The sequence below is a fragment of the Kribbella turkmenica genome (genome assembly GCF_004348725.1).
Classification (GTDB): Bacteria; Actinomycetota; Actinomycetes; order Propionibacteriales; family Kribbellaceae; genus Kribbella; species Kribbella turkmenica.
This window is the reverse complement of sequence record NZ_SMKR01000049.1, coordinates 1-42,368: the sequence shown is the minus strand read 5'-3', so window position 1 is coordinate 42,368 and position 42,368 is coordinate 1. Positions and strand designations below refer to the sequence as shown.

41 protein-coding genes and 1 pseudogene are annotated in these 42,368 nt (G+C 70.8%); 29 read left to right on the top strand and 13 right to left on the bottom strand.

The genetic code is table 11. From position 1 onward, the window contains the following. From E1218_RS13785 to E1218_RS13755, 7 genes are all read left to right on the top strand, one after another. Nucleotides 1-172: helix-turn-helix domain-containing protein (locus tag E1218_RS13785; RefSeq protein ID WP_407657609.1), on the top strand; the 172-nt coding region annotated here is incomplete at its 5' end. Between the two features lie 92 nt (nt 173-264). Next, entirely contained in the window at nt 265-639 is a 375-nt protein-coding gene (locus E1218_RS13780) for a hypothetical protein (RefSeq protein WP_132319982.1), read from the top strand. Between the two features lie 249 nt (nt 640-888). Further along, nucleotides 889-1,896, top strand: a complete 1,008-nt coding sequence (gap, locus tag E1218_RS13775; protein ID WP_132319980.1) for a type I glyceraldehyde-3-phosphate dehydrogenase — start codon at nt 889-891, stop codon at nt 1,894-1,896. An 89-nt stretch (nt 1,897-1,985) separates the two neighbouring features. Then, nucleotides 1,986-3,188 carry a phosphoglycerate kinase gene (locus tag E1218_RS13770; RefSeq protein WP_132319978.1) on the top strand — a complete coding sequence of 401 codons (1,203 nt, stop codon included), beginning with the start codon at nt 1,986-1,988 and terminating at the stop codon, nt 3,186-3,188. A 6-nt stretch (nt 3,189-3,194) separates the two neighbouring features. Then, nucleotides 3,195-4,007 carry a triose-phosphate isomerase gene (gene tpiA / locus E1218_RS13765; RefSeq protein WP_132319976.1) on the top strand — a complete coding sequence of 271 codons (813 nt, stop codon included), beginning with the start codon at nt 3,195-3,197 and terminating at the stop codon, nt 4,005-4,007. After that, the gene (secG, locus tag E1218_RS13760) at nt 4,004-4,237 is read left to right on the top strand and encodes a preprotein translocase subunit SecG (RefSeq protein WP_132145086.1); all 234 of its coding nucleotides are present in this window, start codon (nt 4,004-4,006) and stop codon (nt 4,235-4,237) included. Before tpiA ends, secG begins: the two co-directional genes overlap by 4 nt. Before the next feature lie 15 nt (nt 4,238-4,252). Beyond that, nucleotides 4,253-4,612, top strand: a complete 360-nt coding sequence (locus E1218_RS13755; protein ID WP_131515924.1) for an RNA polymerase-binding protein RbpA — start codon at nt 4,253-4,255, stop codon at nt 4,610-4,612. Between the two features lie 48 nt (nt 4,613-4,660). Here the strand turns inward: E1218_RS13755 and E1218_RS13750 are convergent, their stop codons facing one another. The 7 genes from E1218_RS13750 to tkt form a co-directional block, all read right to left on the bottom strand. Then, a complete protein-coding gene (locus E1218_RS13750) occupies nt 4,661-5,464 on the bottom strand; it encodes an isocitrate lyase/PEP mutase family protein (protein ID WP_233712206.1) in 804 nt (267 codons plus the stop codon). 183 nt (nt 5,465-5,647) lie between these two features. Beyond that, nucleotides 5,648-6,418 carry a 6-phosphogluconolactonase gene (gene pgl / locus E1218_RS13745; protein ID WP_132319972.1) on the bottom strand — a complete coding sequence of 257 codons (771 nt, stop codon included), beginning with the start codon at nt 6,416-6,418 and terminating at the stop codon, nt 5,648-5,650. After that, complete coding sequence (locus E1218_RS13740) at nt 6,415-7,608, bottom strand: glucose-6-phosphate dehydrogenase assembly protein OpcA (RefSeq protein WP_132319970.1); 1,194 nt, start codon at nt 7,606-7,608, stop codon at nt 6,415-6,417. Before E1218_RS13740 ends, pgl begins: the two co-directional genes overlap by 4 nt. Next, nucleotides 7,605-9,155: a glucose-6-phosphate dehydrogenase gene (gene zwf / locus E1218_RS13735; RefSeq protein ID WP_132319968.1), complete on the bottom strand. Its 1,551-nt coding sequence runs from the start codon at nt 9,153-9,155 to the stop codon at nt 7,605-7,607. Before zwf ends, E1218_RS13740 begins: the two co-directional genes overlap by 4 nt. A 25-nt stretch (nt 9,156-9,180) precedes the next feature. Then, nucleotides 9,181-10,782 carry a glucose-6-phosphate isomerase gene (locus E1218_RS13730; protein WP_132319966.1) on the bottom strand — a complete coding sequence of 534 codons (1,602 nt, stop codon included), beginning with the start codon at nt 10,780-10,782 and terminating at the stop codon, nt 9,181-9,183. After that, entirely contained in the window at nt 10,779-11,900 is a 1,122-nt protein-coding gene (tal, locus tag E1218_RS13725) for a transaldolase (protein ID WP_132319964.1), read from the bottom strand. The genes E1218_RS13730 and tal overlap by 4 nt, the downstream gene beginning before the upstream one ends. 35 nt (nt 11,901-11,935) lie before the next feature. Continuing rightward, nucleotides 11,936-14,149 (bottom strand): transketolase, encoded by a 2,214-nt coding sequence (tkt, locus tag E1218_RS13720; protein WP_132319962.1) that lies wholly within the window; start codon nt 14,147-14,149, stop codon nt 11,936-11,938. Nucleotides 14,150-14,504: 355 nt separating this feature from the next. On the opposite strand from tkt, the gene E1218_RS13715 reads away from it, so the two are divergent. Both E1218_RS13715 and E1218_RS13710 read left to right on the top strand, forming a co-directional pair. Further along, nucleotides 14,505-15,419 (top strand): heme o synthase, encoded by a 915-nt coding sequence (locus E1218_RS13715; protein ID WP_132319992.1) that lies wholly within the window; start codon nt 14,505-14,507, stop codon nt 15,417-15,419. A gap of 119 nt (nt 15,420-15,538) precedes the next feature. After that, complete coding sequence (locus tag E1218_RS13710; RefSeq protein ID WP_132319960.1) at nt 15,539-16,648, top strand: ScyD/ScyE family protein; 1,110 nt, start codon at nt 15,539-15,541, stop codon at nt 16,646-16,648. A gap of 58 nt (nt 16,649-16,706) precedes the next feature. On the opposite strand, the gene E1218_RS13705 is transcribed toward E1218_RS13710, so the two are convergent. From E1218_RS13705 to E1218_RS13695, 3 genes are read right to left on the bottom strand one after another with little or no spacing between them, the layout of a single operon-like run. Then, complete coding sequence (locus E1218_RS13705; protein ID WP_132319958.1) at nt 16,707-17,633, bottom strand: COX15/CtaA family protein; 927 nt, start codon at nt 17,631-17,633, stop codon at nt 16,707-16,709. A 28-nt stretch (nt 17,634-17,661) separates the two neighbouring features. Beyond that, nucleotides 17,662-18,444: an ABC transporter permease gene (locus E1218_RS13700; RefSeq protein WP_132319956.1), complete on the bottom strand. Its 783-nt coding sequence runs from the start codon at nt 18,442-18,444 to the stop codon at nt 17,662-17,664. After that, a complete protein-coding gene (locus E1218_RS13695) occupies nt 18,441-19,166 on the bottom strand; it encodes an ABC transporter ATP-binding protein (protein ID WP_233712205.1) in 726 nt (241 codons plus the stop codon). Before E1218_RS13695 ends, E1218_RS13700 begins: the two co-directional genes overlap by 4 nt. A 127-nt stretch (nt 19,167-19,293) precedes the next feature. On the opposite strand from E1218_RS13695, the gene E1218_RS13690 reads away from it, so the two are divergent. Genes E1218_RS13690 through E1218_RS13650 form a run of 9 tightly spaced genes read left to right on the top strand, consistent with a single transcriptional unit; the run spans nt 19,294 to nt 26,501 of the window. Beyond that, on the top strand, nt 19,294-20,019 hold the full coding sequence (locus E1218_RS13690) for a helix-turn-helix transcriptional regulator (protein ID WP_407657608.1): 726 nt from the start codon (nt 19,294-19,296) through the stop codon (nt 20,017-20,019). Continuing rightward, a complete protein-coding gene (sufB, locus tag E1218_RS13685) occupies nt 20,016-21,428 on the top strand; it encodes a Fe-S cluster assembly protein SufB (RefSeq protein ID WP_132319954.1) in 1,413 nt (470 codons plus the stop codon). The genes E1218_RS13690 and sufB overlap by 4 nt, the downstream gene beginning before the upstream one ends. Next, complete coding sequence (gene sufD / locus E1218_RS13680) at nt 21,428-22,630, top strand: Fe-S cluster assembly protein SufD (RefSeq protein WP_132319952.1); 1,203 nt, start codon at nt 21,428-21,430, stop codon at nt 22,628-22,630. The genes sufB and sufD overlap by 1 nt, the downstream gene beginning before the upstream one ends. Next, complete coding sequence (locus E1218_RS13675; protein WP_132319950.1) at nt 22,627-22,965, top strand: non-heme iron oxygenase ferredoxin subunit; 339 nt, start codon at nt 22,627-22,629, stop codon at nt 22,963-22,965. Before sufD ends, E1218_RS13675 begins: the two co-directional genes overlap by 4 nt. A gap of 25 nt (nt 22,966-22,990) precedes the next feature. Beyond that, on the top strand, nt 22,991-23,752 hold the full coding sequence (gene sufC / locus E1218_RS13670) for a Fe-S cluster assembly ATPase SufC (RefSeq protein ID WP_132319948.1): 762 nt from the start codon (nt 22,991-22,993) through the stop codon (nt 23,750-23,752). Beyond that, nucleotides 23,749-25,005, top strand: a complete 1,257-nt coding sequence (locus tag E1218_RS13665; RefSeq protein ID WP_132319946.1) for a cysteine desulfurase — start codon at nt 23,749-23,751, stop codon at nt 25,003-25,005. The genes sufC and E1218_RS13665 overlap by 4 nt, the downstream gene beginning before the upstream one ends. A gap of 25 nt (nt 25,006-25,030) precedes the next feature. Next, complete coding sequence (gene sufU / locus E1218_RS13660; protein ID WP_132319944.1) at nt 25,031-25,489, top strand: Fe-S cluster assembly sulfur transfer protein SufU; 459 nt, start codon at nt 25,031-25,033, stop codon at nt 25,487-25,489. Further along, on the top strand, nt 25,482-25,865 hold the full coding sequence (locus E1218_RS13655) for a metal-sulfur cluster assembly factor (protein WP_132319942.1): 384 nt from the start codon (nt 25,482-25,484) through the stop codon (nt 25,863-25,865). Before sufU ends, E1218_RS13655 begins: the two co-directional genes overlap by 8 nt. 6 nt (nt 25,866-25,871) lie before the next feature. Further along, on the top strand, nt 25,872-26,501 hold the full coding sequence (locus tag E1218_RS13650; RefSeq protein ID WP_165949259.1) for an acVLRF1 family peptidyl-tRNA hydrolase: 630 nt from the start codon (nt 25,872-25,874) through the stop codon (nt 26,499-26,501). Here the strand turns inward: E1218_RS13650 and E1218_RS13645 are convergent. From E1218_RS13645 to E1218_RS13635, 3 genes are read right to left on the bottom strand one after another with little or no spacing between them, the layout of a single operon-like run. Further along, nucleotides 26,483-27,043, bottom strand: a complete 561-nt coding sequence (locus E1218_RS13645; protein ID WP_132319941.1) for a hypothetical protein — start codon at nt 27,041-27,043, stop codon at nt 26,483-26,485. The two genes, E1218_RS13650 and E1218_RS13645, sit on opposite strands and share 19 nt — an antisense overlap. 3 nt (nt 27,044-27,046) lie before the next feature. Then, nucleotides 27,047-27,607, bottom strand: coding sequence for a hypothetical protein (locus tag E1218_RS13640; protein ID WP_233712204.1), 561 nt, complete (start codon nt 27,605-27,607; stop codon nt 27,047-27,049). Then, on the bottom strand, nt 27,604-34,647 hold the full coding sequence (locus tag E1218_RS13635; RefSeq protein ID WP_132319939.1) for a hypothetical protein: 7,044 nt from the start codon (nt 34,645-34,647) through the stop codon (nt 27,604-27,606). Before E1218_RS13635 ends, E1218_RS13640 begins: the two co-directional genes overlap by 4 nt. A gap of 142 nt (nt 34,648-34,789) precedes the next feature. Between E1218_RS13635 and E1218_RS13630 the strand changes: the two genes are divergently transcribed. From E1218_RS13630 to E1218_RS13580, 11 genes and pseudogenes are all read left to right on the top strand, one after another. Then, nucleotides 34,790-35,251 carry a hypothetical protein gene (locus E1218_RS13630; protein WP_132319937.1) on the top strand — a complete coding sequence of 154 codons (462 nt, stop codon included), beginning with the start codon at nt 34,790-34,792 and terminating at the stop codon, nt 35,249-35,251. Nucleotides 35,252-35,301: 50 nt separating this feature from the next. Further along, nucleotides 35,302-36,036, top strand: coding sequence for a hypothetical protein (locus E1218_RS13625; protein WP_132319935.1), 735 nt, complete (start codon nt 35,302-35,304; stop codon nt 36,034-36,036). After that, nucleotides 36,036-36,839, top strand: a complete 804-nt coding sequence (locus E1218_RS13620; protein WP_132319933.1) for a hypothetical protein — start codon at nt 36,036-36,038, stop codon at nt 36,837-36,839. The genes E1218_RS13625 and E1218_RS13620 overlap by 1 nt, the downstream gene beginning before the upstream one ends. Nucleotides 36,840-36,915: 76 nt before the next feature. After that, a complete protein-coding gene (locus E1218_RS13615) occupies nt 36,916-38,226 on the top strand; it encodes a CpaF family protein (protein WP_132319931.1) in 1,311 nt (436 codons plus the stop codon). 12 nt (nt 38,227-38,238) lie between these two features. After that, nucleotides 38,239-39,141 carry a type II secretion system F family protein gene (locus E1218_RS13610; RefSeq protein WP_132319929.1) on the top strand — a complete coding sequence of 301 codons (903 nt, stop codon included), beginning with the start codon at nt 38,239-38,241 and terminating at the stop codon, nt 39,139-39,141. After that, nucleotides 39,138-40,058, top strand: a complete 921-nt coding sequence (locus E1218_RS13605) for a type II secretion system F family protein (protein ID WP_132319927.1) — start codon at nt 39,138-39,140, stop codon at nt 40,056-40,058. The genes E1218_RS13610 and E1218_RS13605 overlap by 4 nt, the downstream gene beginning before the upstream one ends. A gap of 92 nt (nt 40,059-40,150) precedes the next feature. Next, complete coding sequence (locus E1218_RS13600; protein ID WP_132210455.1) at nt 40,151-40,369, top strand: hypothetical protein; 219 nt, start codon at nt 40,151-40,153, stop codon at nt 40,367-40,369. Between the two features lie 6 nt (nt 40,370-40,375). Further along, nucleotides 40,376-40,789: a TadE family protein gene (locus E1218_RS13595; protein ID WP_132319925.1), complete on the top strand. Its 414-nt coding sequence runs from the start codon at nt 40,376-40,378 to the stop codon at nt 40,787-40,789. A gap of 8 nt (nt 40,790-40,797) precedes the next feature. Further along, complete coding sequence (locus tag E1218_RS13590) at nt 40,798-41,298, top strand: TadE/TadG family type IV pilus assembly protein (RefSeq protein ID WP_132319923.1); 501 nt, start codon at nt 40,798-40,800, stop codon at nt 41,296-41,298. Beyond that, nucleotides 41,288-42,025 (top strand): Tad domain-containing protein, encoded by a 738-nt coding sequence (locus E1218_RS13585; RefSeq protein ID WP_202865987.1) that lies wholly within the window; start codon nt 41,288-41,290, stop codon nt 42,023-42,025. Before E1218_RS13590 ends, E1218_RS13585 begins: the two co-directional genes overlap by 11 nt. A gap of 19 nt (nt 42,026-42,044) precedes the next feature. Beyond that, nucleotides 42,045-42,368: pseudogene (locus tag E1218_RS13580) on the top strand (hypothetical protein); the annotation flags it as partial.

Genomic DNA, 42,368 nt, shown 5'->3' with positions numbered 1-42,368 from the left:
CAAGCAGGCCAGCCTCGAGGAGCTCGGTCAGCTGCACGAGCCGGCGCTGACCAAGGACGCCGTCGCCGGCCGGATCCGCCGCCTGCTGGCGATGGCCGACAAGCGCGCCGTCGACCTCGGCATCCCCAACACCGAGGCCAACCTCACCCCGGAGATGCTCGACCCGGCCTGACCGGATCGTTACCGACGGCCGCCCGCGCCGCACTCGTCGGGTTGGTTGGATTGCTCCCAGGGGGGTTTCCATCCGACGACAGGTGAGGACAGATGGGTACCCAGGAAGAAGAAGCCGCGGCACGCGCGGAGCTGGAGCGCGTCCGGACCGAGAACGCGATCAAGGCCATGCAGCGCGAAGAAGAGCTGCGGAAGCTGCGGGAGCAGGAAGGTCAGAGCTCCATGGTCGGGGACGCGCCCGCGGCCTGGCCGGACGGTGAGATGCAGGGTGCGCCGAGCACGCGGGACAAGGTTGCCGGCGCCCTGCGGGTCGGCAGGGCCGGGGACGCGGCGTTCGCGCGTGATCTGCTGAACTCCGGGCAGGTGCCGTTGAGCGGCGCCGAGGCACCGGTGGCCGGGGGCGACGGAGCGAGAGAGCAGAGCGGCGCCGGGCGGCACGTCGGGAAGCCTGCTCTCGGGCTCGGCTAGCACAGGCTGTCTCACAGTGCGGCGGCCTCCGGCGAGTCCTCGGGCGACTTCTCGGAGGCCGCCGTCCGGCGCATCGGCGGGGTCCGGTAGGCGGAAAGGGCGTGTACCAGCCGGTGGTCTGGTCTGGAACAGTCAGTGAGACGGCGGTGGTCTGCTGTGGACGGTACCAGTTGGCCGAGTGGGCTCTTGGGCTAGTGTTCGGGCTGTAGCGGCAGTGCTCGAAAGCTAGATCTGAGGAGACGCAGTCCCGTGACCGTTCGCGTAGGTATCAACGGCTTCGGCCGGATCGGCCGTAACTTCTTCCGCGCCGTGCAGGCGTCCGGTGCCGACATCGAGGTCGTCGCCGTCAACGACTTGACCGACAACGAGACCCTCGCTCACCTGCTGAAGTACGACTCGATCCTGGGCCGCTTCCCCGGTGAGGTCTCCGCGACCGAGGACGACATCACCGTCGCCGGTCACAGCATCAAGGCGTACGCCGAGCGCGACCCCGCGAACCTCAAGTGGGCCGACGTCGGCGCCGACGTGGTGATCGAGTCGACCGGCTTCTTCACCGACGCCACCAAGGCGAAGACGCACGCCGACAACGGCGCCAAGAAGGTCATCATCTCCGCCCCGGCGAAGAACGAGGACCTGACCGTGGTGATGGGCGTGAATCACGACCTGTACGACGCCGAGAAGCACACCGTGATCTCGAACGCGTCCTGCACCACCAACTGCATCGCCCCGCTGGCCAAGGTCCTGAACGACGCGTTCACGATCGAGCGCGGCCTGATGACCACGATCCACGCGTACACCCAGGACCAGAACCTGCAGGACGGCCCGCACAAGGACCTGCGTCGCGCCCGCGCCGCGGCCCTGAACATCGTGCCGACCTCGACCGGCGCCGCGAAGGCGATCGGCCTGGTGCTGCCGGAGCTCAAGGGCAAGCTGGACGGGTACGCGCTGCGCGTCCCGACCCCGACCGGGTCGGCCACCGACCTGACCGTCACCGTCGGCCGCGAGGTCACCGTCGACGAGGTCAAGGAGGCCTACAAGGCGGCCGCCGCCGAGGGCGCGCTGAAGGGCTACCTGACCTACACCGAGGACGAGATCGTCTCCACCGACATCGTCACCGACCCGGCGTCCTGCATCTTCGACGCGGGCCTGACCAAGGTGATCGGCAACCAGGTCAAGGTCGTCGGCTGGTACGACAACGAGTGGGGCTACTCCAACCGCCTCGTCGACCTGGTCAACCACGTCGGCGCCTCGCTCTGACACCTTCACTCGCGACAGCCTGCGTCCGGATCGGCCCGTTGCCGGCCCCGGGCGCAGGCCCATGCCTGAGCCGCAAGGATTGCTGAACTGTGAAGACCATCGAAGACCTCGGGGACGTGGCCGGCCTGCGCGTGCTGGTGCGCTCCGACCTGAACGTGCCGATCAAGGACGAGACGATCGGTGACGACGGCCGGATCCGGGCCAGCGTCCCGACGCTGGTGAAGCTGGCCAAGGCCGGCGCGAAGGTGATCGTCACCGCGCACCTCGGCCGGCCCAAGGGTCAGCCGAACCCGGAGTTCACCCTGGCCCCGGTGGCCAAGCGGCTCGGCGAGCTGCTGCAGCCGGAGGGCGTCCAGGTGCGCTTCGCCTCCGACGTGACCGGTGACAGCGCGCAGTCCGCGGTCCAGGACCTCGACGAGGGCGAGGTGCTGCTGCTCGAGAACGTCCGGTACGACGCGCGCGAGGAGAGCAAGGACGAGGACCAGCGCGACCAGCTGGCCGACGAGCTCGCGGCGCTGGCCGACGTGTTCGTCAGCGACGGCTTCGGCGTCGTGCACCGCAAGCAGGCCAGCGTGTACGACGTGGCCCGCAAGCTCCCGCACGCCGCCGGCGGCCTGGTGCTCGCCGAGGTCGACGTACTGAGAAAGCTGACCGAGAGCCCGGAGCGCCCGTACGTCGTCGTGCTCGGCGGCGCCAAGGTGTCCGACAAGCTCGCGGTGATCGACAACCTGCTGGCCAAGGCGGACAAGCTGCTGATCGGCGGCGGCATGGTCTTCACCTTCCTGAAGGCGCAGGGCCACGAGGTCGGCAAGAGCCTGCTCGAGGACGACCAGGTGGACACGGTCAAGGGCTACCTGGAGACCGCGAGGTCCAAGGGGGTCGAGATCGTGCTGCCGACCGACATCGTGGTCGCGCCCGAGTTCAAGGCCGACGCCCCGGCCACGGTGGTGGCCGCGGACGCGATCCCGGCCGACCAGCTCGGCCTGGACATCGGCCCGGAGTCCGGCAAGGCGTTCGCCGCCGAGATCGCCGGCGCGAAGACGGTGTTCTGGAACGGCCCGATGGGCGTGTTCGAGATGGCCGCGTTCGCCGGCGGAACGAAGGCGGTCGCGCAGGCGTTGACCGAGGTGGACGGCCTCAGCGTGGTCGGCGGCGGTGACTCGGCCGCGGCGGTTCGACAGCTAGGCTTCGCCGACGACGCGTTCGGGCACATCTCCACCGGTGGTGGCGCGTCGCTCGAATACCTGGAGGGCAAAGAGCTCCCGGGTCTCGCCGTACTGGAAGAGGACTGACACCCGATGGCTGACAGCACAGGTGCCCGGACGCCGTTGATGGCGGGCAACTGGAAGATGAACATCAACCACGTCGAGGCCGTGCACCTGGTGCAGAAGCTGTCGTGGACGCTGCAGGACAAGAAGCACGACTTCGAGCGGGTCGAGGTCGCGGTGCTGCCGCCGTTCACCGACCTCCGCAGCGTGCAGACCCTGGTCGACGGCGACCGGATGAAGATCAGGTACGGCGCCCAGGACGTGTCGAAGTACGACGCGGGCGCGTACACCGGCGAGATCTCGGCGGCGATGCTGGCCAAGCTCGGCTGCACCTACGTGCTGACCGGGCATTCCGAACGGCGCCAGTACCACCACGAGGACGACGCGCTGGTCAACGCCAAGACGGTGAAGGCGCTGGAGGCCGGGCTGACCCCGATCGTCTGTGTCGGCGAGGGCCTGGAGATCCGGAAGGCCGACGGTCACGTCGACCACTGCCTGGGGCAGCTGGACGCGGCGCTGGCCGGGCTGAAGCCGGACGACGTCCGCAAGCTCGTGATCGCCTACGAGCCGGTGTGGGCGATCGGCACCGGCGAGGTGGCCACCCCGGAGGACGCCCAGGAAGTGATCGCCGCGATCCGGAGCCGGATCGAGGAGACGATCTCACCGTCGGTGGCCGACTCGGTACGGATTCTTTACGGGGGGTCGGTGAAGATGGCCAGCGCAGGTGGCATCATGGCCCAACCGGATGTCGACGGCTGCCTGGTCGGAGGTGCGAGCCTTCAGGTGGACGAGTTCGCCGGTATCTGCCGTTACCTGGACCTTCAGTTAGGCTACTCCTCGTGATTCTCGCTTTCTCGATCGTCGTGATCGTCTGCAGCCTCATCCTCACGCTGCTCGTGCTCCTGCACAAAGGCCGCGGTGGCGGTCTGTCGGACCTGTTCGGTGGCGGTGTGTCGTCCAGCCTGGGCGGCTCCTCGGTCGCCGAGCGGAACCTGGACCGGATCACGATCGGTGTCGGCCTGATCTGGTTCGCCGCCATCGTCGCGCTCGGCCTGCTCTACAAGCTCGGCTGAGGGGGATAGGTTCCCGTGGCTGGTGGTGGCAGTGCGATTCGCGGCAGCCGGGTCGGTGCGGGCCCGATGGGCGAGGCGGAGCGCGGCGACACCGCGCCCCGGCAGCGCATCGTGTTCTTCTGCGCCAACGGGCACGAGACTGCGACGGTGTTCGCGGTCGAGGCCGCCATCCCGGAGGCGTGGGACTGTCCGCGGTGCGGTCTGCCGACCAGCACCGACGTGAACAACCCGCCCCCGCCGCCGAAGATCGAGCCCTACAAGACGCACCTGGCGTACGTGAAGGAGCGGCGCAGCGAGCAGGAGGCGGCCGAGATCCTCGAGGAGGCGCTGGAGAAGCTCCGCGCCCGGCGCGCCCGCGGCGAGGTCATCTTCTGAGCATGGAACGCAACGGCCCGGACCAGCTAGGTCCGGGCTGTTCGTATTTCAGGCCCGCCGGGCGAACAGCCGGTTGAGCTCGGCCTGCGGGATCTGGCCGGCGGCGAAGTCGATCGTGCCGGTGGTCAGCAGCTCCTGCGCCGCCCGCCGGACCAGGCCGAGGGCGGCGCGCGCGATGCTGCCGCCGAGGCTGACCCGGGTGACGCCGGCGGACCGCAGGTCTCCGACGGTGAGCGTCGAGGTGCCCAGCCCGAGTACGACGTTGAGCGGCCCGGAGATCTCGCGGACGAGCAGACGGATCGCGTCGACGTCGTCGACCCCGGGCACGTACAGACAGTCGGCCCCGGCCTCGCGGAAGCGGTTGGCCCGGTCGATGGAGTCCGCGAGGGGCGCCGGCGTCCTGAGGAGCCGGCCATCCGTGCGGGCGGTGAGCACGAAGTCGGGCCCGGCGGCCTCCCGGGCGGCGACGATCCGCTCGACCGCGAGCTCGACGTCGTACAGCTCCCGCCCGTCGTAGTCCTCGACGTTCCCACCGGCGAGCCCCGCTTCCCGGGCGAGCGCGATGGTCTCGGCCACCGCCGACGGTTCCGCGCCGTACCCGTCCTCGAGGTCGCCGTTCACCGGTACGCCGCTCGCCGCGGTGATCTCCTGGACCCGCGCGAACATGTCGTCCCGCGACACGGACGGCGCACCGTCGGGAAGGGTGTGGTCACCCTTGCCGAGGGAGAACGCGATGCCCGCGCTGGTGGTCGCGATCGCCGGGAATCCGGCATCGGCCAAAACGACGGCGCTCCCAGCGTCCCAGGCGTTCGGCATGACGAAGAATCCGGTGTGCAGCTCGCGAAACGTCATACCGGTCATCCTCGCAGCCGGACCGTTCGGCGCCGGCCGAAGGATCAGCGGCCGCCGACCACCCGGTTCACCGCGGCCTCGCCTTCCGGTGCCGTTGGTGTCCAGCGCCGCTCGTGCCGCCTTCAGATCCGCGTCCGGTGACGCCGGTGAGGCTGAGAAGGCTTCAGTCGGCGGCGTTCCTGCTCAGGTGCGTGGTGCCCGGATGCTGCTGGGAATCTCTCCCGCAGAAGCCTCGTCGAGCAGCCACAGGGTGCGGTTGAGACCCGTCACCCCGGCAGCGGGGATCTGCAGCCGGCCGGTGCCGGCCAGGGCCAGCCGGACCGCCTTCGCCTTGTCCGCGCCGGACACGACGAACCAGACCTCGTGCGCCCGGTTCAGCGCCGGGAACGTGAGCGAGGTCCGGGTCGGCGGCGGCTTGGGGGCGCCGTGCACCGCGATCGACGAGACGTCCTCGGCGTGCAGCCCGGCGTGCTCGGGAAAGAGCGACGCAACGTGCCCGTCCGGCCCGACCCCGAGCAGCAGTACGTCGAACGTCGGCACGCCGTCGCGATCACCGGCACCGACCGCCTTGGCCAGCGCGTCCGCGTACGCCGCCGCGGCCGCCTCGGCACCCTGACCGGTGTCGGCCGGCATCGGGTGGACCCGGGCAGGGTCGACGTCCACATGGTCGAGCAGCGCTTCCCGTGCCTGCGTCTCGTTGCGCTCCGGGTCGCCCGCCGGCAGGAACCGCTCGTCACCCCACCAGAACTCGACCCGCCGCCAGTCGATCGCGCTGCGGGCCGGCGACTCGGCGACCGCCCGGTAGACGACCGCGGCGACCCGGCCGCCGGTCAGTACGACCTGCGCGACCCGGCCGCTGCTCTGAACGTCGACCAGCCGGGTGATCAGCCGGGCCGCGACGGCGTGGGCCAGGCCCTCGGCGTCGCGGTTGACCAGGATCGACGGAGAGCTCATGAGCGCCCCGCCACCCTCTTACCCGTGCTCTTCTTGGCCGCGCTCTTCTGACCCGCCGCCTTCTTCGCCGCGGACTTCTTGGCGGCCGTCCGCTTCGCGGTGGCCTTCGTGGTGGTCGTCTTCGCCACCGCCTTCTTCACCGCGGCCCTCTTCGCGGCGCTGGTCTTCGGCTCGGCCTTGCCGTTGGTGCTGTCGGCGGTCGCCGTCCGGTTCGCCGCCGCGGTCGCCGCGGTCTGCGCCGACCGGCGATCGGCCGCGCTGACCTTCTTCTCGTCGGCCGGCATGCCCTCCCGCTCGACCATGCACGCCAGCGTGTGCGCGTACACGTCGTCGGGGTCGAGCCGCCGCAGTTCCTCGCTGAGCAGTTCGGACGTCGTCCGCCGCTTCAGCGCCACCGGGCGATCCGGCTGACCGGGAACGCTGAACGTCGCGACCGCGCCGTCCGGACGGGTCAACGAGATCGGCCCGGTCGGCGTGAACAACCTCGCCGCGGTGATCCCCGGGCCACGCGACGTCTTCTGCTCGACCGCGACACCGAGCCGCTGCTGCAGCCAGGCCGCCAGCAGGTCGGCACTCGGGTTGCCCTTGGCCGACACGACCTCGGCACCGGTGACCTTCGTCGGGTACTGGTCGAGGGCCGCGGCCATCAGCGCACGCCACGGGGTCAGCCTGGTCCAGGCGAAGTCCGTGTCGCCGGGCTGGTAACCCTCCGCCCGCGCACTGAAGTCGACCGACGCACGACGGGTCGCGGCCGCGTCGGTGACCCGGCGGCGACCGAGCCGGCCGAGCGCGTCCTCGGCCGGGACCTTCGGACCGCCGCCCGGCCACCAGACGATGACCGGGGAGTCGGGCAGCAACAGGGGAGTGACCACGGACTCCGGCACCTTCGCCAGCTCGCCGTGCAGCCGCAGCAGCACGGCCTCACCCGGGATGCCTTCGCCCACCCGCACCTCGGCGTCCAGGCCGGACGACGAGGCCCGGCCGGGACGCAGGATCGCGACCAGGACGCGGGACGGGTGCTCGCGACCGGCCTCGTTCGCGGCCTTCATCGCGTCGTGGTGGGACGCCTCGTCGACCACCACCACGATGGTGCCGACCATGCCCATCGCCGGCGAGCCCGCGTTCCGGCGGGCGCGCAGCAGCGCCGAGGCGATCTCGCTCGAGGTCGTGTCGGTCAGATCGATGATCATGGCCGCCTCCAGGCGCGTCCGTCGCGGGCGAGCATCTCGTGGGCGGAGTCCGGGCCCCAACCGCCGGACGCGTACTGCTCCGGCGTGCCGTGCGCGGCCCAGTAGCCGATCACCGGGTCGAGGATCTTCCAGCCCAGCTCGACCTCGGTGTGCTGCGGGAACAGCGGCGGGTCGCCGAGCAGGACGTCGAGGATCAGCCGCTCGTACGCCTCCGGTGAGCTCTCGGTGAAGGAGCCGCCGTACGCGAAGTCCATGTTCACGTCGCGGATCTCCATCGCGGTGCCGGGCACCTTGGCGCCGAACCGCATGGTGATGCCCTCGTCCGGCTGGATCCGCAGCACCAGCGCGTTCTGGCCGAGTTCCTCGGTCGCGGTCTTGCTGAACGGCAGGTGCGGCGCGCGCTTGAACATGACCGCGACCTCGGTGACCCGGCGGCCGAGCCGCTTGCCGGTGCGCAGGTAGAACGGGACGCCGGCCCAGCGGCGCGTGTCCACGTCCACCCGGAGCGCCGCGAACGTCTCCGTCGCGGAGTCCGGCGGGATCGCGTCCTCCTGCAGGTAACCCTTCACCTTGACACCGCCGGCCCAGCCGGGCGCGTACTGGCCGCGGGCGGTGTGCAGGTCGAGGCGTGCGGGCAGCTTCACGGCCGCGAGCACCTTCTTCTTCTCCTGCCGTAGCGACCAGGCGTCGAAGCTGACCGGCTCCTCCATCGCCACCAGCGCGAGCAGCTGGAGCAGGTGGTTCTGGATCACGTCGCGGGCCGCGCCGATGCCGTCGTAGTACCCGGCCCGGCCGCCGATCCCGATGTCCTCGGCCATGGTGATCTGGACGTGGTCGACGTAGTGGCTGTTCCACACCGGCTCGAACATCGAGTTGGCGAACCGCAGCGCCAACATGTTCTGCACGGTCTCCTTGCCCAGATAGTGGTCGATCCGGAACACCGCCTCCGGCGGGAAGACCGACTCGACCACCTGGTTCAGCTCACGGGCGCTCTTCAGGTCGTGACCGAACGGCTTCTCGATCACCACCCGCCGCCACGAACCGGGGACCTCGTCGGTCAGCCCGTGCTCGGACAGCTGCCGGACGACCTCGGGGAACAGGCCGGGCGGGATGGACAGGTAGAACGCGTGGTTGCCGCCGGTGCCGCGGTTCACGTCCAGCTCGTCCACGGTCTCCCGCAGCCGCTTGAACGCCTCGTCGTCGGTCAGGTCGCCCGGCACGAACCGGAAGCCCTCGGCCAGCTGCTGCCAGACCTCCTCGCGGAACGGGGTCCGGGCGTGCTCCTTCACCGAGTCGTGCACGATCTGGGCGAAGTCCTGGTTCGTGTAGTCGCGCCGGGCGAAGCCGACCAGGGCGAAGCCCGGCGGCAGCAGCCCCCGGTTCGCCAGGTCGTACACCGCCGGCATCAGCTTCTTGCGGGCCAGGTCCCCGGTGACCCCGAAGATCACCAGGCTGCACGGCCCGGCGATCCGCGGTAGCCGCCGGTCCTGCGGATCCCGCAGCGGGTTGACCGGGCCGGTCGGCTCTGCGTCGAGCTCAGCGGTCATCAGCCGCGTCCCTCCGAGACTTGTCTTAGTTGCCGAACAGGGACAGGAGTTGCTGTACGCCGTTCGCGGGGTCGGTCAGGTTGAGCCGCAGGACCGGGCGGCCGCGCTCGGCCAGCACGTTCGCGTCACCGGCCGCCTGGGCCGAGATCAGCGTGCCGAACGTGAACGGCCGGTCGGGGATCTCCACGTCCTCGGGGTGTGCCGCGGTGATCTGCAGGAACACGCCCTCCGGGTGGCCGCCCTTGTGGTACTGGCCGGTGGAGTGCAGGAACCGCGGACCCCAGCCGAAGGTCACCGGGCGGCCCGTCCGGGTCGCCAGCGCCGGCCGGAGCCCGGCCAGCGAGGCGTCCCGCTCGGAGTCCAGGTACGCCATCACGGCCAGGTAGCTCTTCTCGTCGAGCTTGCCGAGCAGAACGTCGACCGCGCCCTGGAGCGAGTCGACGCCGTCCAGCAGTCCCTCGGAACCACGGACCTCGACCGCGCCGTCGGTGAACGCCGCCGGCTCGGGCTCGGGCTGTGCGTCGAGCAGGCCACGCGCGGCCTGCTTCGCGCTCTCCACGTCCGGCTGGTCGAACGGGTTGATTCCCAGCAGGTAGCCGGCCACCGCGGTCGCCGTCTCCCACAGCAGGAACTGGCCACCGAGCGAACCGGTGGTGACGACCGTCGGCGTGCCGGAGGCGACGCTCGCCGAGCTGGTGTCGGCCGCGAGCAGCGCGTGCACAAGGTCACCCGCACCGCTGTGCAGCTCGGGCGCCTCCAGGCTCTCCACGGCGACCGGCAGTACGCCGGTGCCGTTCTTGCCGGTGCTCTCCGCGATCAACTGCTCGGCCCAGTCGGGGAAGCCGACGATCGACGAGCCGCCGGAGGCGATGACCACCTTGTCGCGGCCCGGGCTGGCCGCCAGGACGGCGCCGAGGACGAGCGCCGGGTTCGACGCGTCGTCGGCCTGCAGCGCGGGAGCCGCCTCGGCGGCCTGGTCGAGCAGCTCGGCCACGTCCGCACCGGCCAGCGCCGACGGGACCAGACCGAACGCCGTCAGCGCGCTGTAGCGGCCGCCGACGTGCGGGTCGGCCAGGAACGTCTTGCGGTAGCCCTCGTCGGCGGCCAGCTTCTCGAACGGCGACCCCGGGTCGGTCACCACGACGATCCGCCCGGCCGGGTCGATCCCGGCGTCGGTGAACGCCTTGACGAACGCCCGCCGGTGGCTGTCGGTCTCGACCGTGCCACCGGACTTGCTGGACACCACCACGACCGTCCTCCGCAGGTCTCCGGCCAGCGCCCGGCCGACCACGCTCGGGTCGGTGGAGTCCAGTACGACCAGGTCCACCCCGGCGGTCCGGGTGATCACCTCGGGCGCCAGCGACGAGCCCCCCATGCCGGACAGCACGATCCGGTCCAGGCCCTCGGACCGCAGGTCGGCCTGCAGGGCCTCGATCTCGGCCAGCAGCGGGCGCGACGACTCGTGCAGGTCGACCCAGTTCAGCCGGATGGCCGACTCGGACTCGGCCTCCGGACCCCACGTGGTGGCGTCCTTGGCCGCGATCCGGGAGGCGACCTTCTCGTCGACCAGCTGGTCGACGACCTCGCGCCAGCCTTCGCCGTACGCGTTGACAGTCAGCTCGGTCACTTGGCGGCACCCTTCAGGGCCGCGGTGACGGTGTCCTGCAGCTCCGACCAGGACGCGGCGAACTTGGCCACGCCCTCGTCCTCGAGCACCTGCACGACCTCGTCGTAGGAGATGCCCAGCTTCTCCAGGTCGGCGATCACCTTGCGGTCGGCCTCGTAGTCGCCGCGGACGGTGTCACCGGTGACCTCGCTCTGCTCGGCGGCCGCCCTGATCGTTGCCTCGGGCATCGTGTTGACCACGCCCCGGGTGACCAGGTTGTCGACGTACAGGGTCGGCGGGTACGCCGGGTCCTTCACGCCGGTCGACGCCCACAGCGGCCGCTGCGGCTTGGCGCCGGCGGACTCGAGCTCACGCCAGCGGTCGGAGGAGAAGATCTCCTCGTACGCCTGGAACGCCAGCCGGGCGTTGGCGATCGCGGCCTTGCCTTTCAGCGCCTTCGCTGCGTCCTCGGAGGCGGTGCCGGCGAGAGCGTCCAATCGCTTGTCCACCTCGGTGTCGACCCGGCTGACGAAGAACGACGCGACGCTGGCCAGCTTGGTCACGTCGTGCCCGTTCTCGATCGCCTTCTCCACGCCGGACAGGAACGCGTCCGCGACCGCCTTGTAACGGTCGAGGGAGAAGATCAGCGTCACGTTCACGCTGATGCCCGCTGCCAGCGTCTCGGTGATCGCCGGCAGGCCCTCCTTGGTGGCCGGGATCTTCACGAACACGTTGTCGCGGCCGACGGTCTCCCACAGCTCCTTGGCCTGGGAGATCGTCTTCTCGGTGTCCCGCGCCAGGCCGGGCTCGACCTCGATCGAGACCCGGCCGTCGACGGTGTCGGTGGCGTCGTACACCGGCTTGAACAGGTCCGCCGCGTCCCGGACGTCGTCGGTGGTGATGGCCCGGATGGCCTCGTCGGTCGAGGCCCCCTCGGCCGCCAGCCGGGACACCTGCTCGGCGTACGCGTCGGCGTCGGAGATCGCCTTGGCGAAGATCGTCGGGTTGGTGGTCACCCCGCTGACGTGCGAGTCGTGGATCAGCGTCTCCAGGCCGCCGCTGGTCAGCCGCTGCCGGGAGAGGTCGTCGAGCCAGATGGAGACACCCGCGTCGGCGAGTGCTTTCAAGCGATCGTTCATGTCCGAAGCCCTCCGAATGTTCTGTTGTGGTGTTGTCAGTTGCGCTCGTTGGTGGCGTCGGCGTCCGGGTCGGCGCTCACCGCCGGGTCGTCGCCGGGGCCGATCCCGCCCGCCGGACGGCGGCCGGCCGGGACCCCGGAGCCGCCGAGTTCCGCGGCGGCGGCGATGCTGTCCTTGGCGGCCTGGACGACGGCGTCGGCGGTGATGCCGAACTCGTCGTACAGGACCTTGTAGTCGGCGGAGGCGCCGAAGTGCTCCAGGCTCACGCTGCGGCCGGCGTCGCCGACGACCTCGCGCCAGCCCAGCGCGACCCCGGCCTCGACCGAGACCCGCGCCCGGACCTGCGGCGGGATGACCGAGTCGCGGTACGCGTCGTCCTGCTCGTCGAACCACTCCCGCGAGACCATCGACACGACCCGGGCCTTGATGCCCACGCCGGCCAGCTTGTTCCGGGCCTCGACCGCCAGCTGCACCTCGGAGCCGGTGCCGATCAGCACCACGTCCGGCGTGCCGTCGGTGTCGAGCAGCGTGTAGCCGCCCTTCCTGACGTTCTCCGTGGTGGCGAAACCGTCCGTGCCGCGCGGGAAGACCGGCACGTTCTGCCGGGTCAGCGCCAGGCCGGCCGGGCGGTCGGTGTGCTCCAGGATCGCGGCCCACGCGGCCGCGGTCTCGTTCGCGTCGCCGGGCCGGACGACGTCCAGGCCGGGGATCGCCCGCAGCGCCGCGAGGTGCTCGATCGGCTGGTGGGTCGGCCCGTCCTCGCCGAGGCCGATCGAGTCGTGCGTCCACACGTAGGTGACCGGCAGCTTCATCAGCGCGGCCAGCCGGACGGCCGGCCGCATGTAGTCGCTGAAGACCAGGAACGTGCCGCCGTACGGGCGGGTGCCGCCGTGCAGTGCGATGCCGTTGAGGATCGAGCCCATGCCGTGCTCGCGGATGCCGAAGTGCAGGACCCGGCCGTACTCGTCGCCCTGGAACTCCTTGGTGGAGAACTCGGCGGGGATGAACGACGGCTGGCCCTTCGGGGTGGTGTTGTTCGAGCCGGCCAGGTCGGCGGAGCCGCCCCAGAGCTCGGGCAGGCCCGGCGTCAGCTTGGTCAGCACCTCGCCGGAGGCCGCCCGGGTCGCGACGCCCTTCGCGTCGGCGTCCCAGCTCGGCAGCGCGTCCTTCCAGCCGGCCGGGAGCTCCCGGTTCTCCAGCCGCGCGAACAGCTCGGCCCGCTCCGCGTTCGCGGCCTTCCAGTCCTCGAACCGGATCTGCCACTCGTCCTGGGCGGCCTTGCCGCGCTCCAGCGCCTTGCGGGTGTGCGCGATCACCTCGTCGGCGACCTGGAAGGTCTGCTCCGGGTCCCAGCCGAGCACCTTCTTGGTCGCGGCCACCTCCTCGGCGCCGAGGGCCGAGCCGTGGATCTTGCCGGTGTTCTGCTTGTTCGGGGCCGGCCAGCCGATGATCGTGTGCAGCCGGATGAAACTCGGCTTGTCGGTGACCGCGCGGGCCGCCTCCAGGGCGTCGTACAGGGCCTGGACGTCCTCCTCGTAGCCGGTGCCGCCCGCGGTCCAGTCGACGGTCTGGACGTGCCAGCCGTACGCCTCGTAGCGAGCCGCCACATCCTCGGAGAACGCGATGTCGGTGTCGTCCTCGATGGAGATCTTGTTGGCGTCGTAGATCACCGTCAGGTTGCCGAGCTTCTGGTGGCCGGCCAGCGAGGACGCCTCGGACGAGACGCCTTCCTCGAGGTCGCCGTCGGAGGCGACCACGTAGATCTGGTGGTCGAACAGGCTCTCGCCCTTCGGCGTCTCCGGGTCGAACAGACCGCGCTCACGCCGGGCCGCCATCGCCATGCCGACCGCGTTGCCGACACCCTGGCCGAGCGGACCGGTGGTGGTCTCGACACCCTTGGTGTGGCCGTGCTCCGGGTGGCCCGGGGTCAGGCTGCCCCAGGTCCGCAGCGCCTTCAGGTCGTCCAGCTCGAGGCCGAAACCGGCCAGGTACAGCTGGATGTACAGGGTGAGGCTGGAGTGGCCCGCCGAGAGGACGAACCGGTCGCGGCCGGCCCACGTCGGGTCGGCCGGGTTGTGCCGCATCACCTTCTGGAACAGCAGGTACGCCGCCGGCGCCAGGCTCATCGCCGTACCGGGGTGGCCGTTCCCGACCTTCTCGACCGCGTCCATCGCGAGCACCCGCACGGTGTCGACCGCGCGCTGGTCGAGCTCGGTCCATTCAAGCTTGGGGCTGGTCTTCTCCGTCACGCCGGCGGCGCTCCTCTCGATGGCTGCGAAACTCCGTCTGGTCAGCGTCGAAGGGATCGCTCCGCAGCTACCGGCCGGTCGCGATCGCGCCCCCGCGCATCACCGTGAGCGAGCCTACTCGCCCGGGCGTCCGGCGCCTTCCACAGTCTCCGAACCCGGACCGCGGCGTGGTTGTTCCCGGCGTCTCCCACGTCACACCGGTGACTCACCGAGGGGGGTGGCAAACCCCTCCTACGGGGCGTCGTAGACTGTCGAACCGTCAGCGCCGGACGTCCGGCGTCAATCCACTGAGTTCGAGGTGTTCGTGACGGCCGTCGACCCGCGTCCAGCCGCGACGACGTCGTACCCGACGCAGATGCCGGACGGCACCGCAGTTCCGCGTCCGTCGGTGCGCGACGTGGTGAAGGCGTACGTCGGTCTGACCAAGCCGCGCATCATCGAGCTGCTGCTGATCACCACCGTGCCGGTGATGTTCCTGGCCGCCGGGGGAGTGCCGGAGCTCGGCGTCGTCGCCGCCACCCTGGTCGGCGGCATCCTGGCGGCCGGCAGCGCGAACACGATCAACTGCGTGCTCGACCGCGACATCGACGAGCAGATGCGCCGGACCAGGCGCCGCCCGCTGCCCCGGCACGCGGTCAGCCCGCGCTCGGCGACCGTCTTCGGCATCGTCCTCGGCATCCTGGCGACCCTGGAGCTCGGCCTCTTCGTCAACTGGCTGTCGTCGGTCCTCGCACTCGCCGCCAATGCCTTCTACGTGTTCGGCTACACGATGGTGCTCAAGCGCCGGACCGTGCAGAACATCGTCTGGGGCGGGATCGCCGGCTGCTTCCCGACCCTGATCGGCTGGACCGCGGTCACCAACGAGCTGGCCTGGACGCCGTTCGTGCTGTTCGGGGTGGTGTTCTTCTGGACGCCGCCGCACACCTGGGCGCTGGCCATGCGCTACCGCGAGGACTACGCGTCGGTCGACGTACCGATGCTTCCGGTGGTCGCCACCCCCGTCGCCACCGCCCGTCAGATCATGGCGTACTCGGTCGTCATGGTGGCCACGTCGATCGCTCTCTGGCCGATCGCCGACACCGGTTTCGTCTACCCGCTGGCCGCGATCGCGCTCGGCGTGCTGTTCCTCCGCGAGGCCCGCGGGCTGTTGCTCAGGGCGCACACCGGCGCCGAGGGCGCGGCCCTGCGGCCGATGCGGTTGTTCCACTTCTCGAACATCTACCTGGCCCTGCTCTTCATCGCCGCGGCCGTCGATCCGCTGCTGCACTGAGCGTCGCCCTGCCTGCGCGGGGAGTCTTCCCGTTGACCTGGTCGTGATCTGGTGTTGCGATGTCAGGGTCTGTGGAGGGGGATCCACGTCTGGGGAGACGCAAATGATGGGGGTTCGCAGTGGGGGTACGAACACGTCTGGCCGCGGTCGCAGCGCTGGCACTCGCCGGATCCGTGCTGGTGGCCGCACCGGCCGAAGCAGGCAGTACGAAGTACCGCACCACGGTCAAGCCGGTCGTCTCCGGCCTGGACAGTCCACGCGGTGTCGCCACCTTCGGCGGGAAGATCGTCTACAGCGTCGGCGACGGCTCGGTCTACGAGGCCTGGGCGCACAACGGCCACGTGATCCGCAAGCTCGGCCAGGTGCCGGGTGGATTCGCACCGGCGATCGACACCAGCAAGTGGGGCGTGACCTACGCCCTGACCGGCGCCGGCGGGGAGCCGGGCGCCCCGCTGCCTCCGGGCGGCGCGACACTGTACAAACTGCGGCCCGGCAAGGCGCCGCTGAAGATCGCCGACATCGGCAAGTACCAACTGAAGGATCCGGACCCGTACAACACCGAGGGTCCGGCGACCGAGTCCAACCCGTTCGGGGTGGCCGCACTGAAGGACGGCACCGTCCTGGTGGCGGACGCGGCCGGCAACGACCTGCTCCGGGTCTGGCCGAACGGCTACGTCAAGACCGTCGCCCGGCTGAAGCCGCGCACGGTCACGGTTCCCGCCGGCCTCGGCGCGGAGGCGCCACCGGCCGGGACGAGGATGCCGGCCGAGGCCGTCGCCACCTCGGTGACGGTCGGCTCGGACGGCTACTGGTACGTCGGTGAGCTCAGGGGCTTCCCGGCCACGCCGAAGACGTCCCAGATCTGGCGGATCAAGCCCGGTTCGTACGGCGCGGTCTGCGACCCTGCCAACCCGTACAAGGGCCGGTGCACCCGGTACGCCGACGGCTACACGTCGATCGTCGACCTGGCCGGCGGACCGGCCGGAACCCTCGCGGTCGTTGAGCTGGCGAAGGTGAGCTGGCTGAAGTGGGAGATGGGTGGCTCGCCGATCGGCTCGCTCTACCTCCAGTTCCGCGGCAGGCACCACAAGGCCGGGTACAAGCTGGAGCTTGCGCCGGGGAAGCTGACACTGCCCGGCGGGACGGCGATCAGCAGTAGAGGCAAGGTCTACGTCTCGTCACCATTGTTCGGCCCAGGGGCCGTCCAGCAGGTCGTGGCGAAGCGTTGAGAGCAACCCGGGGCGTCAGGTCTACTCACCGGACCAGGCGTCCCGGGTCTCGGCCGGGCTAGGTGGCCGGCGTGCCGCGTTCGCCGTACACGGCGGTGACCAGGGCGATCAGCACCGCGGCGAAGAACATGTGGATCAGCACCAGGACCCAGGGGAGTCCGGTGAAGTACTGCGTGAAGCCGACGACCCCCTGGAGCAGTTCCATCGCGAGCAGCCAGGCGGCCAGTTTCCGCAGCGTCCGCGAGGTCGCCGTCACCCGGGTCGCGATCACCAGCGCGATCGTGATCCCCAGCAAGCCGAACACCACGTCCGCGTGCAACTGGCTGATCAGCTCCTCGTCGAACCCGTTCCGGCCGGTCTCCGGATCGCCTGAGTGCGGGCCGGCCCCGGTCACCAAGGTGCCGAGGGCAACGGCCAGCCAGACCGCGACGACACTGGCGGTGGCGAGCGCCCGGACGACCGGGGGAGTGTGCGGGTACGGGCTCGTCCGCGACCGGCGCATCATCGACACGGTCAGCGTGATGATGATCGGTGAGACCAGGAAGTGTGCCGACACGATCCACGGGTTCAGCCCGGTCAGCACGCTGATGCCGCCGATGATCGCCTGCAGCGGGACACCGAGCGCGGCCGCGGTCGCCAGCCGGCGCAGGTCCTTGCGCACCGGGCGGTACCGCATCACCACCAGCCAGGTCCCGATCGCGACGATCGCGACCACGAACCCGAGCATCCGGTTGCCGAACTCGATCGCACCGTGCATGCCGAGCTCGCCGTGCGGCACGTACGACTCGTCGGTGCACTGCGGCCAGGTCGGGCAGCCGAGGCCGGAGCCGGTCAGCCGGACCAGTCCGCCGGTCAGCACGATGCCGATGTTCGCGACCACGGACGCCCAGCCCCAGCGCCGTACGACGTCCAGGCTCGGCTCCGGCACCAGACGCCAGAAGCCGCTGACCGGTGCAGTCTCTTGGGGTGGGGTTTCCGTGGTCATCACCGGCACACTCTAAAGAAGCGCTCGCTCAGTCCCACCGGAAGGTCCGGGAGACCAGGTATCCGAGGACCACCGCCCACAGCGCCAGCGAGAGTGCCGCGGCCCATGGGATGACACCTTCGACGGTCGCGTTCGCCAGCCCGTTGGCCAGCGCGGCACTCGGCAGCAGCCGGACGACGCCCTGCAGGCCGGCCGGATACTCGTCGACCGGCGTGAGGATCGCACCACCGACCAGCAGCAGGAGGTACAGCAGGTTCGCCGCGGCCAGCGTCGCCTCCGCCCGCAGCACGCCGGCCATCAGCAGGCCGAGCGACCCGAACGCGGCCGTGCCGCACAGGACCATCAGCACGACCCCGAGAACGGCGTCGACGCCGCCGGCCGGGTCCCAGCCGAGTGCGAATCCCGTGCCGGCCAGGACCGCGAGCTGGATCAGCTGGACCGCGAGCACCGCACCGATCTTCCCGGCCAGCAGACCGGTCCGGGACAGGGGGGACGCGCCGAGCCGCTTGATCACCCCGTACCGCCGTTCGAAGCCGGTCGCGATCGCCAGCGAGGTGAACGACGACGACAGGACGGCCAGCCCGAGCACCCGCGGGACGGCGTCGTCGATCGGTGCGCCGTCCCCCAATGGGAGGCGGTTGCCGAGTCCCGTCCCGCCCAGCAGGAGCAGGAGACCGAGCGGGATCACCAGCGCCAGCAGGAGCTGCTCGCCGTTGCGGATCAGCAGCCGGAACTCCATCCGCGCATGCGCCAGCACCTTGCGTGGCCAGGGTGCGCTCCCCGGCCGCGGGGAGTAGGTGGCAGTCGTCATCGGGTTTCCCGCTTCGGTGGCGCGGTGAGGGCGAGATAGACGTCCTCGAGTGACTTGGTGTGGTGCTCGGTGAGCTCGTCGGGGGAACCGGAGGCGATCACCTTGCCGGCGGACACCACGTGCACCTGGTCGGACAGTTGCTCGGCCTCGTCCATCGCGTGGGTTGTCAGGACGACGGTCACGCCGTCGTCGCGCAGGTCGCGGATCAACTGCCAGATCTCCCGGCGGCCGTGCGGGTCGAGCCCGGTCGTCGGCTCGTCCAGGAAGGCGACCTCCGGCCGGCCGACGATCGCCAGCGCGAACGAGAGCCGCTGCTTCTGGCCGCCCGACAACCGCCGGTACGGCGTCCGTCCACAGGTCCCGAGGTCGAGGCGCTCGACCAGGGCCGGGATGTCGAGCGGGTGGGTGTGCAGGGTGGCGACGTACCGGAGCATCTCGAGGGCGCGGACGCCGGACCAGGCGCCGCCCTCCTGGAGCATCACGCCGATCCGCGGCATCAGCGCGTCGTGGTCGGCGACCGGGTCCAGTCCGAGCACCCGGACCCGGCCGGAGTACGGCCGGCGGAAGCCCTCGCAGCTCTCCACGGTGGTGGTCTTGCCGGCTCCGTTGGGGCCGAGCACGGACGCCACCGTGCCGCCGGTTACGGTGAGACTGAGACCGTTCACCGCGGCCTTCTCGCCGTACCGCACGACGAGGTTGTCGATCTCCACCGCGACTGGCACAACCGCAGTCTAGGGAACGCCCCGGAGTGACCTCGCTCACGGTCGGGTCCCCGGTCCCGCGTGGTGGCGGGAACCGGTTAGGCAACCCTTATTTGAAGGGCCCCGGGAATTACGCGACACTGATGTTGTGAAAAATCCTGCGACGAACGGACCTGTGCCCGCGGGCACGTCCGTGGCGCGGGACGAGTCCACCCGGGACCGGGTCGCCCGCTCGATCCTCACCAACGGTCCGTCCAGCGCCGCGGTCCTCGCGGAGCGCCTGGAGCTGACCCCGGCGGCGGTCCGCCGCCACCTCGACCACCTGCTCGAGGAGGGTCTGGTCGAGTCCCGCGAGGAGCGTGTCTACGGCCCCCGCGGCCGCGGCCGTCCCGCGAAGGTCTTCGTGCTGACCGACACCGGCCGGCACGCGTTCCACCAGGCGTACGACGACCTGGCGGCCACCGCGCTGCGGTTCATCGCCGAAGCCGGCGGTGACCAGGCGGTCGCGGAGTTCGCCCGGCGGCGGGTCGCCGAGGTGGAGCAGCGGTACCGGGAGCTGGTGGACGCGGCCCCGGAGGACAAGAAGGCGGAGGTGCTCGCCCAGGTTCTCACCGCGGACGGCTACGCGGCGTCCACGGCGAAGGCCGCGCACGGAGAGCAGCTCTGCCAGCACCACTGCCCGGTCGCACACGTGGCCGAGCAGTTCCCCCAGCTGTGCGAGGCGGAGACCGAGGTGTTCGCGCGACTCCTCGGCAAGCACGTCCAGCGGCTGGCCACCATCGCCCACGGCGACGGTGTCTGCACGACGCACATCCCCGGTGAAGTACCGGTTGCCCCTGTATCCCACGGCGAATCTGCGAGGACTGCACGATGACGCAAACCGCTCACCCCGAACTGGAAGGTCTCGGCAACTACCAGTACGGCTGGGCCGACTCCGACGCCGCCGGCGCGGTCGCCCAGCGCGGCCTCAGCGCCGACGTGGTGCGGGGCATCTCCACCCTCAAGAACGAGCCGGAGTGGATGCTCGACCTGCGCCTGAAGGGTCTCAAGCTCTTCGACCGCAAGCCGATGCCGTCGTGGGGTGCCGACCTGTCCGGGATCGACTTCGACAACATCAAGTACTTCGTCCGCTCCACCGAGAAGCAGGCGACCAGCTGGGACGACCTGCCGGCGGACATCAAGAACACCTACGACAAGCTCGGCATCCCCGAGGCGGAGAAGCAGCGCCTGGTCGCCGGCGTCGCGGCGCAGTACGAGTCCGAGGTCGTCTACCACCAGATCCGCGAGGACCTGGAGGCCCAGGGCGTCATCTTCCTGGACACCGACACCGGCCTGCGCGAGCACCCGGAGCTGTTCAAGGAGTACTTCGGCTCCGTCATCCCGGTCGGCGACAACAAGTTCGCCTCGCTGAACACCGCGGTCTGGTCCGGCGGCTCGTTCATCTACGTCCCGAAGGGCGTCAAGGTGGACATCCCGCTGCAGGCCTACTTCCGGATCAACACCGAGAACATGGGCCAGTTCGAGCGGACCCTGATCATCGTCGACGAGGACGCCTACGTGCACTACGTCGAGGGTTGCACGGCGCCGATCTACAAGTCGGACTCGCTGCACTCCGCGGTGGTCGAGATCATCGTGAAGAAGGGCGCCCGCTGCCGCTACACGACGATCCAGAACTGGTCGAACAACGTCTACAACCTGGTCACCAAGCGCGCCACCTGCGAGGAGGGCGCGACGATGGAATGGATCGACGGCAACATCGGTTCCAAGGTGACGATGAAGTACCCGGCCGTGTACCTGATGGGCGAGCACGCCAAGGGCGAGACGCTGTCGGTCGCGTTCGCCGGCGAGGGCCAGCACCAGGACGCCGGCTCGAAGATGGTGCACAACGCGCCCTACACCTCCAGCTCGATCGTGTCGAAGTCGGTGGCCCGCGGCGGCGGCCGGACGTCGTACCGAGGGCTGGTCGAGGTGGCGCCGGGCTCGCACCACAGCAAGTCCACGGTGCGCTGTGACGCGCTGCTGGTCGACACCATCAGCCGTTCGGACACCTACCCGTACGTCGACGTCCGCGAGGACGACGTGGCGATGGGGCACGAGGCGACCGTGTCCAAGGTCAGCGACGACCAGCTCTTCTACCTGATGAGCCGGGGCATGGCCGAGGACGAGGCGATGGCGATGATCGTCCGCGGCTTCATCGAGCCGATCGCCCGCGAGCTCCCGATGGAGTACGCGCTGGAACTGAACCGACTGATCGAGCTGCAGATGGAAGGGGCCGTCGGCTGATGACCGCGAGCGAAACCCTGGTTGCCACCGGCAATCGGGCGCACTCCCACGGGCCGGGGTCCCCGGTCCCGCTCCAGGCCCGGAGCGAGCGGCCGACGTCGTACGACGTCGCCGACTTCCCGGTGCCGAACGGGCGCGAGGAGGAGTGGCGCTTCACCCCGGTCAAGGCGCTGAAGGCACTGTTCGCCGACGAGCCCGGCACCGAGATCCCGAAGGTCGACGCGTCCGGCCCGGACGGTGTCGTGATCGAGACCGTCGCGGCCGACTCGCTCAAGGTCGGCAGGCCGCAGGACCGGACGGCCGCCGTCGCGTGGACCCACGCGGCCGAGGCGGTGGCCGTCCGGATCCCGGTCGAGGCCGAGCTGACCGAGCCGGTGCACGTCAACGTCGCCGGCCTCGGCGCCCGCGGCTTCAGCCACCTGATCGTGGATGCCGGCCGGCACAGCCGCGCCATCGTGATCATCGATCACACCGGAGCCGGCGAGCTGGGCAGCAACGTCGAGATCGTCGTCGGCGACGGCGCCGACCTGCGGGTCGTCTCGATCCAGCAGGGCGACCACGAGTCGATCCACCTGGCCCAGCATGACGCGCTCGTCGGCCGGGACGCGAAGCTGCACCATGTGGTGGTCACTCTCGGCGGCAAGGTCGTCCGGGTGAACACCAACGTCCGGTACGCCGGCCCGGGCGGCGACGCCGACCTGGTCGGGGTGTACTTCGCCGAGTCCGGCCAGCACCACGAGCACCGGCTGTTCGTCGACCACGAGGCCACCCACTGCAAGAGCAACGTGCTCTACAAGGGTGCGCTGGCCGGCGACAACGCCCGCTCGGTATGGATCGGCGACGTGCTGATCCGGGCCGCGGCCGAGGGCACCGACACCTTTGAGCTCAACCGGAACCTGGTCCTCACCGACGGCGCCCGGGCCGACTCGGTGCCGAACCTGGAGATCGAGACCGGCGAGATCGAGGGCGCCGGGCACGCGTCCGCGACCGGCCGGTTCGACGACGAGCAGCTGTTCTACCTGCAGGCCCGCGGCATCCCCGAGGACGCGGCCCGGCGGCTGGTGGTGTCCGGCTTCTTCAACGACATCATCGGCAAGATCGGCGTCCCCGAGGTGGCCGAGCACCTGCACGAGGTGATCGAGGAGAAGCTCGCCCGCACCGCGGAGCTGAGCACTTCGGCCAAGGCGGTCATCGGGCAGTGAGCGACACGTTCGAGCGCGCCTGCGCCGTCACCGACGTACCGGACGAGGGAGTCGTCCCGGTCGAGGTCGGCGGCGTCGAGGTCGCGGTCGTGAAGAGCGACGGACAATTCTTCGCGGTGCGGGACGAGTGCTCGCACGCGCAGATCCAGCTGTCCGAGGGTGACGTCGGCGGCTGCGAGATCGAGTGCTGGCTGCACGGGTCCCGTTTCGACCTGCGCACCGGGGAGCCGACCAGCCTGCCCGCGTACGACCCGGTGCCGGTCTACCCGGTGCGCCTCGACGGCGACGACGTACTCGTCGACGTGAAGAACCCCCTGAACCAGCAAGCCCTGTAATCCAGACGGAGATAGAAGAGACCTCATGGCGACACTCGAGATCCGCGACCTGCACGTGTCGGTCGACACCGAGAACGGCCCGAAGGAGATCCTGCGCGGCGTCGACCTGACCATCGCCGGTGGTCAGACGCACGCGATCATGGGCCCGAACGGTTCCGGCAAGTCCACGCTGGCGTACTCGATCGCCGGCCACCCGAAGTACAACATCACCAGCGGCACGGTGACGCTGGACGGCGAGGACGTGCTCGACATGGCCGTCGACGAGCGCGCCCGGGCCGGCCTGTTCCTGGCGATGCAGTACCCGGTCGAGGTGCCGGGGGTGTCGGTGGCGAACTTCCTCCGGACCGCCAAGACCGCGATCGACGGCGAGGCGCCGAAGCTGCGTACCTGGGTCAAGGACGTGAACACCGCCCTGGCCGACCTGGAGATGGACCCCGAGTTCGCCCAGCGCAACGTCAACGAGGGCTTCTCCGGCGGTGAGAAGAAGCGGCACGAGATCGTCCAGCTGGAGCTGCTGAACCCGAAGATCGCGATCCTCGACGAGACCGATTCCGGCCTCGACATCGACGCGCTGAAGGTCGTCTCCACCGGCGTCAACCGGTTCGCCGAGCAGGGCGACAAGGGCGTCCTGCTGATCACGCACTACACCCGGATCCTGCGCTACATCAAGCCGGACTTCGTGCACGTGTTCGTCGACGGCCGGGTGGCCGAGGAGGGCGGGCCGGAGCTGGCCGACGAGCTCGAGGCCAACGGGTACGAGCGCTTCCTGAAGGCGGCCGCGAAGTGACCGACGCCCGGACCTTGAGCAGTCCGCTGGACCTGCAGTCGGTCCGGGCGGACTTCCCGATCCTGTCCCGCGAGCTCGCCAACGGCTTCCCGCTGACCTACCTGGACTCGGCCAACTCGTCGCAGAAGCCGCGCCAGGTGGTCCAGGCGCTCGAGGACCACTACCTGAGGCACAACGCGAACGTCGCCCGGGCCATGCACCAGCTCGGTGCCGAGGCGACCGCGGCGTACGAGGGCGGCCGGGACAAGGTGGCCGCGTTCATCGGCGCGCCGTCGCGCGACGAGATCGTGTTCACCAAGAACGCCTCCGAGGCGCTCAACCTGGCCGCGCACACCCTTGGTGCGTCGCTGAAGCCGGGTGACGAGGTGGTGATCTCCGAGATGGAGCACCACAGCAACATCGTCCCCTGGCAGCTGGCCTGTGAGCGGACCGGTGCGACGCTGAAGTGGTTCGGCGTCACCGAGGACGGCCGGCTCGACCTGAGCACGATCGACGAGCTGCTCACCGAGCGGACCAAGGTGGTCGCACTGACCTGGGTCTCGAACGCGCTGGGCACGATCAACCCGATCGCCGACATCGCGACCAAGGCGCACGCGGTCGGCGCGACCGTCGTCGTGGACGCCTCCCAGGCGGTGCCACAGTTCCCGGTGGACGTCTCGACGCTCGGCGCGGACCTGCTGGCCTTCACCGGCCACAAGGTGGTCGGGCCGACTGGGATCGGCGTGCTCTGGGGCCGCTACGGCCTGCTCGCCTCGCTGCCGCCGTTCCTCGGCGGGGGCGAGATGATCGAGGTCGTGCGGATGACCGGTTCGACGTACGCCGCGCCGCCGGCCCGGTTCGAGGCGGGGACGCCGCCGATCGCGCAGGCGGTCGGGCTCGGTGCGGCCGTCGACTACCTGACCGGGATCGGCATGGACAAGATCGCCGCGCACGAGCAGTCGATCGTCGAGTACGCGCTCGAGGGCCTGAAGACCGTTCCGGGGCTGACGATCCTCGGCCCGAAGGACGCCACCGACCACGGCGGCGCGATCAGCTTCGAGCTGGACGGCGTGCATCCACACGACGTGGCGACCGTGCTGGACACCCGCGGCATCGCGGTCCGCGCCGGGCACCACTGCGCGCGGCCGGTGCACGAGCGGTTCGGCGTGCAGTCCTCGACGCGGGCGTCCTTCTACCTCTACACGACCCCGGAGGAGGTCGAGGCGCTGGTCGACGGCCTCGGCTTCGTCCGTTCCTTCTTCAAGCTTGCTTGACGATCAGACCGAGTAAGGTGGCTTGATGCAGCTGGACTCGCTGTACCAGGAGATCATCCTGGACCACTACCGCAGCCCGCACCACGCGGGCCTGGCGGAGCCGTACGACGTCGAGGTGCACCACGTGAACCCGTCCTGCGGGGACGAGGTGACGCTGCGGGTCGAGCTGGACGGCGACACCGTCACCGGCGTGACGCATCACAGCGTCGGCTGCTCGATCAGTCAGGCCGCGACGTCGGTGATGACCGACCTGGTGATCGGCAAGCCGGTCGCCGAGGGAATGGCGACGTACGAGGAGTTCCTCGAGCTGATGCAGGGCCGGGGGAATGTCGAGCCGGACGAAGAGGTTCTGGAGGACGGCGTCGCGTTCGCGGGCGTCGCGCAGTTCCCGGCCCGGGTGAAGTGTGCGCTGCTGGGCTGGTCGGCCTGGCGGGACGCCACCGCCCAGGCGCTGGCCGCGAGAGAAGGAGTGAGCAATGGCTGACCGCACCGACGAGAAGATCGAGCTGCCCGAGGTCGACCTGGACGCGGCGGCGCAGCCCGGTACCGCGCCGGCGAAGGTCGAGGACGTGACCGAGGCGCTCAAGGACGTCGTCGACCCCGAGCTCGGCATCAACGTGGTCGACCTGGGCCTGATCTACGCGGTGACCGTCGACGACACCAGCACCGCGATCATCGACATGACGCTGACGTCGGCGGCCTGCCCGCTGACCGACGTGATCGAGGACCAGACCCGGATGGCACTCGACGGCCTGGTGAACGACTTCCGGATCAACTGGGTCTGGATGCCGCCGTGGGGTCCGGAGAAGATCACCGACGACGGCCGCGAGCAGCTCCGCGCCCTCGGCTTCAACGTGTGACCCGGGTTGTCCCGTAGCGTCGGCGTCGCGCCGGAACGCCTGGACAAGTGGCTGACCGGGTTCGCCGGCCGCCACGGCACGACGCAGTACGACGTGACGCCGGCGACGGTGACGGTGTCCGCCGAGGACGGGTCGGTCGCCGTCGTCGACGTACCTTTCCCGCCGCTCGAGGCCCTCACTCGTGAGGGCCTCGTCGCACATGTCCTGGCCGATCACCGGCTCGGCGTGCTGCTGGTACGGCGGGGTGGCTACGGTGCCGGCGTGTTCGTGGGCGGCAAACTCGTCGACTCGAAGGTCGGCTCACGTCACGTGCAGGGGACGACGAAGGCCGGTGGCTGGTCACAGCAGCGGTACGCGCGGCGTCGCGACAACCAGGCCCGGGAGGCGTTCGCGGCGGCCACTGAGGTCGCCGTACGGATCCTGGCTCCGGCACGGCTGGACGCGCTCGTGTGCGGGGGAGACCGGCGTGCCGTCGACACCGTGCTCGAGGACCCGCGCCTGAAGGACCTCGCCGGGATCGTCCGGCCGCCGTTCCTCGGGGTGCCGGATCCCAAGCAGAAGGTGCTCGAGCAGGCCGGTGTCGACGCCCGCGCGATCCGGATCGAGCTGACGGACCCTCAGGACGTCTCGCCGTAGAGCGCGCGGAAGTCGGCGAGCGTGCCCCGGTAGTACTCCAGGTCGTCGGTGAGTTTCGCGCGGGTCACCAGTTCCGGGTTCCGCGCGCGGGACCGGCGGCCGAACTCGGACCAGACGCCCCCGTCCGGCACGGCCTCGGCGCCGTCCGGCAGGAACTTGAGCGCCTCGCCGACCGCGTCGGCCGCGAACTCCCAGTTCTGCTCGACGGCGTCGCGGTCCTGGTCCGGGCCGCCGGTGTACGCCATGTCCGCCTCGAGCGCCCGGCGTGCGTACGTCGCCGCCACCACGGCCCACTGGGCGGCGTCGACGAGTTGCGAGACGCCCAGGCCGAACCGTGCGCCCACCGTGCGGGCGGCGTCCTCCGATGCGTACGGGATCGCGATGTCACCGGCCGGGGAGGCGAGCGTCCACGCGTCCGCACCCTCGGTCAGGTTCGCACCGGGCTCGATCGGTGCCGGCTGGACGGCGGGTGCGGCCTGGTCGGCAGCCGTCGCCAGGCTCACGTAGACCTGCGCCTCGGCCAGCGTCCTCGCGGTCAGCATCGGTTATCTCGCTCCTGTCTCTCGGCCCAGCTCGCGATAGGTGTCGCGGACCACCAGCAGCCGGTCCAGCCGGAACCGGCCCGGATCGGCGTCCAGGACCGCCCGGCCTGCCGGCGTCCAGAACTCGTCCTCGGGTACGGCGTCCTGCCCGGCGGGCACGAACTTGATCACCTCGTCGACCGCGGCGACGGCGACGGCCAGCACCTTACCGGCCTCGCGCGGGTCGGCGGGGACGTCGGCCGCGGCCCGGTCGGCCACGTCCATCCACTGCCCCGGGTCCAGCAGCTCCGACGGCTCAGGGCCGCCGAACGTCGGCCAGCCCACCGCCCTGGTCTCCCGGGCCGGCAGACCGAACAGGTACTGGCGTTCGACGTCGCAGCCGGGACAGATCCCGGCGTAGCTGATCGCGAGCTCGCCTTCCACGTCGGCCAGGCCGTGTTCCCAAATGGTGTCGGTCGAACCGCAGTTGGGGCAGGGATGCAGCTCCAGGTAGAGGTGAGCCTCGTCCCGGGTGCGTGCCACCGCGAACGCCATACCGTCCCTCTCGTCGTCGGTCGTCGTCACGGCCCGGTCAGGGACGGGCCGCCCGCGGTCGGCGTGATCGTCCGGCTCGCCGCCGCCGCACCGCGGGGCGGCTTGGCGGCGTGCGTGGGAGGCGGTGTGGTCTGCCGTTGCGTGGTGGAGTGCGTGAGCCCCTTCAGCATGGCCGTGGGTACGCCGCCCCTCTCGAGCGCGGCCGCGACGTTCGTGCTGAAGTCCGTGCCCGGCTCCGAGGTGTTGTACAGCTCGCGCAGGTCGACCCGGCCCTCGGCCATCAGCACCAGGTTCCGGTCGAGGGTGGCGAACGCGGTCGCGAAGCCGCCGTCGTTCTCCCCGCGGAGCGTGCCGTTCGGGAACGCCGTGTAGAGCCGTTCGTTGCCGCCGTCCTTGTCCTTGACGGACAGGACGACCGGCTTCTCCTCGGCCTTGGCCTTGTCGATCGCGACCAGCAGCGGCCGGTACGGCTGGTGCGACCCGTCGGGTCCGGCCTCGGACATCCTCAGGTTGGGCCGGCCGAGCTTGTCCGGCACCGCCCGCAGGCGGCCGCTCTCCAGCGAGACGTCACCGGCGGCCTCCAGCTGCCGCAGTCTCTCGAGATACTCGTGGTACTGCATCTTGACGTAGAACTCGGCAGTCGCCGCGTCCTTGAGGACGGTCGTGTCCTTGGTTCCGGGAGTGCCACGGCCATTGTCCGTGACCTCGTCGACGGTGACGTCGTAGACCACCGGGACCCGCACGGTGACGATGTCGCCGTTGCGGAAGGCACTGGTCTCCAGCCGGGTGCCCCACCCGTCGTTCGACTGGGTTCTGACCTGCTCGCCTACCGACCCGGTCACCGAGACGATGCCGCCACTGGCTCCGACGGTCGCGGTGGCCGGCAGCAGGTGGTTGCCGGCCGTCGAGGTCTTGGTCTGGTGCTGGTCACGCTGGACCAGCCCGGTCTGACCTGGTATCGGCTCGGGGGTGACGAGGATCCAGCCGAGCCGCCGCGCGTTCACCCGGACGTCGAACCTGGTCCGCCCGTTGCCGCGGCCCATCATCGGCTCGAGCTTGACGCCGCCGGGGCTGGTCAGCTCACTGAACCTGGCCTGCAGCGCGGTCGGCTGCAGCTGGACCCCGAGTGCGGCCTCGTACTGCGCCAGGCCGCCGGACCCGAGGACGCCGGCCAGGTGCCCGGTGACCGAGTTGTACAGCTCGTCGGCGACCTGTGCGCCCTTGCGGTACGGGAGCATGGACTCGGCCGGGGAACTGACCGGCATCTCGGCGGAGCGATGGTCCGGGTGGAACTCCTGGGCCGCCTGCTCGGCCGCGACCGGCGGATCGCTGACCAGACCGCGAGGGACGAGGGCGGTCAGTTCGGCGCGCAGCTCCCGCGGTCGGGCGGTTGTCGACCGCGGGGCCGGAGCGGTCCGGTTCAGCCGCCACTTCACGCTCGACATCGCCGCCGTGCCCGCGTTGTGGATCCGCCGGACCTCGGTGGTGAACACAACCGTCCGGTTCACCGGGGTCAGATCGAAGTCGCCGGTCCGGTCGAGGCGGGTGTTCTGCTCGCCGCTGCCGGCCGAGACCGACCGGATCCGATCGGTGCCGAGTCCGCCCGACAGGGACCCGCCGTCGCCGTTCCCGCTGACCTCCGCGCTGCCGGAGTACGTCGTGGTGTGCGTGGTCGACCGGTCCCGGCCGGTGTAACTGTACTTCTGGACCAGCCCGATGGCGGCCGCCTTGGTCAGCGGTCCGCCGTCCACGGTGACGTCGCCCTCGAACCGGGCCTTGACCGTGACGAGCAGCAGGTCGGACTGCGCCTGGCCCTCGACCGGGACCTCGATCGGGGTGGTGTATCCGCGCGGGCCGAGCATGTTCTCGAGCTGACCCTGGTAACTGTCCTTGGAGAGGTCGACCTCGAGGATCTGGCCGAGCAACGGATCACTGTCCAGCAGGCCGGGCGACACCTCCTCGACCTGTTCCCGGAGCTGGGGGATCAGGTCGACGTCCTGGTCCTCGTGCCCTTCGACCTGGATCGCGTACAGCTGGCTCGAGGCGAGGCTGGCGTCGTACTGCTCCGGCAGGCCGACGACGCGACGGGTCTCGGCGAGCTGCTGGGTGCGCACCAGGGTGTCCGCGAGGCGGTCCTCCGGCGTCGGTGCGGTGGAGGCCGGGAGGCCGGCCCTGTCCAGCAACCTCGCGTTCAGGCGCTCGTCGGTGTGCTCGGCCGCGAGACCGGTCGTCACCCCGGCCTTCTCCTGCTTGTAACGTCGGACGAAGCCGGCCGCTGTCCGTGGGCTGAGGTCGACCTTCCCGGTCAGGTACCGCTCGGCCACGTCGGCCGCGAACGGCAGCGGCAGGTCGAGCCGGTCGCGTCCGTACAGCTCCAGTGCGGTGTACTCCGGGATCGCCTTCTGCACCTTGCCGTCCGGCAGCGGCACGGTCTGGACGACCTCGTCCCCACGGACGATCTCGGCCACCAGCCGGTGCCGCTCGATCAGCTCGTAGTGCACGCCGTCGTTGACGCGCAGCCGCTCCTCGCCGGTCGTCTGGTACGTACTGGTCGACTGCGACGTACCGCCGGTCCGGCCGCCCGAGAGCTTGCCGCTCACCGCGGACTGGCCGGCGTCGACCGGCCCTCCGCCGGCCTCGCCCCCGACCCCGCCCGAGGCCGAGGTGCCGGACGAGTGGCCGGCGTCGTTCATGGTGAAGTTGATGTTGGCCGTGTTCTGGTCGTTGACCGCGACCACGGTCTGACTGACGACCTCGCTGCGGAGCACGACCTTCAGCTCCCGGGAGAGCAGTGTCCGGTCCTCCAGCGCCTGCGCCGGGTTCGCCGGCGGCGGCGTGATCACCAGGGGCAGCTCGTACCGGCCCTCCAGCCACTCGGTGTTGGACACCAGGCTCTCGGGCGACAACGCGGTGTCGAGTTGCAGGTAGGCGACGGTGTCCGCGCGGATGGCGTCCACCTGCCTGAACAGCTCGTCGGCCGGGTCACCGGCGTCCACCGCGACCGGGATCGACCGGCTGACGGCGTCGCGGTGCGGCTTCTTCGGGTCGGCCGCGTACACCGGCTCCTCGGCCCGCGCCAGCGAGCTGTCGTACGGCAGTACGACGCTGCCGCGAACGTCGGCCAGCAGCTCGGGGTTGTCCTCGCCGGTCATCTCGCCGAACGTGATCCGGATGCCCTGGCGCAGGTTGTCGACCTCGCCGGTGTTCTCGTTCAGCGTGACCCGGTTGATTCGGCGGCCGATGCTCCAGTTGAAGGCACGCCCGAGGGCGTTCCGGCTCCCTTTGATCCCGAGCTTTCCGGCCAGGCCCTGCAGTCCCTCGCCGGGACCGTTGCTCAGGCCGGCACCAGCGGACCACGGCACGGACTTCGAGCGGCCGCCCGTCTGCTGGCTGCCGTGGGAGCTGATGCCGAGCCGGGCGATGACCCTGGACCACGTGGTGCCGGCAGGCTGGACGTCGTCGAAGTCCTGCGTGGTGGACAGGCGGAACAGCCGGGTCCGCGGCGCATGGCCGGTGCGGTGGTCGACGAGCGGAACCACCAGGCCGGACTGGCAGGCCGAGTTCATCCCGGCCGCGATCCGGTAGTCGGTGATGTCCTGCATCACCCGGTCGAAGTTCGCCAGCTGCCCGGCGCGGCGCCGGGGATCCGACGGCAGTTCGTCCCAGCGGGGGCGGTAGTCGGCGTCGAGCGGCGGGACCAGGCCCATCCTGCTCAGGCTGGTCAGCGCCTGCTGCCGGGCCTCGTCGACACCTTCGAGCTGCTCGGGCAGTGACTTGCCCGGACCGCGCAACTGGTTCTCACCGGTGCCGTGGAAGGGCGGCAGGGTCCGCGGTCCCGTGGGCGGCTCGGGGTCGCCGAGCAGCAGCGCCCGCCCGTGCTGGTCGAGCCGGATGGCGTTGTCGTCGTCACGCAGTACGGCGTCCTTGCCGGCCGCAGCCCCCGTCCGCAGCAGGCGGTTCGCCGTCAGCCGCAACTTCGCCTCGCACGTGTCCGTGACGACGATCGGCTCCGCCTTCGGGTCGCGGAGCTTGCGCAGCGTCGCGGTCACCCTGAGGTCGACGAGAACCCCCTGCGTCGGAGCCATGTCGCGGTCGACGACCGGTGTGATCGCCGTCGTACTGAGGTTCTGGCCGCCGTGCCGGGAGACGTTCCGTCCTGCGGAGACGTTGGGCGACAGGTCGGCGGTGGATTCACCGAGGTCGTTCAAGGCGGTCGGGCTGGGCAGGTATCCCGGCACCGGCTGCGCCGGGTCCAGCAACTTGCCGGGGTAGGCCACGGTCGCCGACGCGGACAGCGACGTGCCGGAACTCCTGCTGGCGTTGAACCCGGCGAAGTCGACCTGGACCTTCTCCTGGCCCATCTCCGAGGTGCACGCACCGACCAGCCTGGCCTGGCTCCAGACGGGCTGGACCTCCAGCGTGAGCTGGTACTCCGACTCGCCGCCGACCGGGATGGTCCGGCTGAGGCCGCCCGGCTTGGCCGCCTCACCCAGCAGGCGGTACGGATCCTCGGTGAGGAGCTCGCTGATGTGGTCGAAGCCGACGCGGTCGAGCTTGCCGAACCGCTGCCGGGTCTGCGCGACGACGCGGTCGTTGATCGCGTGCAGACCGCTGATCCGGGTGACCGTGTGCCGGGGGAACTCCGTCGTCCGCTCCTCACCGTGACCGACCTGCTCCAGCGTGACCGTCTCGGCCGGCGCCTGCACCGTGTACGGGCTCGGCACCCAGGTCAGCTGCTCACCGGCGTCGGCGGTCCGGACCGGTGACCACGGCTCGGTGGGCGAGTTCCGGACCTCGATCTCGAACGTGCCGTTCCAGCTGTACGGCACCGACTCGCCCTTGAACACGTCCACCCAGCCGATCTGGGTGTGCGCGGTCGCGCCCGACGTCGCGCTGAGCGTCTGGCCCGTGGTCACGTCGACGCGCGGCGAGACCACCTGGGACGCCGCGCGGACGGCGCTGCCCTCCGGCGCGAGCACCATGAACGGCTGCAGGTCGACGCCGTAGCCGACGCTCGACGAGTGCGTGGCGGTGATGGAATTGCTCTGGCCGCCCTCGCCGAGGGATCCGGACATCTGCTCGGCGACGGAGTAGTCCAGCCCGGTGACCTCGGTCAGGTCCCGGGCCTTCATCCGGACCCGGACCTGGGCCACCTGGCTGACCTCGTCGTCCGGGTCGCCGCCGACGGTGAACACCATGCCGTCGGAGAACAGCCGCCGGTACTGCGCACCCGGCACCGGGACCGGGCCACGGTCGGCGATCCGCCGGCTGCTGCCGTTCTCGGCCAACTGCCGGTTGATCGCCTCGACCGGCAGGGCGAGCCGCTGGTCGGTCGGCACCCCGCTCTCCAGGTGGTCGATCGGCAGGGCGTTCCGGAGACTCGTCTGATAGGCGCCGGTCATCTCGGCCGCCTCGCGAGCCTGCTCGGCGATCTGCTGCGGCTGGGCATCTGGGTCGTCCAGTCGGCTCAGTAGCACCCGATAGCCGGCCAGCGCCTTGCCGGCATCCTTCGCCGCCTGCTCGTAGGCGTCCGCGATCGCGACGTGCCGCCGGGCTTTGGCGAGAGCGGCGGTCGCGTCATTGCGCAGCCGACGGGCCCGGTCGGGTGCGAGCAGGTCCTTGAGGTTGTCTTCGGCGACGGCCAGGTCCTGCTTGGTGGTGGCTTGGTCGGCCGCGGCCGCGCCGCTCTGGGTCCATCCGGTCGCCTTGGTCTCGAGGTCCGCGACGGCGGACTCCATCGACGCTATCTGGTCGACCACCTGCTGCCGGAGCTGACCTCGGATGCCCGGCCCGACCGTGGTCGCGGCGATCGCCCGCTCGGCGGCGAGGCCGTCGGCCGCGGCGGCGGGGGAGTACGTCGAGTCGTGCGCCCACGGCAGCTCCGGCGCGGCGCCGCTGCGCCGGCCGATCGCCACCGACATGCGCTCGAGATCGCGTTCGAGCTCCGCGACGCCCAGAGGCCCGTTCGGGCGGCCGTCGCGAGCCAGTTGCCAGTCTGCCGACAGCTTTCGGTAGACCGCCAGGTCGGCGTTCGTCCGCCGGTTCAGCCGCTCGTGGCCGACGGCCGACCGCAACTTGCGCAGTATCCCGGTCGACCGACCGGCACGGGCGGCCTGCTGTTCCTGGGACATCAGACTGAGCTGATGGATCCAGACCTCGCCGTACTGGTGCGGAGGCAGCCCGGGCTTGATCCGCAGGACGTGCGGGTCGTTCGCCGTACCCGAGGCGAGCCGGCCCTGGGCGGCCAGGCCCCGGACCACCGGCGCGACCTCGACGCGGAAGTACTGCGGGCTGTCGCCGGAGGACAGCGTGATCGCGGCCAGACCAGACTGGCCATCGACAATGGGACGAATGGTGACCGACGACCCCAGTTGGCCTTCGTCCAGCCGGGTCAGCGCGGCGAGCGCTGCCTGCTCGCTCCCACGGATATCGGGACCAGGCTGGGCGGCGACCGGAGTCCGGCCGGAGATCTCCCGGGTGAGGGTCTGACGGCGGTGCCGGGCACCGACCTGGGCCCGGTGGCGCCCGATCGCCGGCGCCGGCTGGTTCGTCGTACTGAGCCGACTCGCGTCCTGGCTGATCCGCTCGGAGGCCGAGACGATCTCGGTCGCGATCGGCACCCTGGTTGCGCCGGGCAACGACCGCAGCCGGGCGGCGGCGTCCTCGGACTCCTGCGCCGCCAGCCGGAGCGCGAGGCGGAGCATCGCCTCGGCCTCGACCTGGCGGGACCGGTCCAGTCCGGGGGTCCGCAGCAGCCTGTCGAGCGCGTCGGTGGCGCCGGTCTCGGGCGGCTCGCCGCGGGTCCTGGCGATCTCCGCGCCGAGCACGGCCACGGCCTCGGCGAGCATCCGCTCGTCGGTGATCTTGTCCGCGGCCCGGCGGCCGAGCTGTTCGGCCAGCGCGCGGACCACACGAGCGGGCAGCACGTCCTGGCGGCTGGTCAGCCAGACCCTGCCGTCACGCAGCGGTACGGCCGCCGGGGAGACGATCCCGAGCGCGGTGCCGATCGCCGCGCGGGCGCGCGCGGCCGGATCCGGGGCGGTGACACCAGGGGTCGTCAGTCGACCCACCCCCTCACGGTCGTGCCCGGGTGATCACCAGTTGTCACCGAGGCTCCTGTCCGGACGGTAGCAAACTTCGGGTTACCAGCCAGCCACTCGATTCATCACTTCTGTTAACGATTTACGCCTCGTCCGCCCCTACGATCGTCAGATGACCGACCGGCTGGGTACGTCGGCGTGGAGTGTCTCCGAGGCGCGGAGCGTGGTCGCCCGGCTGCGGCACGTGGCCACGACCGGCCCGGAGTACGACGCCGTCGAGTTGTTCCTCGCTCTGTGTGACTACCTCGACCAGCTCCACGGTTCTCCGGGTTTCGACCGGCTCCTGCCCGAGGCGGAGCGGTCGGCGCTGGCCCGCCTCGTCCAGCACGTTCGCCGGCCGGACGCCGTACCGGAGGAGGACGGCGAGCGGCTCCTGCAGCCGGTGAACTCGGCCGTCACGCTCGCCGAGGGGCGTGTGCTCGCGAGCGACCTCGCGGAGGCGGACGGATGGCAGCGGGAGCTGGGGCTGGCCCTGGCGGGCCTGTTTAGCTATCTAGACCAGTTGTCCGGTGGTCCGGGGGCGTTCACCGAACTGCTGACCTCCGCGGAGCGGGCCCGCGTCGCAAGCCGGTAACGCCCGGCCATGTGTGCCGGTTGGCACCATGCTGCGATTACGGTAGGCGCGTGAGTCTCTCGTCCTCCACGCGTCCGTCCCCCCAAGGCACCCGCGGAGCGGGCCGTTCCGCAGGCAGTGGTACAAACCGGCTGCCGAGCGGCCGGGAACGCCGCCCCGCCCTGGCCGCCCTCGCGGTCATCCTCATCCTGCTCGGCGCGGCCGGGTCCGCGCTGATCGCGGTGAACAGCGGCAACCGGTCCGACTTCGTCGCGATCGGCGTCGACAAGCTCGAGCCGGGCCACAAGCTGGAGCGCAAGGACCTGTCCCGCGGCGACCTCGCCGGGGCGACCGGCGGCCTGATCCCGTGGTCGGAAGCCGAGAAGTACATCGGCCACTACACGACCACCCGGCTCTACAAGGACCAGTTCCTCACCCCGGCGAACCTGACCGCGGAGAAGCCGATCCCGACCGGTGGCGCGCTGGTCGGTGTCAGCCTCGAAGGCGGCCGGGCGCCGTCCGACGGGATCGCAGTCGGCGACATGGTCTCGGTGATCCGCGTGCCCACCGCGAACCAGGACGACGCGGCGGCGACGACCCTGGTCACAGCCGCCGAGGTGACCGACAGTTCGGGCGCCATCGCGGACGCGGAGACGAACGCGAACACCACCCTGAACGTGACCGTGCTGGTCCCGACCGAGAAGGCGACCGCGGTCGCAGCGGCCGCGGCGGCGAAGACCCTGGTGCTGGTCGAGCTCAGCCCGGCGACCAAGCCCGAGGTTTCGCGGACCGACGGAGACGGTTGATGGCACTGGTGGCTTTGGCGAGCGCGAAGGGCTCGCCCGGGGTGACGACTGCCGGCCTCGTGATCGGTGCGCTCTGGCCGCGGCAGGTCCTGCTGGCCGAGTGCGACCCGGCCGGCAGCGACGTGGCGATCCGGATGACCGCACCGGGCGGCGCGCCGCTGAACTCCGATCGCGGTCTGGTCAGCCTGGCGGCCGCGAGTCGCAAGGGGCTGAGCGACGAGGTGATCCTCGCCCACAGCCAGCAGCTCGACGGCGGCCTGGACGTGATGCTCGGTGTCCGCTCGCCTGAGCAGGTCGGCGGCATGGGCGGTCTGTGGCATCCGCTGGGCATCTCGTTCAACCAGATGCAGTACGGCGACGTGCTGGCCGACTGCGGCCGGATCGGTGCGGCGTCGCCGCAGCTTCCCGTGATCCAGTCCGCGCGCCTGGTCGTCCTCGTCTGCACGGCGACGGGCTCGTCGGTGGCGCACCTGCGGGAACGGCTGTCGTCACTGGTGCACCACGTGGACGCACAGCTCGGCGTGATCGTGGTGGCGGACCCGAAGCGGCGTGACGGGGTCAAGCAGGTGTGGTCCGTGCTGGACGCGATGTCGGTGCCGGTGCGGCACCGGTGGCACCTGGCGTACGACCCGGCCGGTGCGGCGTTCTTCGACGGCCGCGGCCACGGCCGCCTGGACAAGACCCAGCTGATCCGGTCGGCGACCGACATCACCGCCGAGATGGCCGCGCTGGTCGCCGCCCCGCCGCCGCGGGACTTCGACATGGCGAACGCGGCGTTCCCGCCGGGGGAGTGGGGTCAATGAGCGAGCGGAGCGAGGTCACCGTCAAGCACAGCGCGTCTCGCGTCTCATCGGCGCCCGGAGCGACGCGAGGACGTCGATGAGCGCCGACCAGGAGTTGGTGCGGCGCCTGCGCGTGCAGGTGGCCGAGCGGCTGAACGAACAACGCCGCCGTGACCAGGTGAACGGCGTACCGCCGATGAGTGCCGAGGACGAGCGGGAGTACGCCCGCTCGCTGATCGTCCAGGTGCTCGAGGACCACGCCCGGTACGAGCTGGCCGAGGGCCGGACGCCGCCGACGCCGGAAGACGACGCCCAGATCGCCGGCGCGATCCACTCCGCGCTGTTCGGGGTCGGGCGGCTGCAACCGCTGATCGACGACCCCGAGGTCGAGAACATCGACATCAACGGCTGCGACCAGGTCTTCGTCCAGTACGGCGACGGCCGCGAGGAGAACCCGGGTCCGGTCGCCGAGTCCGACGAGGAACTGGTCGAGCTGATCCAGGTGCTGGCCGCGCACGCCGGCCTGACCAGCCGCCCGTTCGACTCCGCCAACCCACAGCTGGATCTGCGGCTGCCGGACGGCTCCCGGTTGTCCGCGGTGATGGGCGTCACCGCCCGGCCCGCGGTGTCGATCCGGCGGGCCCGCCTGGGCCGCGTGTTCCTGCGCGACCTGGTGGCCAACGGCACCATGTCCGACGACGTCGCCTCGTTCCTGCGGGCGGCGGTCGCGGCCCGGAAGAACATCATGATCGCGGGCGCGACGAACTCCGGGAAGACGACGCTGCTGCGCGCGCTGGCGAACGAGATCCCGCGGCACGAGCGGCTGATCACGGTCGAGCGCTCGCTCGAGCTCGGCCTCGGCGAGTTCAAGGACCTGCACCCGAACGTGGTCGCGTTCGAGGAGCGGCTGCCCAACTCCGAGGGCGTCGGCGAGGTCAGCATGGCCGACCTGGTCCGCCGCTCGCTGCGGATGAACCCCAGCCGGGTGATCGTCGGCGAGGTGCTCGGCGACGAGATCGTCACCATGCTGAACGCGATGAGCCAGGGCAACGACGGCTCGCTGTCGACGATCCACTCGAACAGCTCGATGGAGGTGTTCAACCGGATCAGCACCTACGCGATCCAGGCGATGGAGCGACTGCCGATGGAGGCCACCCAGATGCTGATCGCCGGTGCCCTCGACTTCGTCGTGTTCGTCCGCAAGCACAACGACTACCAGCGCGGTGGCGGCCTGAGCCGGTACGTCGAGAGCATCCGCGAGGTGACGGGCTGGGACGGCCGGGTGCTGTCCGGCGAGGTGTTCGCACCGGGTGTGGACGGCCGCGCGGCGGCGCACGCACCGATCGCCTGCATGGACGAGCTCGAGCACTTCGGGTACCAGCCGCTCGTGCACGGAACCTGGGCGTGAGGTGAGGCCGCGATGAACGACCGGACCCTGCTCGCACTGCTCTGCGGAGCGGTGGTCGGCGGCGCGCTGCTGCTGCTGGTGATCGCCATCCGCGGCACCGAGCCGCGGCAGGCGACACCGTCGCTGTTCCGCCGTGGCAACGCCGACGCCCGGAAGAACCTGATCCGGATCGGCACCGGCGTCGGCGTCGGCCTGCTGGTGCTGGTGGTCACCCGCTGGCTGGTACTCGCGGCCGCGCTCGGCCTGCTGGCCGCGCTCGCCGACCGGTTCTTCGGCGGGACCGGCGAGGAACGCCGGGCGATCGAACGCCTGGAGGCTCTGGCCACCTGGACCGAGGCGCTGCGCGACACCATCGCCGGCGCGGTCGGCCTGGAACAGGCCATCCCGGCGACCGCGGTGAACGCGGCCCCGGCGATCAAGCCGGGGCTCAACCTGCTGGTCGACCGGCTGCGCATCCGCGAACCGTTGCCCTCGGCCCTGATGCGGTTCGCCGACGACCTGGACGACCCGTCGGCCGACCTGATCGTCGCGGCCCTGGTGCTGAACGCCCGGCTGCGCGGACCCGGTCTGCGCGAGGTGCTGAGCGCGCTCGCGGACTCGGCCCGCGAGGAGCTCGACGTACGGCGCAAGGTCGCGGCCGAACGGCGGTCGACCCGGCGCTCGGTCCAGGTGGTCGTCGCGATCACGCTGCTGGTCGCCGCCGCGCTGGTGCTGTTCAACCCGACGTACGTCGCGCCGTACACCAGCTTCATCGGGCAGTTCGTGCTGTTCATCGTGATCGCCCTGTACGCGCTCGGGCTGGTCTGGCTGCGCAGGCTGGCCAAGATCGAGGTGCCCGAGCGGTTCCTGATCGCCGGCAAGGACCTGCGGGCCAAGCGGGCCGGCGACGAGCGGATGGAGGTGGTGGGCGGATGACGTGGGCCTTCGTCACCGGCGGCCTGGTCGGCCTCGGCGCGTACCTGCTGGTGCGGATGTTCGTCAGGCCGTCCGCGAACGTGCTGTCCACCATCGCCCGGATCGACGCCGGCCGGAGCGGGTACGCCCACGCGGCCACCCAGAGCGCCGCCGGAGAACGGGTGCTCGGCGGTCTCGACCGGGCCAGGGCGTCGCTCGGCCGGCGGCTGGAGTTCGAGGCGAACGCCCGCGGCTGGGCGTTCGGCCGGCTGCGCCGCGACCTCGCGGTGATGAACCAGCCCGTCGCCGCGATGCTGGCGACCAAGGTGTTCTTCGCGCTCGGGGCGATGATCTTCATCCCGGTCGTGCTGTTCCTGTTCTCGATGCTCGGCCTCACCGCACCCGGCGCCGCACCCGCGATCGTGACCCTGGGCGCGATGGCGTTCGCGTTCTTCCTGCCGGACCTGGCGTTGCGGCAGGAGGCGGAGGCGCGGCGGCGGGACTTCCGGCACGTGGTCGGCAGCTTCCTCGACCTGGTCGCGATGAACCTGGCCGGCGGCCGCGGTCTGCCGGAGGCGCTGATGACGGCATCCACCATCGGCGATCACTGGGCGATGGCCAGGATCCGGCAGGCGCTGGCCAACGCGCGGCTGATCGGCATCACGCCGTGGGACGCGATGGCCCGGCTCGGCGAGGACCTCGGCGTCGAGGAGCTCCGCGACCTGGCCTCCGCGCTGGCGCTGGCCGGGGACGAGGGCGCTAAGATCCGGGCTTCGCTGCTCGCCCGGGCGGCGTCGCTGCGGCGCAAGGAGCTCGCGGACGTGGAGGGCAAGGCGGGGGAGCGGTCGCAGTCGATGCTGGTCGCCCAGCTCGTCATGTGTGCCGCGTTCATGTTGTTCCTCGGTTTCCCCGCCGGGATCGCGATCCTGGGGAACTGAGGTGGGTAAGGGATCCGGTGGACGGCGTCGTCCGTCGTACAGCAGGACATACTGAGGCCCGCACGTGGCCTCATGACTGGGAAGGCATTCGGATGAACTCGGAACTGCAGTTCTGGCGCGCGATGGCCGGCTACGCGGTGGCGCGGGCCCACACCCAACGGGCCCGGGCTCGGCAGGGACGGACCCAGCTCGGCGCGTCCGCGCTCGAGTGGGCCATCATCTCGGCCATCCTGGTCGCCGCCGCACTGGCGATCGGCCTGGTGGTCCGTCGCGTCATCGACAAGCGCACCGGCGAGATCGAGAACGGCTGATCCTCGGTGCACCGGCGGCGGACCGAGCGGGGTGCGAGCTCGCTCGAACTGGCGATCCTGGCGCCGATGATCCTGGCGCTGATCTTCCTGTCGATCCAGACCGCGCTGTGGCTGTACGGACGGTCGGTAGCGCTGAACGCCGCGCAGGAAGGCGTCTCCCGCCTTCGCCTGGTCCAGCCACCGGTGTACACGACCGGCGTCGGCGAGAAGGTCCGCAAGGACATCAAGGCGTACGCCGAGCAACTCGGCGGCACCACGTTGCGGAACACCGACGTCGAGCCGCCGTCGTACAACAACCCCGAGGGCATGGTCTCGTTCACCGTGACCGGTGACACCGTCTCGCTCGTCCCCGGGCTGACGCTGCGGGTGGAGCGGACCGCGACCGGGCCGATCGAGCAGTTCGAGGCCGACGACAAGTGAGTGAGGACATGGAGCGGACCCTGGGGACCCGCTACACCCCGAGGCATGCCCGGCCGGTGGTGCGGTACGTCCGCACGGCCGGCCGGCACCGGAAGCCGACCGAGCAGGGCACGATGGCCCTCGAGCTCGCCGTGCTCGCGCCGATCCTGCTGATCCTGTTCATGTTCCTGCTCGCCTGCGGCCGCTACTTCCAGACGTCCTCGCTGCTGGAGAGCGCCGCCCGCGACGGCGCCCGCTCGGCCAGCCAGGCCCGCTCGCTCGGCGAGGCCCGGGGGTACGTCGACGACGCGGTGGCGCGGACGATGGGCCAGGCGTTCAAGTCCTGCAAGGACACCGCCAGCGGCCGGATCACCACCGGTTTCGCGGCCGGCACGCCGCTGTCGGTCGAGGTCACCTGCACGATCAACTACCGCGACCTCGGCCTGCTCGGCATCGGCGGCGACACCAAGATCACCAAACGGTTCACCTCGTCGGTCGACCCGTACCGGGGCGTGCGCGATGGTTCCTGACCGCCGCTGCCGGGTGGCCGAGTTCCTCCGCATCGATGCCCCCGGCAATCATCGGCCGGCGCCCGGCCACGGGTCGCTCAGCCCCGCGGTGGCGATTCTCGCGGTGATGATCTTCACCCTGGCCGGCCTGGTGATCGACGGCGGCCGCCAGCTCGGCGCCCGCTCCCGCGCCGTCGGCTACGCCCAGGAGGCCGCGCGCGTCGGCGCCGCCACCATCCAGCTGAACACCGCCGAGGCGAGGATCGACACCGCCAAGGCAGCGACCGCGATCGCCGCCTTCTGCGCCCAGGTCTCCGCCAACGACCCCGCCGTCACCTCGTGCGCGCCGACCAGGCTCACCGAGGAACAGGTCGACATCCGGGTGGCCCTGAACAACAAGACCACCTTCCTCGGCCTGATCGGCAAGACCAGCCTGAAAGCCTCCGGCATCGGCACGGCCCACGCCGAACAGGGCGTCAAGAAGGCCGACGAGAGTCCCACCATCCCGCCGATCGCGGTCAGCCGGACGCCGGAGGGCCCCGGTGCGCCGATCACCACCGCCCGGCCGCCGACGATCGACCTGCCGTGCCCGACCTGGACGGTCGGCTCGCCGACGCCGATCTGGACGCTGACGCCGTTCCCGTTCCCGGCGACCTGCACGCCGAACGTCACGCCGACACCGGATCCGTCCGGCACCCCGCCCGTCACCCAGAGCCCGTCGGGCACGCCGCCGACCACCGAGCGCTAGAGACCGGAGGATTGTCCTCGTGCGTAGATCTGCTCTCCCGGCCGCGCTCCTGGCCGGCGTCCTGCTGCTGACTGCCTGCGGACAGGACTCCGGCGACGGCGGCCGCCCGGTCCCGGTCGGCGGCGACTCCGGTACGACGACGGCCGGCACGCCGGCCACCGCCACCAGCAAGCCCAACCCCGAGTCGTCGCGGCCGGCCACGCCCGAGCCCACCACGCGGCCGAAGGCGCAGGTCATCGTCAAGGCCGGGAACTTCGCGTCCAACCCCGCCGTCAAAGGCCTCGTGAACAGCTACCCGCTCTACTTCCAGGCGCTCGTCAGCAAGGACGACACGGTCCTGAAG

What these genes read in the sequence shown, in the direction of transcription:
- E1218_RS13615 (WP_132319931.1), top strand. Translation starts at nt 36,916, where the DNA reads ATGAGCGCCGACCAGGAGTTGGTGCGGCGCCTGCGCGTGCAGGTGGCC.
- E1218_RS13610 (WP_132319929.1), top strand. Translation starts at nt 38,239, where the DNA reads ATGAACGACCGGACCCTGCTCGCACTGCTCTGCGGAGCGGTGGTCGGC.
- E1218_RS13645 (WP_132319941.1), bottom strand. Translation starts at nt 27,043, where the DNA reads ATGCTGACCGCGAGGACGCTGGCCGAGGCGCAGGTCTACGTGAGCCTG.
- E1218_RS13600 (WP_132210455.1), top strand. Translation starts at nt 40,151, where the DNA reads ATGAACTCGGAACTGCAGTTCTGGCGCGCGATGGCCGGCTACGCGGTG.
- E1218_RS13780 (WP_132319982.1), top strand. Translation starts at nt 265, where the DNA reads ATGGGTACCCAGGAAGAAGAAGCCGCGGCACGCGCGGAGCTGGAGCGC.
- E1218_RS13585 (WP_202865987.1), top strand. Translation starts at nt 41,288, where the DNA reads ATGGTTCCTGACCGCCGCTGCCGGGTGGCCGAGTTCCTCCGCATCGAT.
- sufU (WP_132319944.1), top strand. Translation starts at nt 25,031, where the DNA reads ATGCAGCTGGACTCGCTGTACCAGGAGATCATCCTGGACCACTACCGC.
- tal (WP_132319964.1), bottom strand. Translation starts at nt 11,900, where the DNA reads ATGAACGATCGCTTGAAAGCACTCGCCGACGCGGGTGTCTCCATCTGG.
- E1218_RS13620 (WP_132319933.1), top strand. Translation starts at nt 36,036, where the DNA reads ATGGCACTGGTGGCTTTGGCGAGCGCGAAGGGCTCGCCCGGGGTGACG.
- E1218_RS13630 (WP_132319937.1), top strand. Translation starts at nt 34,790, where the DNA reads ATGACCGACCGGCTGGGTACGTCGGCGTGGAGTGTCTCCGAGGCGCGG.
- E1218_RS13605 (WP_132319927.1), top strand. Translation starts at nt 39,138, where the DNA reads ATGACGTGGGCCTTCGTCACCGGCGGCCTGGTCGGCCTCGGCGCGTAC.
- zwf (WP_132319968.1), bottom strand. Translation starts at nt 9,155, where the DNA reads ATGACCGCTGAGCTCGACGCAGAGCCGACCGGCCCGGTCAACCCGCTG.
- pgl (WP_132319972.1), bottom strand. Translation starts at nt 6,418, where the DNA reads ATGAGCTCTCCGTCGATCCTGGTCAACCGCGACGCCGAGGGCCTGGCC.
- E1218_RS13715 (WP_132319992.1), top strand. Translation starts at nt 14,505, where the DNA reads ATGCCGGACGGCACCGCAGTTCCGCGTCCGTCGGTGCGCGACGTGGTG.
- tpiA (WP_132319976.1), top strand. Translation starts at nt 3,195, where the DNA reads ATGGCTGACAGCACAGGTGCCCGGACGCCGTTGATGGCGGGCAACTGG.
- E1218_RS13700 (WP_132319956.1), bottom strand. Translation starts at nt 18,444, where the DNA reads ATGACGACTGCCACCTACTCCCCGCGGCCGGGGAGCGCACCCTGGCCA.
- E1218_RS13655 (WP_132319942.1), top strand. Translation starts at nt 25,482, where the DNA reads ATGGCTGACCGCACCGACGAGAAGATCGAGCTGCCCGAGGTCGACCTG.
- E1218_RS13705 (WP_132319958.1), bottom strand. Translation starts at nt 17,633, where the DNA reads ATGACCACGGAAACCCCACCCCAAGAGACTGCACCGGTCAGCGGCTTC.
- sufB (WP_132319954.1), top strand. Translation starts at nt 20,016, where the DNA reads ATGACGCAAACCGCTCACCCCGAACTGGAAGGTCTCGGCAACTACCAG.
- E1218_RS13590 (WP_132319923.1), top strand. Translation starts at nt 40,798, where the DNA reads ATGGAGCGGACCCTGGGGACCCGCTACACCCCGAGGCATGCCCGGCCG.
- sufC (WP_132319948.1), top strand. Translation starts at nt 22,991, where the DNA reads ATGGCGACACTCGAGATCCGCGACCTGCACGTGTCGGTCGACACCGAG.
- sufD (WP_132319952.1), top strand. Translation starts at nt 21,428, where the DNA reads ATGACCGCGAGCGAAACCCTGGTTGCCACCGGCAATCGGGCGCACTCC.
- E1218_RS13740 (WP_132319970.1), bottom strand. Translation starts at nt 7,608, where the DNA reads ATGATCATCGATCTGACCGACACGACCTCGAGCGAGATCGCCTCGGCG.
- E1218_RS13750 (WP_233712206.1), bottom strand. Translation starts at nt 5,464, where the DNA reads ATGACGTTTCGCGAGCTGCACACCGGATTCTTCGTCATGCCGAACGCC.